General features: G+C 43.9%; 48 protein-coding genes (2 of these 48 cut by a window edge). 25 read left to right on the top strand and 23 right to left on the bottom strand.

Annotated features, from left to right (window positions below; translation table 11 throughout):
* A protein-coding gene (locus B0I21_RS15925) for a hypothetical protein (protein ID WP_133641475.1) crosses the window boundary here: on the top strand, positions 1-1,281 show its 3' portion. 1,017 nt of this gene lie to the left of the window's left edge; only the last 1,281 of its 2,298 coding nucleotides appear in the window; its start codon lies off the left edge, out of view; it ends in the stop codon at positions 1,279-1,281.
* On the opposite strand, the gene B0I21_RS15930 is transcribed toward B0I21_RS15925, so the two are convergent.
* Positions 1,278-2,462, bottom strand: coding sequence for a class I SAM-dependent rRNA methyltransferase (locus tag B0I21_RS15930; protein ID WP_133641476.1), 1,185 nt, complete (start codon positions 2,460-2,462; stop codon positions 1,278-1,280). The genes B0I21_RS15925 and B0I21_RS15930 overlap by 4 nt on opposite strands.
* Before the next feature lie 441 nt (positions 2,463-2,903).
* Between B0I21_RS15930 and eat the strand changes: the two genes are divergently transcribed.
* From eat to B0I21_RS15955, 5 genes are all read left to right on the top strand, one after another.
* Positions 2,904-4,220: an ethanolamine permease gene (gene eat, locus B0I21_RS15935; RefSeq protein WP_133641477.1), complete on the top strand. Its 1,317-nt coding sequence runs from the start codon at positions 2,904-2,906 to the stop codon at positions 4,218-4,220.
* Entirely contained in the window at positions 4,217-5,575 is a 1,359-nt protein-coding gene (locus B0I21_RS15940) for a glutamine synthetase family protein (RefSeq protein ID WP_133641478.1), read from the top strand. Before eat ends, B0I21_RS15940 begins: the two co-directional genes overlap by 4 nt.
* Before the next feature lie 12 nt (positions 5,576-5,587).
* Positions 5,588-6,736, top strand: a complete 1,149-nt coding sequence (locus B0I21_RS15945; RefSeq protein ID WP_133641479.1) for an iron-containing alcohol dehydrogenase — start codon at positions 5,588-5,590, stop codon at positions 6,734-6,736.
* Between the two features lie 86 nt (positions 6,737-6,822).
* On the top strand, positions 6,823-7,545 hold the full coding sequence (locus B0I21_RS15950) for a gamma-glutamyl-gamma-aminobutyrate hydrolase family protein (protein ID WP_133641480.1): 723 nt from the start codon (positions 6,823-6,825) through the stop codon (positions 7,543-7,545).
* Positions 7,532-8,896: an aldehyde dehydrogenase family protein gene (locus B0I21_RS15955; RefSeq protein ID WP_133641481.1), complete on the top strand. Its 1,365-nt coding sequence runs from the start codon at positions 7,532-7,534 to the stop codon at positions 8,894-8,896. The genes B0I21_RS15950 and B0I21_RS15955 overlap by 14 nt, the downstream gene beginning before the upstream one ends.
* Before the next feature lie 355 nt (positions 8,897-9,251).
* On the opposite strand, the gene thrC is transcribed toward B0I21_RS15955, so the two are convergent.
* The 3 genes from thrC to thrA all read right to left on the bottom strand — a co-directional run bounded on the left by thrC (position 9,252) and on the right by thrA (position 14,122).
* Positions 9,252-10,559 (bottom strand): threonine synthase, encoded by a 1,308-nt coding sequence (gene thrC / locus B0I21_RS15960; RefSeq protein WP_133641482.1) that lies wholly within the window; start codon positions 10,557-10,559, stop codon positions 9,252-9,254.
* A 119-nt stretch (positions 10,560-10,678) separates the two neighbouring features.
* Complete coding sequence (locus B0I21_RS15965; RefSeq protein WP_133641483.1) at positions 10,679-11,662, bottom strand: homoserine kinase; 984 nt, start codon at positions 11,660-11,662, stop codon at positions 10,679-10,681.
* A 12-nt stretch (positions 11,663-11,674) separates the two neighbouring features.
* On the bottom strand, positions 11,675-14,122 hold the full coding sequence (gene thrA, locus B0I21_RS15970) for a bifunctional aspartate kinase/homoserine dehydrogenase I (RefSeq protein ID WP_133641484.1): 2,448 nt from the start codon (positions 14,120-14,122) through the stop codon (positions 11,675-11,677).
* A 456-nt stretch (positions 14,123-14,578) separates the two neighbouring features.
* On the opposite strand from thrA, the gene B0I21_RS15975 reads away from it, so the two are divergent.
* Positions 14,579-15,160, top strand: coding sequence for a C40 family peptidase (locus B0I21_RS15975; RefSeq protein ID WP_133641485.1), 582 nt, complete (start codon positions 14,579-14,581; stop codon positions 15,158-15,160).
* A gap of 309 nt (positions 15,161-15,469) precedes the next feature.
* Positions 15,470-15,985, top strand: a complete 516-nt coding sequence (locus B0I21_RS15980) for a phosphoribosyltransferase family protein (protein ID WP_133641486.1) — start codon at positions 15,470-15,472, stop codon at positions 15,983-15,985.
* Between the two features lie 15 nt (positions 15,986-16,000).
* Here the strand turns inward: B0I21_RS15980 and B0I21_RS15985 are convergent, their stop codons facing one another.
* The 5 genes from B0I21_RS15985 to B0I21_RS16005 all read right to left on the bottom strand — a co-directional run bounded on the left by B0I21_RS15985 (position 16,001) and on the right by B0I21_RS16005 (position 21,760).
* Positions 16,001-17,437: a LysM peptidoglycan-binding domain-containing protein gene (locus B0I21_RS15985; RefSeq protein WP_133641487.1), complete on the bottom strand. Its 1,437-nt coding sequence runs from the start codon at positions 17,435-17,437 to the stop codon at positions 16,001-16,003.
* Between the two features lie 163 nt (positions 17,438-17,600).
* Positions 17,601-17,825: a twin-arginine translocase TatA/TatE family subunit gene (locus tag B0I21_RS15990; RefSeq protein WP_133641488.1), complete on the bottom strand. Its 225-nt coding sequence runs from the start codon at positions 17,823-17,825 to the stop codon at positions 17,601-17,603.
* Between the two features lie 75 nt (positions 17,826-17,900).
* Positions 17,901-19,172 carry a murein hydrolase activator EnvC family protein gene (locus B0I21_RS20495; protein WP_133641489.1) on the bottom strand — a complete coding sequence of 424 codons (1,272 nt, stop codon included), beginning with the start codon at positions 19,170-19,172 and terminating at the stop codon, positions 17,901-17,903.
* A 97-nt stretch (positions 19,173-19,269) separates the two neighbouring features.
* Positions 19,270-20,052 carry a DUF4292 domain-containing protein gene (locus B0I21_RS16000; protein ID WP_133641490.1) on the bottom strand — a complete coding sequence of 261 codons (783 nt, stop codon included), beginning with the start codon at positions 20,050-20,052 and terminating at the stop codon, positions 19,270-19,272.
* Positions 20,042-21,760: a tetratricopeptide repeat protein gene (locus B0I21_RS16005; RefSeq protein WP_133641491.1), complete on the bottom strand. Its 1,719-nt coding sequence runs from the start codon at positions 21,758-21,760 to the stop codon at positions 20,042-20,044. The genes B0I21_RS16000 and B0I21_RS16005 overlap by 11 nt, the downstream gene beginning before the upstream one ends.
* A gap of 256 nt (positions 21,761-22,016) precedes the next feature.
* Between B0I21_RS16005 and rplM the strand changes: the two genes are divergently transcribed.
* From rplM to tsf, 4 genes are all read left to right on the top strand, one after another.
* On the top strand, positions 22,017-22,460 hold the full coding sequence (gene rplM / locus B0I21_RS16010) for a 50S ribosomal protein L13 (protein WP_037499462.1): 444 nt from the start codon (positions 22,017-22,019) through the stop codon (positions 22,458-22,460).
* Positions 22,461-22,471: 11 nt separating this feature from the next.
* Entirely contained in the window at positions 22,472-22,858 is a 387-nt protein-coding gene (gene rpsI, locus B0I21_RS16015; protein WP_133641492.1) for a 30S ribosomal protein S9, read from the top strand.
* An 18-nt stretch (positions 22,859-22,876) separates the two neighbouring features.
* Positions 22,877-23,689 (top strand): 30S ribosomal protein S2, encoded by an 813-nt coding sequence (gene rpsB / locus B0I21_RS16020; RefSeq protein WP_133641493.1) that lies wholly within the window; start codon positions 22,877-22,879, stop codon positions 23,687-23,689.
* A gap of 174 nt (positions 23,690-23,863) precedes the next feature.
* Complete coding sequence (tsf, locus tag B0I21_RS16025) at positions 23,864-24,700, top strand: translation elongation factor Ts (protein ID WP_133641494.1); 837 nt, start codon at positions 23,864-23,866, stop codon at positions 24,698-24,700.
* Positions 24,701-24,836: 136 nt separating this feature from the next.
* On the opposite strand, the gene B0I21_RS16030 is transcribed toward tsf, so the two are convergent.
* Positions 24,837-26,672, bottom strand: coding sequence for a YfbK domain-containing protein (locus B0I21_RS16030; protein WP_133641495.1), 1,836 nt, complete (start codon positions 26,670-26,672; stop codon positions 24,837-24,839).
* Between the two features lie 154 nt (positions 26,673-26,826).
* Here B0I21_RS16030 and B0I21_RS16035 point away from each other — a divergent pair, with 154 nt between their 5' ends.
* The 6 genes from B0I21_RS16035 (at position 26,827) to B0I21_RS16060 (ending at position 32,183) form a co-directional block, all read left to right on the top strand.
* Positions 26,827-27,396, top strand: coding sequence for an RNA polymerase sigma factor (locus B0I21_RS16035; protein WP_133641496.1), 570 nt, complete (start codon positions 26,827-26,829; stop codon positions 27,394-27,396).
* Positions 27,386-28,624 (top strand): carboxypeptidase-like regulatory domain-containing protein, encoded by a 1,239-nt coding sequence (locus B0I21_RS16040; RefSeq protein WP_133641497.1) that lies wholly within the window; start codon positions 27,386-27,388, stop codon positions 28,622-28,624. The genes B0I21_RS16035 and B0I21_RS16040 overlap by 11 nt, the downstream gene beginning before the upstream one ends.
* A 25-nt stretch (positions 28,625-28,649) precedes the next feature.
* Positions 28,650-29,729 (top strand): AI-2E family transporter, encoded by a 1,080-nt coding sequence (locus tag B0I21_RS16045; protein ID WP_133641498.1) that lies wholly within the window; start codon positions 28,650-28,652, stop codon positions 29,727-29,729.
* Between the two features lie 68 nt (positions 29,730-29,797).
* Positions 29,798-30,661: a bifunctional transcriptional activator/DNA repair enzyme AdaA gene (locus tag B0I21_RS16050; RefSeq protein WP_133641499.1), complete on the top strand. Its 864-nt coding sequence runs from the start codon at positions 29,798-29,800 to the stop codon at positions 30,659-30,661.
* Complete coding sequence (locus tag B0I21_RS16055; protein WP_133641500.1) at positions 30,648-31,259, top strand: alpha-ketoglutarate-dependent dioxygenase AlkB family protein; 612 nt, start codon at positions 30,648-30,650, stop codon at positions 31,257-31,259. Before B0I21_RS16050 ends, B0I21_RS16055 begins: the two co-directional genes overlap by 14 nt.
* A 180-nt stretch (positions 31,260-31,439) precedes the next feature.
* Positions 31,440-32,183 (top strand): SDR family NAD(P)-dependent oxidoreductase, encoded by a 744-nt coding sequence (locus tag B0I21_RS16060; protein WP_133641501.1) that lies wholly within the window; start codon positions 31,440-31,442, stop codon positions 32,181-32,183.
* A 50-nt stretch (positions 32,184-32,233) separates the two neighbouring features.
* Here B0I21_RS16060 and B0I21_RS16065 read toward each other — a convergent pair whose 3' ends face one another.
* The 10 genes from B0I21_RS16065 to B0I21_RS16115 form a co-directional block, all read right to left on the bottom strand.
* Positions 32,234-33,538: a bifunctional folylpolyglutamate synthase/dihydrofolate synthase gene (locus B0I21_RS16065; protein ID WP_317130191.1), complete on the bottom strand. Its 1,305-nt coding sequence runs from the start codon at positions 33,536-33,538 to the stop codon at positions 32,234-32,236.
* 10 nt (positions 33,539-33,548) lie between these two features.
* Positions 33,549-34,370, bottom strand: a complete 822-nt coding sequence (locus B0I21_RS16070; protein ID WP_133641502.1) for an energy transducer TonB — start codon at positions 34,368-34,370, stop codon at positions 33,549-33,551.
* 139 nt (positions 34,371-34,509) lie between these two features.
* A complete protein-coding gene (locus tag B0I21_RS16075; protein ID WP_133641503.1) occupies positions 34,510-34,917 on the bottom strand; it encodes an ExbD/TolR family protein in 408 nt (135 codons plus the stop codon).
* A 137-nt stretch (positions 34,918-35,054) separates the two neighbouring features.
* On the bottom strand, positions 35,055-35,756 hold the full coding sequence (locus tag B0I21_RS16080) for a MotA/TolQ/ExbB proton channel family protein (RefSeq protein WP_037499428.1): 702 nt from the start codon (positions 35,754-35,756) through the stop codon (positions 35,055-35,057).
* 47 nt (positions 35,757-35,803) lie between these two features.
* On the bottom strand, positions 35,804-36,850 hold the full coding sequence (locus B0I21_RS16085; RefSeq protein ID WP_133641504.1) for an HU domain-containing protein: 1,047 nt from the start codon (positions 36,848-36,850) through the stop codon (positions 35,804-35,806).
* A 40-nt stretch (positions 36,851-36,890) separates the two neighbouring features.
* Positions 36,891-38,624 (bottom strand): porin family protein, encoded by a 1,734-nt coding sequence (locus B0I21_RS16090; RefSeq protein WP_133641505.1) that lies wholly within the window; start codon positions 38,622-38,624, stop codon positions 36,891-36,893.
* Positions 38,625-38,639: 15 nt separating this feature from the next.
* A complete protein-coding gene (locus tag B0I21_RS16095; protein ID WP_133641506.1) occupies positions 38,640-41,669 on the bottom strand; it encodes a tetratricopeptide repeat protein in 3,030 nt (1,009 codons plus the stop codon).
* 227 nt (positions 41,670-41,896) lie between these two features.
* Entirely contained in the window at positions 41,897-42,835 is a 939-nt protein-coding gene (locus tag B0I21_RS16100) for an aspartate carbamoyltransferase catalytic subunit (protein ID WP_133641507.1), read from the bottom strand.
* Positions 42,836-42,935: 100 nt separating this feature from the next.
* Complete coding sequence (gene pyrR / locus B0I21_RS16105) at positions 42,936-43,487, bottom strand: bifunctional pyr operon transcriptional regulator/uracil phosphoribosyltransferase PyrR (RefSeq protein ID WP_133641508.1); 552 nt, start codon at positions 43,485-43,487, stop codon at positions 42,936-42,938.
* 1,136 nt (positions 43,488-44,623) lie between these two features.
* Positions 44,624-47,653, bottom strand: coding sequence for a DUF2723 domain-containing protein (locus B0I21_RS16115; protein ID WP_133641510.1), 3,030 nt, complete (start codon positions 47,651-47,653; stop codon positions 44,624-44,626).
* A 626-nt stretch (positions 47,654-48,279) separates the two neighbouring features.
* Here B0I21_RS16115 and B0I21_RS16130 point away from each other — a divergent pair.
* The 3 genes from B0I21_RS16130 to pth all read left to right on the top strand — a co-directional run bounded on the left by B0I21_RS16130 (position 48,280) and on the right by pth (position 50,682).
* Positions 48,280-49,236: a ribose-phosphate pyrophosphokinase gene (locus B0I21_RS16130; protein ID WP_133641511.1), complete on the top strand. Its 957-nt coding sequence runs from the start codon at positions 48,280-48,282 to the stop codon at positions 49,234-49,236.
* Between the two features lie 127 nt (positions 49,237-49,363).
* On the top strand, positions 49,364-49,960 hold the full coding sequence (locus tag B0I21_RS16135) for a 50S ribosomal protein L25/general stress protein Ctc (protein WP_133641512.1): 597 nt from the start codon (positions 49,364-49,366) through the stop codon (positions 49,958-49,960).
* A gap of 158 nt (positions 49,961-50,118) precedes the next feature.
* On the top strand, positions 50,119-50,682 hold the full coding sequence (gene pth / locus B0I21_RS16140) for an aminoacyl-tRNA hydrolase (protein ID WP_133641513.1): 564 nt from the start codon (positions 50,119-50,121) through the stop codon (positions 50,680-50,682).
* Between the two features lie 178 nt (positions 50,683-50,860).
* Here the strand turns inward: pth and B0I21_RS16145 are convergent, their stop codons facing one another.
* Both B0I21_RS16145 and B0I21_RS16150 read right to left on the bottom strand, forming a co-directional pair.
* On the bottom strand, positions 50,861-52,717 hold the full coding sequence (locus tag B0I21_RS16145; RefSeq protein WP_133641514.1) for a M56 family metallopeptidase: 1,857 nt from the start codon (positions 52,715-52,717) through the stop codon (positions 50,861-50,863).
* A gap of 4 nt (positions 52,718-52,721) precedes the next feature.
* The gene (locus B0I21_RS16150) at positions 52,722-53,084 is read right to left on the bottom strand and encodes a BlaI/MecI/CopY family transcriptional regulator (protein WP_133641515.1); all 363 of its coding nucleotides are present in this window, start codon (positions 53,082-53,084) and stop codon (positions 52,722-52,724) included.
* A gap of 318 nt (positions 53,085-53,402) precedes the next feature.
* Between B0I21_RS16150 and B0I21_RS16155 the strand changes: the two genes are divergently transcribed.
* Positions 53,403-54,689 carry a citrate synthase gene (locus B0I21_RS16155; RefSeq protein WP_133641516.1) on the top strand — a complete coding sequence of 429 codons (1,287 nt, stop codon included), beginning with the start codon at positions 53,403-53,405 and terminating at the stop codon, positions 54,687-54,689.
* A gap of 192 nt (positions 54,690-54,881) precedes the next feature.
* Here the strand turns inward: B0I21_RS16155 and B0I21_RS16160 are convergent, their stop codons facing one another.
* A complete protein-coding gene (locus B0I21_RS16160) occupies positions 54,882-55,670 on the bottom strand; it encodes an META domain-containing protein (RefSeq protein ID WP_133641517.1) in 789 nt (262 codons plus the stop codon).
* Between the two features lie 239 nt (positions 55,671-55,909).
* On the opposite strand from B0I21_RS16160, the gene B0I21_RS16165 reads away from it, so the two are divergent.
* The 3 genes in view from B0I21_RS16165 to B0I21_RS16175 are tightly spaced (each overlapping or abutting the next) and all read left to right on the top strand, a layout consistent with a single transcriptional unit that may run on beyond the window.
* A complete protein-coding gene (locus B0I21_RS16165; protein WP_133641518.1) occupies positions 55,910-56,983 on the top strand; it encodes a complex I subunit 1/NuoH family protein in 1,074 nt (357 codons plus the stop codon).
* Complete coding sequence (locus B0I21_RS16170) at positions 56,984-57,553, top strand: NuoI/complex I 23 kDa subunit family protein (protein ID WP_133641519.1); 570 nt, start codon at positions 56,984-56,986, stop codon at positions 57,551-57,553.
* A protein-coding gene (locus tag B0I21_RS16175) for an NADH-quinone oxidoreductase subunit J family protein (protein ID WP_133641520.1) crosses the window boundary here: on the top strand, positions 57,550-57,671 show its beginning. It continues 427 nt past the right edge of the window; the window shows 122 of its 549 coding nt (coding positions 1-122); it begins with the start codon at positions 57,550-57,552; its stop codon lies beyond the right edge, outside the window. The genes B0I21_RS16170 and B0I21_RS16175 overlap by 4 nt, the downstream gene beginning before the upstream one ends.

A 57,671-nucleotide genomic window follows, 5' to 3' on the forward strand; every position in this document is an offset into this window, starting at 1 on the left:
TCGTCAACCTATCCTTGGGACGGAACCAAGATCGATCGTAAAACGCTAAGCTGGCTAGGCGATATACTGCAGCAGCCGAAAAAATTGCACAATCCGGCGCTGGTTTATCTGGCCTATGGCTATGTTAACATGTTTATCAAGGAGCATGATCGCGCTAGTGATGCGTATACCAAAGCGAGGAGGTATAGCAAGAAAAAACCACTCATAGCAGCGCAAATCAGGCTTTTCAACATCCTGAATGAAGTAGCCCAACTCAAGCGCATTGAAAAAAACGAAGAAAAGCGATTGCTGCCGGAACTGGTATGGTTGTACCAAGAGGTGCCAAAAGATTCAACACTTGTACCCACGTTCCGGCACGAATATGCCGCCGGCTGGATTAAGGGCGCACTCTCAACCATTTTCCAGAAAAATAACAATGCACTGATGGCGGAGCTGTGGGATAGTAAGCCTGGCTTTTACGATAACAACGAGCAGGGCGCATCCATGGAGAAGTTTCTGCTTCAAGAATCTAAATCTGGCTGGAATACATTGGCCGCGAACCTATATCCCTACACGCTCAGCGATATATATGAAAGCCGTTCCATCTATGCCTATTATCAACAACGCTTTGATGAGGCTGTCGACCTGATGGAACGTGCAACACCACAACAGGTACGCGCAGAACGCGGATACGACGATCTCCATTACAACCAGGCGGAACTGCGTGGCAATCCTTTTAATGGAAGAATCAAGGATTGCAATGATTGTGACCATGCGGCACCTCAAAAGGTGAAGTATACCAAACTCGACTTTCTGAGAAAGGTTGACGAGTTGAGAAAAAACGTTGACCAAGGTATTGACGTGTATACCAACGCCTTGCTTTTGGGAAATGCCTACTACAACACTTCTTACTACGGCAATGCAAGGGTGTTCTATTACAACACGATCATAGGAGAGTTTGGGAACTATATCCGCACAAAAAATCAGCCTTATCTTTTAGGAATGGATAACGCAAGAAAATATTACGAAACGGCATTGAAGGCAGCCCAAGACAAGGAGCAACGTGCGAAGGTTTGGTATCTCTTAGCGAAGGTAGATCGAAATGATTTCTACAGCAACCGCTATTTGACGCATGATGACTACTATTGGGCTGATCCTACGCAAACCATGTTTAAAGCTTGGGATGGATTTAAAAAATTGAAAGAAGACTATGCTGATAGTCAATATTACCGAGAAGTGATCCGCGAATGCGGATACTTCCGTTCATATCTTGCCCAAGAAACAAGTAAGGGTCGTTACTAAACGACCCTTACGAGTAAACCTTTTAAATATTCGCCTTCCGGGAAGGATGCACGCACGGGGTGATCTTCCGGTTGTGTAAATTGCCGGATAAATTGTATCTCTCGACCAGCGTCCAACGCAGCCCAGGCAATGACCTGCTTAAAGGTATCAATATCCATAGCTCCCGAGCAGGAAAATGTAGCCAATAGTCCTCCACTTTCCAACAACATCAAGCCGCGGCGATTTAAATCCTTATACGCTCGCGAAGCTTTATCTAATGCAGAGCGCGAGGGGGCGTACTTAGGCGGATCTAACACAATCAGATCAAACTTCTCACCATCCTCACCAAGCTTACGAAGATACTTATTGACATCAGACTGCACTGAAAAATGCTTAGCAGCATCAAAACCATTGTTTTGTACATTACGCTTTAAGGTTTCAATCGCCAAAGCCGAGCTATCTACCGACACCACTTCCGCCGCACCTTGTTGAAAAGCATTAAGCGTAAACCCTCCCGAATAACAGAAGCAGTCGAGTACACGCTTGCCTTTTGTGTATTGCGCCGTGATCCATCTGTTGTCACGTTGATCGCAATAGAACCCGGACTTTTGCCCTTCCACAATATTTATTTGATAGCGGATACCATTTTCCAGCACATCGACAAATTCTGGAGGAGTTTCTCCGTATAGCAATCCATTGGCATCGGGCAATCCTTCATGCTCACGAGATTTGAGATCGCTGCGTTCGTAAATGCCTTTAGGATGAAGCTGAGCGACCAATTCCTCGACGATCTCCGTTTTCACCAGTTCCGCACCCGAAGAGTGTACCTGGATCGATATGAAATCGCCATATTTATCCACGATCAGACCCGGCAAAAAATCAGCTTCTGCAAACACAAGACGTACCGTGGTATTATCAGCCGTTAACAAATGCTTGCGTAAGCCTATAGAACGCCGTAGGCGATCGCGCCACCAGTCGCCATCAACCGTCCGCTCCGGATGCCACTCCAATAAACGAACCGCAACCCGGGAAAATGCATTGTACACCCCAAACGCTATAAATTCATCAGCCGCATTAAAGACTTGCACAACACTTCCATTTGCGGGCTTGTTGTCCATTTTTGCTATTGCTCCGGAGAACACCCAAGGATGCAGCTGCCAAGCAGCCTTGTCTTTTCCCTGGTGAAGAGTAATTTTAGTCATGGCTACAAAAGTAAAGCTTAGCTTTTGTAGTTAACGCAAGAAAAGAAGTTAATTTACAAAAAGAAACAACAAGGTATGGGTATGCGCCGGATCAATTGTATATTGACATAGGGCATTAAGCCCTTTTCTATCGCTCAATGATCGCGATTAATACCTGAGCTTGTTTTATTTTGTAGCGATAGGTCTGAAGGCCGGCTGTTCGATATGAAAGTTATTTTCAATATTTTGTGTAATAAAATATTCAGTATTCTAAAAGAACATCCGTTACCTAATGCAGATGCAGAACTGCCCATATCGATTGGACTCTATCGCTGAACGCTATTTATCTGGAATTAATAATTTAATAGCAATGTAATATAATTTTTGTCATGTACTAAGTGTTTTTTGTTATATTTATAATCATGTAAAACAGCTTATTTTTTTTTGTAAACAGATCATCGAATGACACAAAACAAGGGTTTAAAGAAAACACTGACCCCCTTTATGTTGTGGGGGCTTGGAGTAGGGTACGTTATTTCAGGCATGTATTTCGGTTGGAATCTCGGTCTTGAAAAAGGAGGTACAGGGGGTATGGCGATTGCTACGTTAGCCATTATGGTGATGTATGTCACCTTTACCTTTAGTTACGCAGAACTGGCTTGCGCAATCCCTAAAGCAGGGGGTGTGTTCGACTATGCAAATAAAGCAATGGGGGAAAATATTGGTTTTATAGCCGGTATCGCCCAGATTGTTGAATTTATTCTGGCGCCTCCTGCAATAGCTTTTGCGATAGGTGCCTATTTTAATGCTTTCTTTCCACAGGTTCCTGTGCTGACCAGTGCCATTGCCATCTATTTTATTTTTACCGCACTGAATGTTTATGGCGTGAAAGCTGCAGCTTCATTTGAAGTGGTGGTGACCATCTTTGCAGTGGGGGAGCTGCTGTTGTTCTCAGGAATTGCGCTTCCCAAATTTGAAGTGACCAATCTAACCCAGAATGCTTTGCCAAATGGATGGACCGGATTATTCGCAGCCATCCCTTTTGCCATCTGGTTTTTCCTCGGCATCGAAGGGATTGCCAATGTCGCGGAAGAAACAAAGAACCCTCAAAGGGACATTAGTAAAGGATTTGGCTGGGCGATATTTACGCTGGCGATTCTTTGTATCCTGATCTTTATCTCGGCTACGGGGATTGCCGGATGGGAAGCCATCGTTTATAAGAATGGTTTGAACGGAGAGACCTCTGATTCTCCGCTTCCATTGGCACTCGCTAAAATCACTGGAAACAACCACCTGATGTACCATTTGTTAATTACAGTCGGCTTGTTTGGCCTGGTGGCTTCTTTCCATGGATTGATCCTGGCCGCAGGAAGGTCTACTTATGAAATGGGAAGGGTTCGGAATATCCCTTCTTTTCTGGGGAAGATCTCTCCGCGTTTTCATACACCCGCAAATGCGCTGATCGGAAATATGGTGATTGGTATCCTGGCCCTCCTGTCGGGAAAAACTTCAGAGATCATCATTTTTTCTGTGTTTGGGGCTTTGACCCTATACATCATTTCGATGATCTCCATCATGATCTTGAGGAAGAGAGAACCGGAACTGCCGCGTCCCTTCCGGATCCGTTTTTACCCTTTGTTTCCGGTAGTGGCCCTGATCATTGCTTCCATATCGATCATCGCCATGCTTATTTTTAACCTTAAACTCGGCCTGATCTATCTCTCCATTCTGGCCATTACATTTTTGTTATACAGAACCTTTAAAACAGCGGATAAATGACAACAGAAGAAATATTAGCGTACGTAAAACAACACCCTTCGGGAAAGGTAAAGGTAGCTGTGGCGGATATTGACGGCGTGTTGAGAGGTAAATACATTGCAGCAGATAAGTTTGCTTCCATGGTGGAGGGCCGTCTGGGATTTTGTGACGTCACCTTCGGATGGGATATGGGGGATGTCGCTTATGATAATGTGAAGTATACCGGATGGCATACCGGTTATCCTGATGCCCTGGTTAAACTGGACCTGAGCACTTTCCGTAAAATCCCCTGGGAAAATGATGTTCCTTTTTTTCTTGGTGATTTTATGAATGAAAATAATGAAGCCGCTTATACTTGTCCGCGGCAACTGCTTCGCAAAGTGCTTGCAGAGGCGGGAGAATTGGGCTTCCGTCCGTATTTTGCTCAGGAATTTGAATGGTTTAATTTCGCGGAAACACCGGAAAGTGTACATCAAAAGAATTTTCAGTCATTGAATCCACTAACCCCGGGCATGTTCGGTTATTCTATTTTGCGCAGCAGTCTGAAAAACCCTTATATGACAGACCTGTTTGATCTGCTGGGTAAATTTGGGATTCCAGTGGAAGGTTTACATACTGAAACCGGGCCGGGGGTGTATGAAGCGGCAATTAAGTATGCGGAAGTTTTGCAGGCTGCAGATCAGGCGATTTTGTTTAAAACTGCGGTAAAAGAGATTGCTTATCAACATGGAATTATGGCCACTTTTATGGCGAAGATTGCTGAAAATCTTCCGGGCTGCAGCGGGCATGTACACCAGAGTCTATGGGATAAAGAAGGGAAGCGAAATTTGTTTTATGAAGAACATGCGGAACATAAAATGAGTGACCTGATGAAGAGTTATATCGCCGGACAGCTGCATTGCCTTCCTTTCATCCTGCCGATGATCGCGCCTACCATCAACAGCTACAAGCGGCTAGTAGAAGGAGCATGGGCGCCAACCACCTTAACCTGGGGCATAGACAACAGGACGGTTGCTTTAAGAGCTTTGCCCGGCCATCGGAAAGCTACCCGTTTGGAAACAAGGGTAGTCGGTTCGGATACCAATCCGTATCTGGCATTATCAGCTTGTCTGGCTGCAGGCTTGTATGGTGTAAAAAACAAACTCCGTCTGGACAAGGAGGCAACCACGGGAAATGGTTATAAGGATCTTTCAAACGGAATCCTTCCGGGCAATCTGCATGAGGCTACTCTTAAAATGAAAGAATCTCCATTGGCAGGGGAATTGTTCGGAACTTCCTTTGTGGAGCATTTTACGTTAACAAGGGAATGGGAGTGGAAGCAGTATGCAAAAGTAGTGACCGACTGGGAAATGAAAAGATATTTTGAAATTATTTAAGCAATAACAGCGATGACTTTTGAGAAAGTATACCAATATAATTTCCCTACCACCATCCGTTTTGGTGCGGGAGCAATAAAAGAATTACCAGCTTATCTTAAGGCAAACGGATTAGCATGTCCATTGATTGTAACAGATCCTACTGTTGCTGCATTGCCTTTCTTTAAGGCTATTGTGGCAGATCTGGAAGCACATTCTTTTTCTGTGGAGGTTTTTAGTGATATTCACAAAAACCCGGTAAAGAGTGATGTTTATAAAGGTACAGAGGTCTGGGATCAAACGGCAAGAGACAGTGTGATCGGGATTGGTGGTGGTGCAGGTCTGGACGTGGCCAGGGCCATTGTGCTGCGGGTGAACCATCGTGAAGATTTGTTTAAATACGACGATCTGATCGGTGGCGATGTGTATGTGACGAATGACGTGCCTCATTTTATTACCATACCAACCACCTCCGGAACAGGGAGTGAAGTAGGTCGTAGTGCGATCATCTCTGATGATGAAACACATCAGAAAAAGATCTTGTTTTCTCCTAAACTGATGGCAAAAATTGTGTTTGCAGATCCGATGTTAACGATGGATTTACCGCCGCACATTACCGCAGCAACAGGAATGGATGCCCTGACTCATAATATGGAGGCTTTTCTGGCAAAAAATCCACATCCCCTATGCGACGGAATCGCCCTGGAAGGAATTTACCTGATCAAAGACGCGATTGAGAATGCAACACATCGCTCTGACCTGGAAAGCAGGAGTAAGATGCTGATGGCCTCTATGATGGGAGCAATTGCATTCCAGAAAGGATTAGGAGTGGTTCATTCTCTAGCCCACCCGCTGTCGTCTTTGCTGGATACCCATCACGGATTGGCGAATGCGGTGAATATTCCTTATGGAATGGAATTTAATATTGCCGGATTTGAAGATAAATTTCGCCGGATGGCAAAAACACTGGAGCTGAAAGAAGAAAGTGGGGAAGCAGTGGTGAAGTATCTTTTTGAGCTCAATACGAAACTGAATATTCCGCATCGCCTGAGCGAGATTGGTGTACAGCAGGCACATATAGAAACACTGGCAGATCTGGCATTTGCGGATTTTGCCCATCCGAATAATCCTAAACCGGTGAGCAGGGAAGATTTTAAACAATTATATTTAAACGCGCTTTAGTAAGCGTTGAAGGCTGAAGTCGTTTGTAAATCGTAATGAATAGGCACATGATCGCTTCATGCCCGCTAAAAAATAATTATGTACTGATGAAGAAGAAGATAGGCGTTAGTTATACAGAAGTGAATTCTCTGAGTTACTGGAACTGGTTTACTTCAGCAGACCTTGGTTCAGATCTGGAGCTCATTGAGCTCTCTTTCCAAAAGAATAACACGGAAGATATTGCAATTTGTGATGGTTTTGTATTGACGGGAGGTATTGATGTGGCGCCTTCCATATCTGGAGGAGCCGAGGAATATCCTCATCGTCCGGAATCGTTTTTACCAGAAAGAGATGCATTTGAAAAATTGATTTATACCTATGCAAAGAAGGAAAAGATCCCTGTATTGGGAATCTGCAGGGGTATGCAGTACATCAATATTCTGGAAGGAGGAAAGGTTTTTGACGATATCGGAGAAAGCGCCAATGCCCTCCATAAAAAAGCTGCCGAAGATAAAGTTCACGCTGTGATTTTAGAAGAACATAGTTTATTGCATGACATCACCGGGCAATTGGAAGGTTTGGTTAACAGCGCCCATCATCAGGCAGTTCACCCTGATCATCTTGGAGAAAACCTGATGGCGAATGCTTATTTTTCTGATGATGAAGGTGTCATTATTGAAGGGCTGGAGTATAAAGATAAAAGTAATACAGGATTCATGATTGCGGTACAGTGGCACCCGGAAAGAATGAAAGAAAAAGAGAATAATCCCTTTTCACAAAAGATCAAAGAACAATTTATCATTGAAGTAAGAAAATATGAACATCATTAATCCAGCTACAGAAGAGGTCATCAGGGTACTTCAGGAAGATGACAAGATCACCTTGAATAAAAAATACGAATTGCTAAAAGCAGGGCAATTGCAATGGTCAAAAAAGAACCTGACGGAACGCCTTGCTGTGATTCATCGGTTTTATGATCTTTTGGGGGCAGAGCAGGAGGCACTGGCTGCAATATTGACTTCGGAAGTGGGGAAACCCTTACAGCAATCGCGCAATGAAATCAATGGTGCTAAAACAAGGATTCAGTGGATGATGAACAATGCAGAGAAATACCTTTCTGATGAATGGGTAACGGATACCGAAGAGCTGAAAGAAAAGATTTCTTATGATGCGCTGGGAGTGGTATGTAATATCTCCGCCTGGAATTATCCTTATCTGGTAGGGGTGAATGTGTTTGTTCCTGCCTTAATTGCAGGAAATACTGTGATGTACAAGCCTTCGGAATATGCAACGTTAACCGGACTTGAAATAGAAAAGCTGTTGAAGAAAGCAGGATTGCCTGATGACGCTGTTCAGATTGCTGTTGGCGGCAAGTTGGTTGGTGAGGAATTGCTAGATATGGATTTTGACGGGTATTTCTTTACGGGCTCTTATAAAACCGGAAAGTATATTTACGAAAAAGTGGCTTTGAAAATGGTTCCTTGTCAGCTGGAACTGGGAGGAAAAGATCCTTTGTATGTAGCAGACGATGTGAATGATGTCGCTGCGGTAGCAAGAGGGACAGCAGATGGTGCCTTTTATAATAATGGACAGAGTTGCTGTGCGGTGGAACGGATTTATGTACACGAAAATGTTTATGAAGCATATGTTGCAGCGTTTTTGAAGGAGGTGCAATCCTGGAAAAAAGGATTGCCAACTGAGGAAGGTGTTTATATTGGTGCTTTGACGAGAAAAGAACAGTTGGAGGTGTTGGAAGACCAGGTGGCGGATGCGTTGGCAAAAGGAGCCTCGTTACTAACCGGAGGAAAAAGAGGAACCGGAAAAGGCTATAACTTTGAGCCAACCGTACTAAGCAACGTAACGAATGATATGAAAGTGATGCAGGAGGAAAGTTTTGGCCCCATCATTGGAATCATGAAAGTGAAAGATGATCCTGATGCGATTGCCATGATGCAGGATACGACTTATGGTTTAACTGCAGCTGTCTATTCGGGAGCTAGTGATCGTGTAGAACGAATTCTTTCGCAAATTGATTCGGGTTCGGGATATTGGAACTGCTGCGACCGGGTCAGCGCCGGACTTCCCTGGAGTGGAAGAAAACATTCGGGAATCGGATCGACATTGTCTCATCAGGGATTACGTGCTTTTACGAAGCCTAAAGGTTGGCATTTGAGGCCTTAATATTGTTTTAGTTGCTCATTTGGGAAGTTCCAAAGAGCTTTTCCAAGATTGGAGTATGAGATAGAAGGTCTGGTCATCAGCAGTGCCAACCTTGGTTATTGTTGTGAAAATGTGGAAAGCCCTAGGGGTTTACCACATTTTCACGCGTTTTCTTTCTTTTTTCATGGGGGATCATGCTACCGATATTACATCTGAAGGGTAATATCTAATTTTTTAGCCAATGCCCCTAGATCAGATTTGGTATTACTCCAATTAACGCCCATCAGCCTGAACTCCTTATCGTACGATGCTCTTTCTCGTACGATAATTTATATTGAGAGCTGTAATTCCCATAAAAGAAAGCAATGCCAAAAAATTACTTATTCGCTAACAAATACGATTTAAAGCCTTCATAATCCACACCGATCGGCGTGACCAAGCGTTCTTTTTGTGCTAAGGCAACTGCTTCTGCCGGAAGCTCGATAGCGCTAAACGCCTCGGCGGCTATGGCATCCGGAAACTTACAGGGATGCGCTGTCGACAAAAATACAGATGCGTACGTTCCGGGGTGTTCTTTTCGGTATTGCTTGGCGGCTAAATAAGCGATCGCCGTGTGTGGACAGGCCACATAGTTGTAGCGCGCATACATTTCCTCCATACCCTGCTTTGTCTCTTCATCAGTATACGTGTAAGACGAGACCACTTCCCGAATAGCATCGATATCCTGTTTAAACAGATCCTGAATACGTACCCAATTGCTTGGATTGCCTACATCCATGGCATTTGCCAAGGTTTGTGTGGACGGCTTCGGCGCGTATCGTCCGTCTTGCAAAAAACGTGGAACGGTATCGTTGATGTTTGTGCCGGCAACAAAGTGCGTGACAGGAAGCCCCATTTTAGATGCCAACAGCCCTGCCCCGATATTTCCGAAATTGCCACTTGGAACCGTAAAGATGACCTGCTGTGCACCTTGTGAACGCACCTGCGCATAGGCCCAGAAATAATAAAACGTCTGCGGTATCAGTCTGGCGATATTGATTGAGTTTGCCGACGTCAGGCGAAGTTGCGCGTTTAGCGTTTCATCGTTGAAAGCAGTTTTCACCAAGGTTTGGCAATCATCGAACGTACCATCAACCTCCAAGGCTCGGATATTTTGACCGTTGGTGGTCAGTTGGTCTTCCTGAACTTTGGAGACCTTGCCCTTCGGATAAAGGATGGTTACGCGGGTTCCCTCCACACCTAAAAAGCCAAGCGCAACGGCGCCTCCCGTATCACCGGAAGTGGCTACCAGCACATCCAAAAGCTGATCGCCTTGCGTCGAAAAATAACCCATGACACGGCTCATGAAACGCGCGCCAAAATCTTTGAAAGCGTAAGATGGCCCGTGGAACAGCTCGAGTACAGCCTGCTCCGCATCAAGGAATTTGACTGGAGCATCAAAATTGATAGCATCTGCAATAATGGCTTTCAGATCCGCCGCCGGAATATCGTCGCCAATCAAAGCGGAGGCCACATGAAAAGCGATATCTTGAAGGGAGTATTGCTGTATATTGCGAATAAAAGCCGGATCCAAAACGGGAATCACCTCGGGCATGTACAACCCGCCATCTTGCGGCAAGGAAGTAAACACCGCATCCCGGAAAGACACACGCAAATCTTTATTATTGGTACTATATAATTTCATATGCGATAAATATTTTTTAAAGGCCATATCCAATGTTCAGCTTGTTTTCAATTATTTTGGCAAACATGGACATGGCGTGATGATATATGTATTATACTACAGAAAAAGTCAAGACTAACTTACCCCAATATTTTTGGGCCGTCAACATTAACGGCGGAAACATATTTAAAACTGTCAATATCACAAGCCGTCAAATGCTGCTGAATTTCGGTTGCGGCTTGCTTAGCAACAGCCTCTCCTTTTGCAATGGCGACCACGGATGGTCCGGAACCAGATATTCCAAAGCTCAGTGCGCCAGCGGCTAGTGCAATGCGTTTCATTTCATAAAATTCGGGAATCAGGATCGCCCGTGTCGGTTCAATAAGCACGTCATGCATACTCCGACTGATCAGATCGTAATTGCTTTCGTACAAGCCAGCAACCAGTCCGGCAATATTTCCCCATTGCGTCACGGCATCTTTCAACAAGACCTTTTCTTTGATGAGTTGCCGGGCATCGCGTGTGGGCACATCAACCTGCGGAAAAACAATACCGGCATACAACGCATCCGGTACCGGCAGGCTGATTACATCCAGCGGGTTATGTCCGCGGATCAAAGTTATTCCTCCCATCAACGCCGGCGCAACGTTATCGGCATGACCATGTCCACAGGCCAAGCGCTCGCCCTCTACACAGAAAGGCATAAGCTCGGCCTTAGACAACGGATTACCCAGTAAGGTGTTGATCGCAAAAAGACCAGCCACAGTGCTTGCCGAGCTTGATCCAAGTCCGCTCCCTATAGGCATATGCTTCGTCAACTCGATTTCTATGCCGAGTTCATCCTGAAGCCCCAAATGCGTCAACAGCATTTTCACACAGGCGCTGACCGTATTCTTGTCCGCATCTAATGGCAGTCGTCCGTCGTCGCCCACAATAGAACGAATACGGACACCGGGCTGCGCCACGCGATACATGGCCACCTCGTCGCCGGGATGATCCACCGCAAAGCCCAGCACATCGAAACCACAGATCATATTCGCTACCGTAGCCGGTGCGAAAACACGAACCTGGTCCAATAGGCTATTGAAGTCTATCTGATATTCTCTTTTTTCCAATGATTCCATAATAAAAATGTATTAAGCTCCCACATTGACTAAATCTGCAAAGACACCGGCAGCAGTGACCTCCGCGCCAGCGCCCGGCCCTTTGACTACCAACGGACGTTCTTTGTACCGTTCCGTGGTAAAGGAAATGATGTTATCGCTTCCTGACAAAGCGTAAAAAGGATGATTCTCATCCACCATTTCCAGCGCGATAGAGACCTTTCCATCTTCCAGTTTGCCGATATAACGGATCACTTTATGTTCACGGCTGGCTTTCTCTTTCAGCGCATTAAAGTACTGATCGGCTTTCAGCAATTCGGCATAAAAATCGTCTACCGAAGCGGCATCCAAACAGGCTTGTGGTAAGATTGCGCCCAAATCCACATCAGTAGATTCTAGGGCATAGCCAGCATCGCGCGCCAAAATCAACATCTTGCGCATGAAATCCACACCGCCTAAGTCGTCCCGCGGATCAGGCTCTGTATAGCCAAGCTCCTGCGCCTGTTTGACGGTTTCGTAAAATGATGAATCGCCGATAAAGTTATTGAAGATATACGAGATCGTTCCGGAAAGGATAGCTTCAATCTTCACAATACGATCCCCGCTCAGCATCAAATCTTTCAACACCCGTACGATCGGCAAGCCAGCGCCAACATTGGTTTCGTAAAAGAAATCAACCCCATGTTTGCGAGCCGTCTCATGCAATTTTTGATAGTACGCATACTCGCCCGAATTGGCAATCTTATTACAGGTAACGATGGAGATATTCGCTTTAAATATTTCCTCATAGTATGTCGACGGCAGTTTACTTGCTGTATTGTCAATAAACACACAGTTTGGTAGGTTCATGGCCCGCATGCGATCGATAAATGAAGCTAGATCAGACACCTCCCCCTTTTCTTCCAGTGCATCAGCCCAATGTGTTAGATCAATACCATCGCTGTTAAAAAGCATCTTTCGCGAGTTGGACACACCGACCACATTAATCTCAATATCGTTGTTTTCGACCAAAAAGTTATGTTGCTCGTGAATCTGGCGGAAAAGCGTAGATCCAATATTGCCGGTGCCCACATTAAACACGTGCAATGTCTTCTTCAACTGTGCAAAGAATGCATCGTGCACCGCATTAAGTGCCTTGGCTAAATTTTCCTTCCCGATAATAACCGATATATTCAATTCGGAAGAGCCTTGGGCGATAGCCCGTACATTGATGCCGTTTCGCCCCAAAGCGTAGAACAATCGGCCAGACATGCCTGGTGTTCTTTTCATGTTTTCGCCTACAATAGCTAGCACAGAAAGGTTATCTTCAACCACCGGCGCTTGCAATTTGTTTGCCTCCAGCTCCAATTCAAATTCTGCTTCGATTAGTTTTACTGCTTTTGACGCATCATCCGGATTAACAGCAAAGGTAATGCTGTGCTCGGATGATGACTGTGTGATAAGCACCACATTAATCTGTTCGCGCGCCAACAGGGTGAACAAGCGGCCACTAAAACCCGATTTACCGATCATGCCGCTACCGGAAAGGTTGATGACAGCGATATCGGAAATGGAGGATATACCTTTTATGGGGAAAGCGGATTTTCCACTTTCATATTGTATGGTGGTTCCCGGAAAATCAGGTTCGAAGGTATTGCGGATGACGATAGGAATCTTCTTTAAAAACGCGGGAATCATCGTTGGCGGATAGATTACTTTGGCGCCGAAGTAAGAAAGCTCCATTGCTTCCGTATAAGAAAGGATAGGTTGTGAAAACGCTTTCTTGACAATACGTGGATCGGCCGTGAGCATCCCGTTCACGTCGGTCCAGATTTCAATCGCTGAAGCCTGTAGCACCGCGCCAAATATAGCGGCTGTGTAATCTGATCCACCTCGGCCAAGCGTCGTTACCCGACCTTTGTCGTTAGAGCCGATAAAGCCGGTTACAAACATCAGCTTTTCAGCATGTGTGAAGCCCAGCGACTGAATCAACTGATGGGTGAGCTCCTCATTCACCTGTGCATGACCAAAATTGGAATTGGTCTTTATGTAGTGGGAAGCGTCAATGAATTCGGTTTCGGGAATCTCCTGTTCGATGATTTTAGCTACCATGTAGTTGGACAAACGTTCGCCGAAGGAGACAATAAGGTCTTTGCTTTGCAAACTCAACTCTTTTAATGCACTGACGCCTTGAAGAATTTCTTCCAGGTCGTTCAACATGAGTTTAAGTTTCGTAAATACGGGATTTTGGAATTTCACGGCAATCAGCTTCTTGACCACATCGAAATGCTTCGCTTCCAAAAATTTCAAATCGTCTTCAAAAGGAATCCGTTCTGCTGCGTTCTCGGCCATCTTGGTGAGTAGGTTCGTCACACCAGACATGGCCGACAAAACTACCAGCGGTTTTTCGCCAGCAATGTAGGCCTGTTTAACAATAGTAAGTACTGCTTCAATGCTCGCTACTGAACCAACGGATGTCCCTCCGAACTTTAATACTTTCATCTTTGTCTTTTTATAAAATTAATTCCCTGTTTATCAATAAAAAAGCCTTCCCCGGTGGAGGAAGGCTCTATATGTTGTGTACACTTATTTATACAATAGAATTACTTCCTCCGAGGTTTGTTGCCGGTGGTAATAATAATGGATGTAATAATAGTGTGTCTGTACATGATCTTTTAAAAACTTGTTAAATATAGGAGTAAAAAATTGAACATATCAAATTTATTTTAATTTTTTTTAATAAAATGGCAACTCCGTATGCTCATAATCGATCGTACTGCCCCCATTACGTCTTGGGTATTTATACGGCAATCGAAAAAATAAAAAAGTTAAAATACGTTAAAACTACGTTAAAAAACCAAAAAAATGCTTGGATCAATACGTATTATGTATTAGATTTGCTTCAGTCCTGTAGAAAATACAAGACAGCGTATAGAAGTTGTATATTAAAGCGAACAAATGAATACAAAGAAACTAGTAGCAGGAATGCTCTTCATAGGCTTATGTCTAGTGTCGCAGGCACAAACAACCAAATCAAAAACCACCTCCGCCGATCCGGATAACCTTGCAAAAGAATACTTCTCACAAATTATGGGTGTTGCGTCCAACGCCATGGCTAACACGAAGCTTTATCAATTTGTCTATGAGTGGTTAGGTACTCCCTACCGGTTAGGAGGAGATTCTAAAAATGGCATTGACTGTTCTAAATTTTCGCTCGCTGTGTACGAAAATGTATTCAATACCACTATTGGTTACAATAGTCGTAACCAATACGCGAACGTAAAACAGATCCGTAAAAACGATCTACAACCAGGTGACTTGGTTTTCTTTAAAATTCGCAGCAGACAAATTACCCATGTTGGCGTTTACCTCGGCGATGATAAGTTTGCACATGCCTCCTCCAGCAGAGGCGTTATGGTAAGCAACCTAAATGAAGCTTATTGGAAGCGCTACTTTTATAATGGTGGAAGACCAATTGAAGAGCCAGGAATAATGACAGCGAATTCTCGCCTCGACGATGATAATAAAAATTTAAATTAATTCCCATAAATATCAGAAAAGGTCTAGATCAACAGTCTAGACCTTTTTTGTTGATGCAGGTAGCCAATGGTTCTCCTCTTTCCAAGTCTTGGTGGGCAATGATCGAATAGCTATAGCATGCACGAACAGAACATGCTCACCAGACGATGTTCGAAACGAAACAAAACGTAGACAACAGTTCCTGCCCCATAAAAATCAAGAGATTCTGCGCAGAAAGACGAGGTCTACAGCCCGCCGCTATTAACGCTTTCGTGCGATTTTATTTAAAAGATTTAGTACTTTTACGTTGTTGTAATCAAAGAACAAAACATGTCTACGAAAAGAACCCTTATTTTAGATAAAGAACAAATTCGTCAAAAATCCATCCGAATTGCCTATCAAATTTTAGAAGATAATTTTGAGGAGACATCCATTGTTTTGGCAGGTATTGCCGACCGCGGATACGTGTTTGCTAAACGCCTACAACAGATATTAGTTGATATTGCTCCGGAAAAAACATTTGAACTCCTGAAGATCAGTATTGCGAAAACCAAACGCAGTTTAGAAGCGACGTCTGACGAGTCGTTGGACATCGCCAAAGATAAAGTGATTATCCTGATTGATGATGTACTGAATAGCGGGCGGACATTGGCTTATGGACTGGGATTGTTTTTGGACACCCCTTTGAAAAAGATGCGCACCGCGGTATTGATTGATCGATCGCACCACCAGTTTCCACTTTTCAGTGATTACTACGGCCTTAAACTTTCGACAATTTTGAAAGAGCACGTCGAAGTGGTCTTGGAAGAATTTGATGGTGCGGAAGATGCGGCATGGTTATCCTAACCGCATCCCCCATCCTTACTTTTTAATTTTAATTTTCTGTCCTATGCTGAGTGTACTGCCGCGCAGGTTGTTATCAGCTTTAATCTGTGCTATCGTACTTCCCTTATGCTTGTTGGCTATATGCGATAGTGTATCTCCCTTACGCACGGTATAGGTGACATAGGCTGTCGCTGATGCAGATTTGCCAACCGTCGTGCTTCTAGCTTTTGCTAAGCGGATGTTTTCTTCCTTTTCCAGCAGGAGTGTGCGCCCAGCAATGCGACTATTTAGCGAAAGGCCATTCCACGCCCTTAAATCTTGAACAGCAACCCCAAATTTACGCGCTACCGAAGCTACTGATTCACCTTGCTTGGCCGTATACTTTGCCGGCCTGGATGGCGAAGAAGCAATGATCATCGCCTGCTCTCTTGGTGAGCCCGGAAATGGTGTATTGCTCAACGCCGCATAGAGCAAGCTATCATTGGATGAGCTCGTTTGCGGCAATATCAATCGTTTTGGTTTATCGCCACTGGCGACAATAATCGTACGTTTAAAGGAAGGATTGAATTTTTTCAATGTTTCCAACGGCAGGTTGATAGCTGTGGCCACACGTGCCAAGTCTACGTTATTTTCCACCATAATTGGCTTCGCCGCGAACACGAAATCCGTATCTGCATTTTCGATTCCATATTCTTGCGCATGTTTTAACGTATAGGTCATCGCAATAAATTTAGGAATGTAATTTTGTGTTTCTTCGGGTAAATAGGGAGACAGTTGCCAGAAGTCGGGGTGATCTAATCCGGAGCGTTCAATGGCTCTTCTTACGGCACCACGGCCGCAATTGTAAGAAGCAAGCGCAAGGAGCCAATCGTTAAATTCGTCGTAAGCCTCTTTGAAGTATCGACCCGCCGCATGGCAGGCCGCATAAGGATCCTTACGCTCGTCAATATAACTATCCATGGTCAAATCATAGCCTTTGGCCGTGGCATACATAAACTGCCATAGGCCAACTGCTCCCGACCTAGACACCAAGTGAGGATCCAACGACGATTCCACAACCGATATATACTTAATTTCATCAGGAATGCCGGTGCCTTGGAATATCTCCTCGTAAATCGGGAAATAATGTTGCGCCAATCCTTGCAATTTGCACATATATGGGTTGTAATTTCGGGAAACGTATTTATCGATGTAGGATTTGATCTTCTCGTTATACGCCAATGGGACGGTCTTCTGAATTTTCCGCATCCGTTGAAAGATGAGCGAATCTTCCGCATTGTGGATAGGATCGACGTAAGAAAGTTTTTTTAGAGAGTCGATGCCGGAAAAGATAGCATCGCGTTGGTTGCTGACTAGTTCTTGTAAATGCAAGGTATGCTCTTCAGTCTCCATATGTGCCATGTCTTGTGCGATGGCCGACTGCGTTATGCTTAGGGCACAAAACGGCAATACCCATAAATGGATTTTCTTCATAAGTTTTTATTTCATGAATAATTCACGGTTTAAGGCGTATGAACTTCAATAGTCTAAACTTTCATGTATAAACGCTGAAAATACGTGGTTAGTATAGTCCATATAAAATTAAAAGAGTTTCGTGGTTTACCCAAGAAACTCTTATTTTTTTTAAATCTACAGATTACGGATTCTGTGTGTTATTCGTATTCGTTGTGTTTGTGGTATTCGTTGTGCTGTTTTTGTTAGTAGCATCTTCTTCACGTTGCCCGTCTTTGAACTCCTTGACACCACGTCCAAGACCACGCATCAATTCAGGAATCTTTTTACCACCAAAAAGTAGCAATATTAACACCACTATGATGATGATCTCCTGCGTTCCGATAAATAATAATCCCGATGTATACATAGTTTTAATTTCTTAACGTTGCTTTCATTATCAACGTTTTACAAATATATAATTTTATTTTCTAAATCCTTGTAACTATTTCGCTAACCACGAGGATGGGTTCATTGCCGTCTGCCCTTGGAACACCCCGAAGTTGACAACGGAGTACCCAGCATCCGCATCTTCATCAGCCGAACCAATCTGCTGCCCGCGGCTTACCTTCTGCCCTTTTCGCACAGAAACACTTTTCAGGTTCGCATAAGAGGTAAAATACTCACCATGCTTGATCACGACGAAGCTTCCGATTACCTGAACGACCTCGCCTTCAAAAACAGCTTTCACTGCCGCGTTTGTCGCTGTACGGATAGCAACGTCAGAGTTATCTATTCGAACATTTCGCTCCACCGTCTCAAAACCAAAGTTCCGCACAATGTTACCCTGCGATACCGGCCATGGCAAACGCCCTCTGTTTGATTTAAAATCTGCGGAAAGCTTAGCAGCCTCTGGTGTAGACCTCAAAATTTCACTATCAGACTTCCGCGGCGTTTTCTTCTCTACCTCTTCCACCGTTTTGCCCGTACGCTTGGCTTCTGCTTCTGCCGCCTTCCGACGTGCTTCTTCCGCCCGCCGACGCTCTTCCTCAATCTCCCGACGGATGGCCTGTTGGATCATGGCATCAATACGCTTCTTCTCTTGTTGTTTTTTACTTAACTGACCCTTAAAACTCGATTCCTCGCGTCGGAGCTGGCTTAATTCATTCGCATGGGCAGACCGATCTTTTGCGATGATCGAGCGCTCAGCTTGCTGCTCTTTTAGCAATTGATTTTGCGTTTGCTTGTCTCGCTCCAACTGCGCAATCTTAAGCTCAATTTCTTTTTTAGTAGCCTCGATTTCCGAAGCCTTTATCTTACGTGCGTCATTAAATTGCTGCAGATATTTTACACGCTTAAAGGCTTGATTAAAGTCTTTGGAAGCAAAAATAAACATCAATTTATTGTAACCGTTTTTGTTCCGGAAGGCGAATAGGATCATCTTTTCATAATCCTTCCTCATTTTCTCCAACTCAGCCTTCAGCTCGTTGACTTTTCCGGTATTGACGCGTATGTTATTATTGATGATACGCAACTCCGCATTGATGGTACTTATCTTACTTTCCCGCAAATCAAGCTGCCTACTTAAGGCATTGACCTCGCGTTGCGAGAGTATCTTCTCTTGTGTTTTAGCACGCAATATCTTCGTTAGCTCCGCAATCTCCACATCTATTTTTTCGCGCTGCTTCTTGAGCTCGGCGCTGCTCTGGGCAGATACCAGCCCTACAGTTAGACAACAGGAAAATAGGAAACTAAATACAATCTTTTTCAAATCCATGAACCGTTTTACCTTATATCGGTTTAAATTAAGCTTACAAAAATAAGGATATACCCACTAAGCGCACAATAATTTTATGCTTTTATGCAATACATTGTTAATTTATCACTTTATATCTTCCTGAGACCGTGAACGGCATGTCCACTTGTTCATTGAAAGACACCCTATTGTAGGAAACACTGGCCTTAAGCGACACCTGATCTCCTACGATATTCAACGCCAGATTGTTTGGAAAATTATATCCGGCATTATTTGCGTAGCCACTGTAAAAAGCTTCCAGGTTCTGGTTGGCTCCCACTTCTTGTAAGATAAAATTGAACGGTCGGTTTTCTTTATTAATACGATACTGATATGAAAGTTGATCTTTCACCCCGACGACAATAAATTCATCCGTAGCACTGGCCACCTGTACGTTCGAGTTGCGCAACAAGCCGGAGGAAACATTCGCCAGCAATAAATCTTGCAGGGTTGCAAAGTTCACTCCGTTACTGGTGTAATTATAGATATAGCTAAAAGGTTTCGCGATATATTCGCCTTGCAGCTTGTTCAAAATTTTAACACTATCTGGCGTGATCAATACCCGCGCTACTTCGATGCCCAACGTGGCCGTCACCGACAGCCAAATGGCTTTGTCGCGCTCGATGCGTACATTTAACGTCACATCGTTCACCTGCTTGTTTAGTTCTATCTTCGTTTTGGCCCGCCCCGAGAATGTTCGAAAATCCAAATTACTCAATTCAAAACTCTTAATGCTGGCTGCATGTGCAGCGCTCACTTCTGTCGGCGCATCCTGATTGGGCAGATTTACCCGTTTACGCTTCTTACATCCCGTTAGCAGTAATGACACGACTATAACAGCAACAATCCCTCTATTCCACATAACTTTTCTTCTCCACTTTTGACTTTAATTTTTCGACATCTAAACTACTTCCTGCATCCTGCATAGAAAGCGCTTTCTGCCATTGCTTCACAGCCTCTTTTGTATTGCCGTTTTTATATAAAATATCACCATAATGATCGTACAATACGGCTGATGGTGATGAGCCCCGTATGGCTTTCTCAATCCACTTCAAGGATTCCTTATAATTCGCCTGTTTGAACAATACCCAAGCGTACGTATCTTGAAAAGTGGCCGAAGACGGCTCCAGCTCATTTGACTGCTTGGAAAATTTCTCGGCAACATCTAGCTTTTCGTTACGCTCGGATAGATAATAGGCATAGTTATTCATCGCTGTTGCATTGGTGCTATCCAACTTAATCGCCTCTTCATAGGCTACGTCAGAAACCTCAGCCATTTTTAGTTTGTGGTAAAGGTCTCCCAAGCCAGCATAGATAAGCGATTGGAGGTAGGTATTTTCCTGTCCGCTGTTATCCAATGCCGATTCCATCATTTTGCGAGCATTATCCGTATCATCTTTAACCATGTAGGCCAATCCGGTGAAATAAAGCAACATTGGATTATTTGGATTGGATTCCAAGGCCTCGAAACCGTGCAAAATAGCTTGGTCGGCTTCATTGAGGGCAAGTTCTACATTCATCAGCATACGCCATGCGTCGATATGCCCCCTATTGATACCTATCGCCGTAAGGAACAAAGATCTGGCTTCCTGCAGTTGCCCTCTTCGCCACAGGATGTCACCCTTCGCGACGTGGCTATCCGCTACGCGCGGATATTTAAGCACCAAGATATTGGCTAGTTCCTGCACTTGATCTAATTCCAAGTTACTCTTCCCGCTCAACATCGTAAACATGGCGCGATACTTATCGGCGTAATCTACGTTGCCGGACTCGAAAGCCTGCTTTAAAGCATCAAAAGCGGGTTTGGATTTCCCTTCTCCCGTATAGGCATCAGCTAGATCGAGGTACAAGAGATCGTCTTTGGAGTTTTTCAGCCCCTTATTTAAGATTTCCACCGCCTTTTTGGATTGCTTCTTATCGAGGTAAATAAAAGCAAGTGTGCTGTAAACCTGCCGTATGCCGGAGCTTTTATCGACCCAAGGGCTTAACAGCTTTATGGCCTCGTCCTGTTTTTCCGTGTCGACCAAAATTTCGGCCTTGATCACGTCTAAGGTGTCCGATTCCCCAAATTTCTTTACCGCTTCGTCATACGTTGCTAACGCGCTATCGGTCTGCTTTGTAGCGTGTAGCAACATAATTTTCTCTCTATACAGCGACGCATTCTCTGGATACACGGCGATAACACGATCAACCACCGGGATAGCAGCACTTAGGTTCGCACTGCTTTTGTGCAGTTCGACCAGATAGTTGGCAAAAAGAAGATTTTTGGGCTCAATTTCGAAAGCTTTTTCCGCAAGAGGAATAGCGACTTCGAGGTTTCTTGCTTGCCCAAACAGCAACGCTTTTGCATAATAAACCTCGGCGGCATCTGGATAATTAGCAATGATGGTATCCAGCGTTGCAATCGCACCCGGCAGATCGCCAACGCGAAGTTTGCTCTCCACCAATGTCAAATCATTCTTATAGGGTTTATCGCCAACAACAACTTGCTGGCCCTTCACGTCCACACCTAGGCATAAGCCCATAAAAATCGCAATCCCGAAACAGACAAACCTCTTGTTGATCTTCATTAATATCTTTTTTAAATACAAAATAGTGCTCTACTTTATAAAGATGACAAAAAAAAGCAAAAGTTTACTTATGTAATCTTAAAACATGTTAAATAATGTTATATCAATCTACGGCGGTCGTACGGGCCACTTTTGCTCGCTAGCAATGAAAAATGAATTTCATTTTATAATGATAAAATAATATCGTACCTTTGCAGACCTCATTGTAGGGATTACAGGAGGACGAAAGATTTTTTAATTAATTAAATAGAAGCAAGTGAATACGTTAAGTTACAAAACTGTCTCTACCAACAAGAACACCGTTAACAAAGAGTGGATTGTTGTTGACGCTGAAGGAGAGATTTTGGGGCGCTTGGCAAGCGAAATTGCGAAAGTGATTCGCGGGAAGCACAAGCCTACGTTCACCCCACACGTAGACTGTGGAGATAACGTGATTGTTATCAATGCAGACAAAGTTAGATTGACAGGAAACAAATTGGGCGACAAAGTTTATGTTCGCTACACGGGCTACCCAGGTGGTCAGCGTTTTGTTTCTCCAAAGGAGTTATTGGCTAAGCACCCTGAGCGCATTATCGAGAAAGCAGTACGTGGTATGCTTCCTAAAAACCGTTTAGGTCGTGAGCTATTCAGAAACCTTTTTGTTTATGCTGGATCAGAGCACAAACACGAGGCACAGAATCCAAAACCAGTTAAATTTTAAGGAGAGCAATTATGTCAATAACTAACACTTCAGGAAGAAGAAAAACTGCTGTTGCCCGCATCTACTTAGCTGCTGGTAGCGGAAACATTACCGTAAACGGTAAAGATTATAAAGAATATTTCCCAACATTGCCCTTGCAATATATCGTTACACAATCTACAGAGGTAGCGGGTGTTGCTGGAAATTTTGATGTAAATGTTAACGTTCAAGGTGGTGGTGTCAAAGGACAAGCAGAAGCAGTTCGCTTAGCGATTGCAAAAGCTTTGGTCGAGCTTGACCCAGAAGTAAAACCAGCTTTACGTGCCAAAGGCCTTGTTACTCGTGATGACCGTATGGTTGAGCGGAAGAAACCAGGACGCCGCAAAGCACGTAGAAGATTCCAATTCAGTAAACGTTAATCAAAGGAGGATCAAAAAATGGCAAGAACAACTTATCAAGAATTATTGGATGCAGGTGTGCACTTTGGTCACCTTACACGTAAATGGGATCCGAAAATGGCTAAGTACATTTTCATGGAACGTAACGGTATCCACATCATCGACTTGAACAAAACCCTTACGAAATTAGAAGAAGCTGCTTCAGCTATCAAACAAATCGTAAAATCAGGTCGTAAAGTTTTATTCGTCGCTACGAAAAAACAAGCGAAAGAAATCATCGCTCAACAAGCGAAAGACGTGAATATGCCTTTCGTAACAGAAAGATGGTTAGGTGGTATGCTTACAAACTTTCAAACAGTACGTAAGTCTATCAAAAAGATGTCTAACATCGACAAAATGCAAAAAGATGGTACGTATGACGTATTGTCTAAAAAAGAAAAATTGATGATTCAACGTGAACGCGTTAAGTTAGAAAACCTTTTAGGTGGTATCGCTGACTTAAACCGTTTACCGGCTGCTTTATTCATCATCGACGTGAAAAAAGAACACATCGCTGTTGCTGAAGCAATCAAGTTGAACATCCCTACTTTTGCTATGGTAGATACAAACTCTGACCCTTCCAATATCGATTTCCCTATTCCTGCTAACGATGACGCTACGAAATCTATTAGCCTAATCGCTGGAATTATTGGAAAAGCTATCCAAGAAGGTTTGGAAGAGCGTAAACGCGATAAAGAAGAGGATGCAGAAAAAGAAGCTGCTGCTGCAAAAGCTGCCGTAGATAATGGCGCTGAAGCGGATGCAGATGCTAACGCTGGAAAACGCCCTCGTAAAGCAAAAGACGGGGAATAATATCCTATAATAAGCCGGATAAACAGGTGTTAGCCTTTTGAAGTATAGCTTTGAAACGTCTACATATGTTTGTCCGGTTTTTTTGTTATTTAACAAAAGTTTAATGCCCAATTTGCATAGTATCACTATACTTGGAGGGCATTCAGATTGTAAATTTTTTAAAGAAATAAAAACATGTCAGTACAAATTTCTGCATCAGATGTAAACAAATTGCGTCAACAAACGGGCGCTGGTATGATGGATTGTAAAAAAGCGTTAGTCGAAGCAAATGGCGATTTCGAAGCTGCTGTTGACTACCTGCGTAAGAAAGGTGCTAAAGTTGCTGCTAGCCGTCAGGATCGTGATTCTAACGAAGGCGTAATTATTGCAAAAGCTACTGCAGATGCAAAATCAGGTATCGTCGTAGAAGTGAACTGTGAAACTGACTTCGTCGCTAAAAATGCTGACTTCGTTGCTTTCGCTGATAAAATTGCGGATATCGCTTTAAACAACAAACCAGCTTCTTTGGATGAGTTGAAAGCCTTGGAAATCGATGGTAAGAAAATTGCAGATGCATTGATCGAGCAAACTGGTGTTATCGGTGAAAAAATCGACGTTTCTAAATACGAAACAATCTCTGGCGACAAAGTTGTTGCTTATATTCACGGTAACTACCGCTTAGGTGTATTGGTAGGTCTTTCTGCTGATGCTGCTGGCGCTGAAGAAGCTGGTAAAGATGTGGCGATGCAAATTGCAGCGATGAACCCAGTGGCTATCGACAAAGACGGTGTAGATTCACACACCATCGAGCGTGAGCTTGAAATCGCAAAAGAACAAATCCGTGCGGAAGGCAAACCAGAAGAAATGGTTGAGAAAATCGCAGCCGGTAAGTTGAACAAATTCTACAAAGAAAACACGTTGTTAAACCAAGAATTCGTTAAAGATTCTTCGAAAAACATCGCGCAATTTTTAGACTCTGTAGAAAAAGGCTTAACTGTTACAGCTTTCAAACGTGTACAACTAGGTGCATAGTTAGCTAGCACAACTCGACTACAGAAATAATTTCTATAAGCAAAGCCCATGTTCGTCATGGGCTTTGCTGTTTTTACTGCGGTTACCGAACGCGCTGGATATATTTTTTAAATCCGCACGATTGGGCTAGCGTATGCTATTCCCCTCGCTGCGCTTTCCAAAGGGCTTCAGCATCTTCAGCCAAGCGGATAAACTCCATTCGATACCCTTCCCTATCATCCCCTTTGGCCACTCGTGCTCGTGCAATAAGTGCTGGAAAACTCGATTTTTGCCTGAACTCCGAATTGCGCAACAACATCCCAAATTCGGCTACAGCCGTCGCAAACCTAAGATCTGTAGAAGTCTTTTCCAATGCCTGTACATCATCATTTACCAACGCCTGTTTTAGTTTCGAGGTGTCCGTATTGGGATCCTTATACCGAAACTTAACGGTCGCCACCTCTCCTATCCGGCGTCCTGCCTCTGGCGTAGGTACCTTTTGATACTTGAGTGGATCGACGGATCCGATAATTGCAGAACGGGTTCCAGTCGGCACAATCTCATAGAGTGCGGTCACCGAATGTCCTACGCCCATATCACCGCCAATTTTTGTATCGTTATTAAAATCTTCAGCCTCAAGCAGTCGGTTTTCATAGCCAACCAACCGATAAGCCTGCACATAAGCCGGATTGAATTCGACCTGTATCTTCACATCCTTTGCGACAGTGAATAAGGTTCCGCCAAACTCGTTAATAATCGCTTTACGCGCCTCCGATATGTTGTCGATGTACGCGTAGTTTCCATGCCCCTTGTCGGCGAGGATTTCCATCTTACTGTCTTTATAGTTGCCCATACCATAACCTAGTAAGGAGATATGGATACCGCTCTCGCGTTGCTTTTCAATAAGCGTTTCCATATCCTCATCACTGGAAGCGCCTACATTAAAGTCGCCGTCCGTAGCCATAACGATACGGTTATTGCCGTTTTTTATAAAGTGCTCGCGCGCGATTTGATAGGCTTTTAGAATGCCTGCTGCGCCCGCCGTAGAGCCGCCTGCATCAAGCGCATCGATAGCATCCTTAATTTTCATCTTTTCATTACCCGCTGTGCTTTGCAATTTTACGTCAGCGGATCCAGCATAGGTTACAATCGCTACCCGATCTTGGTCCCGCAATTGATCGACCAACATTTTGAGCGAGGATTTTACCAGAGGCAGCTTATTGGCTTCAAACATCGATCCTGATACATCGATCAGAAAGACAAAATTAGATGCCGGTAGTTTGTCTTTTGGGATATCTTTCGCTTTCAGCGCGATGCGCAAGAGGCGGTGTTCTGTGTTCCAGGGCGCTTGTGTATATTCTGTGTGAATAGCCACGGGATCTCCATTTGTGGGCGACTTCAATTCATATTGAAAATAGTTGATCATTTCCTCTACACGCACAGCGTCTGGGTTTGGCAGGGTGCCGGCCTTCAGCATCCGGCGCACATTGCTATACGATGCCGCATCCACATCGGCGGCAAAGGTTGATAGCGGCTCTTTCAACGGATTTTGGAATTTATTTTCCGATATTTTCGCATAGCTTTCTTGACTAGTAGGCGCCATGCTTCTGACCATCCCCCGTATCTTCAAATTGCTGGTAGACATCTTTAGCTGTATTGGCTGCGTTGAATAGCAAGCTATCACTTCGTCCATAAGCAAGTCGTCAAGCACTAACGATATTTCCAACCGCCCATCCTTCTTTACTTTAACCTCCTTTGCCTTATAGCCAACCATCGAAATCCATAACAGGTCGCCGGTCTCGCCCTGTATAGTAAACTGACCGTTTTGATCAGTATGCTTCGTTACGTTGGTCCGCTTGTTGAGCACGGAAGCGCCAGCAATGACTTGTTTGGATCCAGATTGAAAGATTTGGCCTTGAATGTCTCTCCCAAAGCTCGTGCCGACTCCCAGTAGGATCGCACAAAGCGTGATTACTAGTTGTATCTTTTTCATATGCGTATAATTTTGTTAAAAGCCACATGGAACATCCAGACTATGCTGATTTTGGCAATCGTGGATATTTCATCGTTTATTCTATTTTGGAGACGGATGCAGAAAAATTATAATTTCCATAAGCGGGAAAAAAAAATTATTTTACCTCGGAAATATGAAGCGCTACACCTCGTCAGAACGAACAATGTCCGATGGAGACTTATTATCCAGCTACAAGGCTACGGGCGAGTTGGCGACCTGGGGTGAATTGTATAGCAGGCACAGCGAGATGGTGTATTACGTCTGCCTGCGTTACTTTAAAGATGCCGAGCGAAGTAAAGATGCGGTGATGCAGCTCTTTGAAGAGCTTATTCATAAAGTAAATAAACAGGACATCAAGGATTTCCCAAAATGGCTTTACGTGGTCAGCAAAAACCATTGCTTGATGGCGTTACGCAGCAGTAAACAGCAATTTACGATTCCTGTAGATGATTTTGTGGAATTCTCGGTCAATCTGCATCAAGAGGAGAACTATGCCGAAAAAGAGGAACGGTTATCGCTACTGGAAAGCTGTATAGAAAAGCTTCCCGTGAAGCAAAAGATCACGGTAGATCTGTTTTTCCTGCAAGAGAAATGCTATAAGGAAGTCGCGGAACTGAGTGGATACAATGTAAAGGAAGTAAAGAGCTTTATCCAAAACGGAAAGAGGAACTTGAAAATTTGTATGGAGAGCAATGCAGAATAGGAAATTCGATATCGCATATATACGTCGCTACGTGCGGGGGGAACTTACTCCGGTGGAGATGCATGAGGTGGAACGTGCGGCCGAGGCAGACGAAATGCTTATGGATCTTATTCTGGGCGTCGAGACGGAACACTTACAGCAGCTGCCGTCTCAAAAAGAAATGATCGAACGGGAGATTGCAGTACGGGTGTCACCAAGTGGAGAAAAAACACGAGTGTTGCCTTGGCGATCGTTAAGCGTTGCCGCTTCGATGCTTGCGGTATTGGGTATCTCTGCCTACATCTTTTTACGGTCGCCGCAGCCGCAAGAACACAACATAGCGGTCGAGAAAGCGGATCGGCCGGTCAGTCAGGAGCACACTCCTTCTCCGCTATATAAAGCGGACAGCATCGAACCGTCCAACGAACAGGTTGGGGAAGCTTCACCCCAGCAACTTGCAGCGAGGAGGCCTAGGATTACACGAAATACCGAACCAACATCGACCGACATCCTGCGTGATAGCAATAGCACAGGCGACGACCTTGCCAAAGACAGCGATGCGTTGATTGTCGCGCTGGCGCCGAGCAATGCACTCGACGCCGTAGAGGTGACAGCAACGCGACCCGCCCGAAAGCAATCGGGAGCGGGCAATGCGGAGCGTACCCCAATCCGTGGCAGCAGCATCAGCCTCACGACTAGCAATACAGCTCAAGCTGTCGTATCTGGAAAGGTATTGGATGCCGAGACAAGCAGCCCACTCCAACATGCAGTTATCAAAGACCTTATATCGAACAAAACCACATCAGCAGATAGCCTCGGCAGGTTTACCCTGGTATCTGACTCCAACCGAGTCAATCTCACGCTAAACTATGTTGGGTACGAATCGAAGCAACTGCTCGCCGAAACATCAGCATTGGAAATCAGACTAAACCGCGAGCACAATAGCTTGGACGAAGTCGTTGTATCAAGCCTCAAAAAAAGTAAAGCTAAGGCTGGCAAGCCCAAGCCGATGGGTGGATGGCGCAATTTTAATGCATATATTAAAAATGCCCTGACGACAGCAGGCTTATCCTCTGGAACCGTTGTTCTAACCTTTGACCTGGATAGCCACGGTAGGCCTGTTAACATACAGATAGAGAAATCTGTAAGTACTGCACACGATGCCAAGGCAATCCGATTGTTACAAGATGGCCCGACTTGGGAACGAAATGTAGAAAACCAACCGGTGCGCGTGAAAATTGAATTCTGACAGGAAATTCCTTTAGACGAGAGCAATGAAATATAAACAAATTAACAATAACTCGATCAATCAGATCATGCTGATCATTATCATTATTTTGATCTCCATTCTGGTATTTAAAAATCTGTCGTATTATCTGCCCGGATTTCTGGGCGCGATCACCTTGTATATACTCTTCCGCAGGCCCTATTTCAGGCTTACCGAATTTTTCCGTTGGAAAAAATCGCTGACAAGCCTACTGTTTATCTTGCTATCTATCGTCTTTATTATTCTTCCTATGTGGGCGCTTATCGACTATCTGGTGCCCCAAATAAACCATTTTTTCAGTAATCAACAGCAGATTATCGACAAGTTTAATACGCTGAAAGTATTTATGAGCGACAAACCTCTTTTAAAGGATATAGACATGTCGGATACGGCGCTACTTACCTTCCTCCAACGTTTAACGCGGTATGTGCCTAATATCTTAAATTCTGTGGCTGAGGTTGGCGTAAATATTATTGTGACCTTCTTCGTACTTTACTTTATGCAAGTTCATGCCAAGTACATGGAGTCAACGTTGTACAAGGCAATTCCGTTCAGCCCGGAAAGCAAACGCGACATATGGAACGAAGTCAATGTTATGGTACGTTCAAATGCCATAGGCATTCCGATTTTGGGATTCTTTCAAGGTGTTGTAGCCATGATCGGCTATTGGGTGTTTGGTATTGATAATTTTGTGCTGCTGGGTCTACTCACTGGCATTTCGTCTATTGTGCCGATTTTAGGAACAATGACCATTTATATACCGATATGCGCTATTACCCTAGCATCGGGCGAGACGGCGAACGGTATCGGGCTTTTCATTTACTGTTTTATTTTAGTAGGTGGAATTGATAATGTATTGCGATTTACGATCCTGAAAACCATTGGTGATGTGCCACCGATGATCACCGTATTCGGTGTGCTATTAGGGCTTAACTTGTTTGGTATGCTGGGGTTGATTTTTGGCCCGTTGATTCTCTCCTCCATTGGTCTATTAATAAAAGTATATAGCCATGAGTACGGAAAAGGCGATCGAGGCGAAGCAGACAATCCGATGGAGAGCGGACGGCATCTTGACCGTGAACCCTAAAACAACATGACATGGCAACATCACAAGAAATGGATTTTTTTTGCCTGTTAAAAAGCTGAAATTAGGATATGGAAACGCAACAAGACATCTTAAATTTTAATCGTATCGCGGAAGCAATCGCTTTTGTACAGACAAACTACAAAAGCCAGCCATCGCTATCGTCCATCGCAGATCATGTGCACGTTAGCCCCGAGCACTTCCAACGTATCTTTCAGGAATGGGCGGGCGTGAGTCCGAAAAAGTTTCTGCAATACACGAGTATTCAGCATGCTAAACAGCTCCTCCTCCAAGAGCAGAGCAATCTTTTTGACGCGGCCTATCACACAGGCCTATCGAGCACAAGTAGACTGCACGATCTCTTCATCAAGATCGAAGGTATGACGCCCGCAGAATACCAACAAGGGGGCAAACAGTTGTTGATTCATTATGCATCCTATCCCTCGCCGTTTGGGGATGTTTTTGTCGCATCGACGGCCAAGGGTATTTGCTATGTGGCTTTTGAAAGCATGGATCATGATGTAAGCGAAACACTGTTTGCTATGTATCCTAACGCGAGGTTTATCGCGGCACCATCAGCCATCCACCAAGCGGTGTTAGCGTTCTTCAATCGAGATTGGTCGGATTTAAAGGAAGTCAAACTCCATTTGCGAGGTACACCTTTTCAATTGCATGTTTGGGAAGCGTTACTCAAGATTCCTGCCGGGCAGCTTCTGAGCTATCAACACATTGCGAAACGCATAGGGAGAAGTGCTGCGTCACGTGCGGTAGGTACCGCCATCGGGAGTAACCCGATCGCTTATCTCATTCCCTGCCATCGGGTAATACAAACTTCTGGCCTACTGGGCGGCTACCGTTGGGGGCTCGTTCGAAAAACCGCGCTCATCGCATGGGAAAGTGCACTAACATGGAACAACACGGATGAAACTATTTGAAGATCCTATCGAACCCGACAAAAACCTGCTCCCCTATGATGGTGAGGTAAATTACTTTGGTCAAATTTTTACAGCGCAGGATGCCGACAGCTATCTCCAGCAATTATTAGAAACCCTGGACTGGCAGCATGATCAAGCGGTGATTTTTGGTAAACATGTGACGACGAAGCGCAAGGTTGCCTGGTATGGAGATCATGCTTTTGAATATACGTATTCCGGTATTTTGAAGCGTGCTTTACCCTGGCCAGCGCTACTTCTCGATATCAAAAAGAAAGTGGAAGCGCATAGCAAGACTCGTTTTAACTCGTGCCTTTGTAACCTGTATAATGATGGCTCGGAAGGCATGGCTTGGCATAGCGATGGCGAAAAGGATTTAGAGAAACATGGCACAATAGCATCGGTAACCTTCGGCGCAGAACGGAAGTTTGGATTTAAACACAAACGGGATAAAACTTCCATCTACATGCAGTTGGAGCACGGCAGCCTATTAACGATGAAAGGCGAAACGCAGGATCACTGGTTGCATCGCCTACCACCAACCGTGAAAGTGCGGACTCCGCGGGTTAACCTTACATTCCGAACTATAAAAAACCAATAATCATCAACACATTGTCACAACGCTTTGGTTTTGTTGTTTTATAATCATCTTCGTTCAGCGTAGTTGACCTCGCGCTATTTACTGCATCGATTTTGTGTACATTGTATATAAAGATTTTATTATGCGATGTCTTTGATTTCTAGACATTTCAGATGGTCTTAAAAAATATATTATTTACATATGAAACAGTTAGAAAATAAAGTGGCTATCGTAACTGGTGGCGCTTCTGGTATCGGCAAAGCGATTGTTGAAGCCTTTTTAAAAGCTGGCGCCAAAGTCGTCGTATCTGACTTAAATGAGTCATTGGGCCACGAATTGGTCAATGCAGATAAAGATGGACGAATTGTTTTTATTAAAGCGGACTCTTCATCGCCTGAAGACAACGAAAAAATTGTGAATGCAGCCGTTGAAAATTTTGGGGCGCTTCACATTGCGGTCAATAATGCCGGTATTGGCGGTGCCGCTGCGATTGTCGGCGAATATCCACTAGATTCCTGGAATAAAGTGATTGACATAAATCTGAATGGTGTCTTTTATGGTATGCACTATCAACTCCCCGAGATCGAGAAGGTCGGCGGCTCGATTATCAATGTCGCGTCTATATTAGGAGCCGTGGGCTTCGCGCAATCATCCGCATATGTAGCGGCTAAGCATGGCGTAGTTGGTCTGACAAAATCTGCAGCCTGGGAATATGGTACGCGCAACGTACGTATCAACGCGATTGGTCCGGGCTTTATTTCTACGCCACTAATAAATGATCATCTTGACCAAGGAACACAAGATTACCTAGCGTCGCAACACGCGATGCAGCGTTTGGGAAGACCAGAAGAAGTCGCGGAACTGACGCTTTGGTTGGCCTCCGACAAATCGAGCTTTGTTACCGGTAGCTATTACCCGGTGGACGGGGGCTATCTGGCGAAATAATCTGGAAACTTTTATGACTTGCGGTATAGCGCTGCCCTAGCAGGGCTATACTATGTTTTATTCGCCAAGATTTCTGCCACGACAAAATTGCTTCCCCCGATAAATATAAGGTCACCTTTTTCGTAGTGGTCTAAAGCCGTCTGCAGCGCTTGATTAACGGAGTCAAATGCATGCCCTATACAACCATATTGTTCAGCAGCAGCCCTTAACTCCACGGCCGGCAACGCACGCGGCATATCGGGGCTGGCAAAATAATAGACAGCCTCTTTAGGCAATAAGGGCAACATATGGCTTAGATCTTTATCGCGCATGGCTCCGATGACCAAGTGTAATCTTTTGTAGTCTACCTGCGCTAAATTTGAAACAACGGCTCGAATGCCATCTTCATTGTGCCCCGTATCACAGATAATATATGGCTCGGTGGATAATGTTTGCCAGCGGCCCTGCAGCCCGGTGTTTTCCTGTACATGCAAGAGCCCATCTTGTACATGCGAATTTTCAATCACCCAGCCTTGACGCCTCAATTTATCCACTGCTGTGAGTACGCCAAGCAAATTCTTCTGTTGGTATAACCCGGATAGTTGCATGGTCCAAGATTGGTGAGTATCTGTTTTACGATCTTGTATGTCAACCAGCACACCTTCGCGCTTAGGGTCTACGCTTACCACCTCAAGCTCGGCCGATGCAAATGTTAGTGGTGCGCCCAACGATCTTGCTCGTTGTTCAAACACATGGGCTATATCTTCGTTTCGTTCGGAAACAACCACCGGAATGCCCGGCTTTATGATGCCCGCTTTTTCAGCCGCTATCTCCTCCAATGTGTCACCCAGCAGATTCATATGGTCTAAACCAATATTCGTTATAACACATAGCTCTGGTGTAATAATATTCGTACTATCTAACCGGCCGCCTAGCCCGACTTCAATAATAGCGATATCGACGTGCTCCTTTGCAAAATAATCAAAAGCTAGTGCAACGGTGACCTCAAAGAATGAAGGTTTGATATCCTCAATCAGCGGTAAGTTCTTATTGATAAACTCGACGACATACGCTTTAGGAATCATTTGCCCATCAATGCGTATGCGTTCACGAAAATCTACTAAATGGGGCGATGTGTACAATCCGGTTTTATACCCAGCGCAGGCATAAATAGAGGCCAACATATGAGAGGTCGATCCTTTACCGTTTGTCCCTGCCACATGGACAGATTTGAATTGTTGATGGGGGTTACCAAGTTCGGCACAGAAACGAAGTGTGTTGTCTACATCCTTTTTGATAGCGCTAGCACCATCTCGTGTAAACATGGGTAATCGAGCATATAAATACTCGATTACCTCATCGTATGTCTTCATCATCGAAAGTAAACTATCTCAACTTGAAATTGAACAAAATAACGCCTGTCTGCGAATCAGGGGCATTGGGAAGTTGATTTAATCTGGCTCCCATAACGGCTCTTTCGCACTTTTCAAGAAGGCTGCGACTGGATATCGTCGTGCCACGTACGCCGGCGCGGGCATAGGTTATTACCCCGTTTTGGTTTACTTTAAACTCTACAGCAACACGTCCTGCTTGTTGACCATCATCTTGGATGCGTGGTGGCACTTCGAAACGACGGTTAGCGATGGTAAGCATCATGTTACCATCCCCAGAGCCTCCTTCACCATAATTGCTAGCCAAAGGGTCGCCGAGGTTACTACCTTGGTTTCCGGCTGTCGAGCCTGTACCATCACCCGTACCTGTGGCATTATTCTTCTTCCCTTTATACAAGGCATTTGGATTAACCGCGGGCTTTGCGTCTTTCTTTTCCACCGTCGCCACATCGGCATTTGCTTTAACGGGCTTTTCGTTTTTTGGAACAGCCGGCGCATCTTCAACATCCTGTGTGGCCACTACTTTATCCGCTACTTGTTGGGATGGTGTAGGAACTGGCGTAGCAACCGGATCTATTTTATCGGGCTTGACATTATTCGCATTTTCGTCCATTGAAGGCTCATCAACACTCATATAATCATCCCCCATGCCTTCTTCCGCAGTTCCATAATTGACAACAATACCGCCCATACCATAGCGCGGCACATCGCCTCCAAAAACCACAAAAAACGCAATCAACACCAAAATACCCATTACAGCCGTAGACAGTCCTAGGGCTTTTGGTAGATTATTTTCCTCTTGCGAATGGTAATACATGCTTTTTTAAATTAAAAAGTCAAAATTAAAAACTCAAAAGTGAGAAGGTAAAAGTAAAAATGAGAAGGCAAAAGTGATAAGTCAGAATTCTTAATGCTCCCCCTGTCCGCACTACTTAGTACCCACTACTCACTACCCTCTAGTCCTTCTTCGGCTCGGTCGCCAAAACCAGCTTCACCTTATTTCTATTCGCGACGTCCATAACAGAAATCACGTTCTGAATCGGCACCGAACTATCCGCATAAAGCATAATGGTTAATTCCTCGCCGTTCACAATCTGGCTTTGAATTAACGGCTCTAACTGATCTAAACCGACCGTTTGTTTATCTACATGGTAATTCAAATCTGCAGTGATAGAAACCGTCAATGTTTTCTTCGCAACAGATTGTTCGCCCGCACTGGACTTCGGTAAAAGAAGTTTTACAACTTGCGGGTTTGCTACCGCAGAAGCCAGTAGAAAGAACAGCATCAAGAAGAACATGATATCGTTCAGGGCCGCTGTATGCACTTCAGCCGTAGGCTTATGTCTTCTATTTCTTAAATTCATTGGTCAAAGTGAAAAGTCAAAATTATCTTTGATGAGCTCGCTACGCTCGGTTTAAAAGTCAAGATCTGCAAGTCAAACGTGAAAATAAAAAGCGAAGGCTTCAATACTTGAGATCACGTTGACTGCCTTATTTCAAGCTATACGCCTGGTTCGTCCAATAGATCTATAAACTCTACAGAATCTGTCTCCATGCGTAAGATCACGCGCTCTACCATCATGTTAAGCACATGGTACCCGATATACGCTAAGATACCTACGGTAAGCCCGCTAGCAGAAGCAATCATCTTTACATAAAGACCTCCAGATACCGATCCAATATCGATACCACCTGCCACTTCCACGTCACGGAAGATCTGAATAACACCAAATATTGTTCCCACAAATCCAAGCATGGGCGCAATACCGGCTACAATTCCAAGTATATTGATGTTTTTCTCCAATTTTGACACTTCCAGCTTTCCAGCATTCTCGATTGCACCTTCAATATCTTTTATTGGTCGCCCTACCCGAGCAAGACCTTTCTGTAGCATGCGCGCAAGCGCCGAATTGCTGGAGCGACAAACTGCTATTGCTGCGTCTAGGCGTCCAGACATGACGTTGCTTTTAATTTGTGACATCAAACCTGAGTCCGTTTTCGACGCTTTACGAATCGTGATGTAGCGTTCGAAAAAGATAACTAAGGCTAAAAACAAAAGGAAAATAATTGGAATCATAATCCAACCTCCCTTCATCAACAACTCTATAAGGTTTAGATTTTCATCCGTTGTTGCTAATGCTACCGCCTGCTGTTGAACCGAGTTCACAGAATCCACCGTTAAATTCTCTTGTATTAATGACATAGTCTTGTTTCGTATATTTTGTTATCAGGTTTATGTTTATTCTATTACTAATTTATTTTGTCTGGCCATGCGTCTTTTTCCACGTTTTTACGAACATATTGAAGTGCCGCCTCCATCTCCTGCTTTGTTTCGTAGGAATCCCAGATCACTTTTTTCTTATTCTTCAGCATATTACTAGGGATCACCCGCACCTTGTCATACCCCTTACTATGCATGGCTGCAGCATGCTCTTCAGCTTGATCGATTGTCCGGTGCGTACCGATTACAATTTGCCACGCATGTTTCTTGTTCACCGTCTTTACCGGGACATCCGTTGCAGGAATCGTATTCATCAGCGTATCTTCCAAACTTGCTGCCAAAGAATCTTGACGTGCTTTGCTGCTATCTACAGGAACAAGGGCGGGTGTAGAAGCTACGGTATCTTGCGGGGATTCTACAACAATGACGCTCTTATCCATCTCTGTTGATACTGGACGACTGAAATAATAAACCGCCCCAATGATGCCCAGCGCAAACACAGCAATCAGCACATACCAAACGGTATTATTATTGGCTTGCTTGGGATCGAAACCTTGGTTCTCAAAAAATGGTTGTAAGATTTCTTCGGGCACTTGCTGCTGCGGATCTGTGGCTTCGTCCGTAGGAACCACTGCCGCCGGCAATTGTTCCTTCTTGACTTCCTGCAAGAGTGGGTTGGCAACGGGCTTCATCCCCTCAATCGGCTCGTAATTAAACCCTGAAAGATCCAGCGCTTTAAATACGTACCCACCGCCATAACTAACCAGATACCCCAAATCATCTAATTTCGCTTGTCCCTCTTCCTCGATTTTATGCAACAGCGATGTCACGGCCAAGGAGACCTGATGTTCTGCTGTCTTCACATCGATCGATTCCAGCTGTGCGAGATAAGCGATAAAATCATGTCCCTGCGCACTGGTCTGATCAAAGTCTATGTACGTAATGGGAGGAAGATAAACATGACGTATCTCATCATACGTCGCCGGCGTATGGTTCCGCTTAAAAGCGCCTAAGCCTTTTACAAAGACTTCCGGCTGTCGTTTTAACAGACTATGTACGTTCTTTCCTAAATTCATCCTATCGTATAGTTGACTGCAAAGTTATGATCTTCTGGCTTTAAAATGAAAAATTTAAGCCACCAAGGATGTTAAAACCCAATCTTGGGTAATACAAATACGTTTGATACTCGGTATTCAAGATATTGTTGGCTTTTACAAAGAGTCCAAGTTGCTTTGTCGCTTTGTATTCGGCACCTGCACTAAGATCGAAGAACGAAGGGACTTCTGCCCTAACGTAGGGTATAGATGTGATCACCGCACCTGTTGCTGCATCATAATCATATGCTCGTGAGTACGACACACCATGGAACAAAGCTTCAGCATCGATATACAATTTTTCAGAAATGTTAAAGCGCGCATTTGCCGTTAAACGCATTTTAGGCGTGTGCCACACTTCGTCTTGCTGTGCTGCCGTGTACTGATCGATATTAAGACGTCCGCCCAAATTGACAAGTTTGGATAGACGCACGTTAATTTCTCCTTCTATACCAACGTGTTTAACAGATTCGTCCCCGTTTCCGTCATACACTACATCAAACTGAAACGGCGTTTCCATGTTGTTGACAAACAAAGGCAATCCTTCCAGTTGACGATAAATGGCCTTTACTTTATAGCCGAATGTTGCGCCGGCGTTGCCTTTGATACCACCAAAGAAATTTAACCGTTCGACCATATTTTGGATTCCTAAATTAGGCCCAATGAACGGATTTTGGCGAGCAAAGTCACGGTATGATGCTTTTTTCACGCCACCATTCACCCCCCCGAAAATATGGAAATACTCTGGGGCCAAAGCAAAATCAATTTCTGCCGAAGGGAAGATATTGAAGCTTGTACTATCGCCAAATTCCGGAACAAAGTTAGCCCCCAACGTAATGGCGTAGTTATCGCCTTTAAACCGGATGTATGGATTTAGGGTAGCCAGCGAGTTTTTCGTCTGTCCGTTAACACCGCTGTTGGGTGTGCCATCAACATTGTTTACATCCACGCTTAAGTTGGCTCCGATGTTAAATGCCCGCACGCGTTTGTTGAAATAAGCGGATACGGCAAAAGATGTCTCTTTGGCATCAAACCTATCGCTGAACGAGTACGCATCTAATTTGGCAGAATAGCTGAATGCATCTTCATTCTCTGGATCGTAATTACTTGTTAGCTCTCCGGTAAAATAGATATCGTTAAAAACTTGCTTTTCCGGCGTCGGGTTTAGCGAAGTAACGCGATCATTCGCCAAGGGGATACCGTAAAAATTTGTTCCGTAGCGGTTATACCCAATGGTTCCATCGACGGTTAACATAGGCAGAATACGGCGACCGAACACGCCCACCTCTTGTCGGGAAAAGCGCTGTCCTTCCAAACTCCCTTTCTGGCTGAGATGCTTCACGAAACCACCTACGCGTAAATCCTCATACTCATCATACGAAAAGTAGCCTTCCCCTAAAATGGTATTGAAATTCCCAAGACCGAACTTGACGTAATTGCTGCGCACATCCTGTGCCTGGGAGAACGGTGTTTCCTGTACATCAAGCTCTTTCAACCCGGTATTGATATCCAATTTTTTATCTGGAACGTTGCCGTATGTCAGCTTCGGCATATAACTGCGCTTATTCGTCATATCGGGGCTTCGACGTATTTTCACGGCATCAGCAAGAATAGGTTTATAATCACGTACGACATCAAAAGAATCGATAGTAACCGGCTTTTGAGGATCGGTTTGCGCATATCCCTCAACACCTAAACCAAGCAAAAACGCTACAACTGCGTAATTCTTAAATACTGTTTTATGCAATTTCATCATGCTATCCTATTCTTGTTATTTCAATTTTCCTAAACGAGACTTCGCCTCTTTCAATATATCATCTTTATCGTTATCGTAATTTTCGATCACGCTTTCCAATGTCGATTTTGCCTGGAATTTATCCCCTTTGCCCAGGTAGGCATCAGACATTAAAATAAAACCTTTAGCTACCCAATAATCATACGAAGAAAATGTATTTGAAATATCAAATCCAGACTCGATCGCTTTATCATATTGTTTCGCTTTCAGTTGTTGCTCTCCTACCCTGTAGCGTGCTTCTGCACCGGTTACGGTCTTACTTTTAAGTGCAGCAAGGTTAAATTCTTTTAATGCATCAGCGGCTTTATTCGTAGCCACGTAGGCCTTTCCTGAATACAGATGCGCCAATGCGATGTCTTCCTCAGAAGATTTCTCGTAGTTTTTAACCAACTTCGCGTAGTTCTGCGTTTCAACATAATCACCGACGTTGAAGAAGCTGATCAACAGGTTGTTTATAGCAAAACCGTAATTTGATTTGTATTCGGAGGTCAACTCGAGCTTACGCAATACTTGAACTGCCTCATTGTAAGCCTTGTTGCGTAAATGTAGCCTGGCAACACTCATCAGCGTCTGCTCGGTATAAGCGCTCGTCCAGTCATTCATAATGATATTGAAATCGTGAATAGCCTCTTTATCTTTTTTAAGTTGTGCGTAGCTTTCGCCCCGGATAAAACGAGCATGTTTCTCTTGAATCGGTTTAGGAAATTTGTCAAAGTAAGCATTGATAGCTTCTACTGCACCTTGGTAATTGCCTCGGTCAAATAACGTTTTTGCAACGCTGAAGGTATGCGCGTCTTGCTGTGCAGTACTTAAATCCCCAATATTCGTACTCGTTGCATAGCGGATATAACCCGTCGCGTCTCCCTTATCCAAGTAAATATTCTCAATCGATATAAGGGCCTGCTTCGCTTCATCTGTGGTGGCATATTGATCAACCACGCGCTGGAACGTTGCCAAAGCGGCGTCGTTATCGTCTTTATTGTATTGAACAAGACCGATGGTCACCAGCGCACGGGGCACATAGCTGCTCCGCGGATATTCCTGTACCATGGCTTGCAAGCCAGATATTGCGGTATTGTAGTCGCCCATCAAAAAGTACGTATAAGGCACTTCGAATGCCACGTCATCCGCATAGTTCGATTTTGGAAATTGCTTCACAACGGAATTAAGTGTAGCGATTTTAGCGTTATTATCTCCTTGTAACCCTTGAATGATACCCCGTTGAAACAAGGCATAGTCCTGACTCGGTGCTTTGGAACTAATGAGCCTATTATAGTATTCCAATGCGCGTCCATAATTTTTCATTCCGAAATACGAATCGGCCAACCGAGCTAAGGCGTCATTGCGGGTATTGATCTCAATACCGTCTTTGCCACCGGTGGCCAAAAAGCGTTCGAAATAATTTGCTGCCGTATTGTATCGGTCATTACGGAATGCAGCATAGGCCAAAGCGTAATTCGCGTAGCTGTATACATCGGTGTTTCGTGCAGCGGGCAGCTGCAAAAATTTATTGAAGTTAGATACAGCTTCGCCGTACTTACGGACCTCATACATGGCTTCCGCCTTCCAATAGGTAGATAGCGCATAGATCTCCTCGTCGTATCGATTGCCTTCCGAGCGTATAAACATCGAAATCGCATTCTCAAAAGCGCGCTCATTGTAAAACTCTAGACCACGGTAGTACGTTACTTTTTGGTAGGCAGCGTTGGCATCGCGCCCACGTTTGCTGATACCTTCCAAAATATCTACGGCTGCACGGTAATTTTTAGTGCTTAGCAACACCTCCGCCAATAGCGTTTTTGCATCTTCAAGACGCGCAGAGCGCGGGTACGTTTCCAAGTACTCTTGTGTTGCATCAAGTGCCACTTGGTGAAACTCCAATTCGTAGGATAGTTTCGCGTAATTGAACAAACCTTCTTCTTTCAACTGCGGATCGAAATCGAGTTTCGATGCCCGGAAGAACGCATTTCTTGCACTTTGCTTGTTACCCGTTTTCAAAAATGAATCACCCAAAGTGATCATAGCACTTTGGTAATAAGCATCCGGCTCAGTCAGCTTTTCGAGCTCCTGAATGGCCTTTTGATAATCGCCCAGCTTATACGCGATGTAACCGATCTGGTAGCTATCTTGGTTATTCTGCGTCTTCCCTTGGTCTTGCGCCTGAAATTTATCGTAATAGCTTTTAGATTTCTGAAGATCACCTTTGATAAAGTACGTTGCGGCAACGATTCGGAAGAGTTCAGTTTCATGCTCTTGCTTGGTGCGGTCCAAAATCGGCAAGGCATAGTTCAGAACATCGTCATAGCGCTTATCGAGAAAGTATAGCGCCGTGATATAATAGGGATAGCTATTCTCGTAAGTCTTGGAGCCTTCTAAACGTTCAAACTCGTTCAATGCGGTTTTATATTCTGCATCTAAGTAAGATAGGTAGGCGTAGTAGTAGATAGATGCTTCTTGATATTGACCTTTTTCATCTTTTAGCTTTTCAAAAACAGGCTTTGCGGATGCATAGTCGTTCGTCATAAACTGTGCATAGGCTAATTTAAAACGGTACTCTATGTTTTCTGCGCCGGCTAGGTTTTTGCTATCGATTTTTTGAAACCATTCGATCGCTTTCACATAATCCTTTTTTGCGTAGTACGATTTACCGATCTGAAAATAAGCCGCTTTTGAATTTGCGCTTGCTGGATAATCTTTGATGTATTTTAAAAAGCGAGACTCTGCATCCGAATCACCTAATTCCAATGCACAGATTGCTTGATAGAAACGAACGTTTTCTTTAAGCAGCGTTAGCTCCTCTGTTTCATCCAACTGCAGTGTCGATTTCGTGCGAATATCCTCTACCCGATCAAACTGCTTAGCGGCTGAGCTGTACTTCCCTCGTTCAAACAACTCCATTCCAGACTTGTAGGCATTATTAATTTGTTGCCAGGCTGTTTGTTGCGCAAACGAAACCGAGCTCAATAAACTCAATGCTACACCTACACCATAAATTTTCTTATTCATACTGATGAATTATTCAACAACTATTCTTCCCGTTAAAAAAAATGAAATAGCACGCCAAAAAAGGCGGACAGATTCAGGATACTAAATTAAAATTAAAGTTGCACGTATTCCCCAAAAGTTCTTAACATCTGTTGGTAACTGTCCTATATAACGTAAATATTGGCTAAAAAATATGCCCCACTTGAAAAAGTCGGGCATAAAAAATTCTTACGCTGACAATGAGTTTATTACCCGCGCTGTCCTGCGAGGAGGTACAGCACTGCCATGCGGACGGCAACCCCATTTTCTACCTGATCGAGTATAATGGAATGCTTACTATCTGCCACGTCTGATGTTATCTCTACGCCACGGTTGATCGGCCCAGGATGCATAATAGTAATTTCTTTATCAAGCGAATCCAAGATCTCTTTATTTAAACCATACAACATAGAATACTCGCGAAGTGAAGGGAAATAAGCGATATCTTGTCGCTCCAACTGTATGCGCAACATGTTCGCCACATCGCACCAGTTTAAAGCCTTGCGTAAATCGTGTTCTACCTTCACACCCAACGAACCGATGTATTTAGGAATGAGCGTCGTTGGCCCGCAGACCATTACCTCCGCACCCTGCTTCTGCAGACACAAGATATTGGATAGCGCCACACGGGAGTGCAAAATATCACCGATAATAGCAACTTTTCGCCCGGCCATATCGCCATGACGCTCCCGTATAGAAAAGGAATCGAGCAGAGCCTGTGTAGGATGTTCGTGCGCACCATCGCCAGCGTTGACAATCTGCGCATTGACATGCTTACTGAGAAACACGCCAGCGCCGGCATAGGGATGGCGCATAACGATCATATCCACTTTCATAGCGAGAATGTTATTTACCGTATCAATCAGTGTTTCTCCTTTGCTCACCGAAGAAGATGAGGCCGCAAAGTTAACAATATCCGCAGAAAGACGCTTCTCAGCGAGTTCAAACGAAAGGCGAGTACGGGTAGAATTCTCAAAAAACACATTTGCAATCGTGATATCGCGAAGGGAAGGAACCTTTTTTATGGGGCGATTTAACACCTCCTTGAAATTTGCCGCGGTATCTAAAATAAGCTGAATATCGTTTTCCTTCAGGTCCTTTATTCCTAAAAGATGTCTTGTGCTAAGCTGCTCAATGGTTGTTGACATGTTATGTAGGTTTTCTAGCGCTTTGTTTTTTCTCTAAAAAGATCTGTTTATATTTCTAACACAAAATCGATGGTGTGGAGACTGTGTTCGGCATCGCCTGCTATGATGTTATCTTATCAGTTACCAAGACAATGCTGTCGCTGCTGTCCACTTCTTCCCAACTTACGATGACTTTTTGTGAATCGATGGAATCGACCTGAATACCGATATAATCGGGTTGGATCGGAATCTGGCGGGAGAAACGGCGATCGACCAAAACCAGCAATTCCATCTTTCCCGAACGGCCGAAGGCCTGCATGGCATCCATCGCGGAGCGAATGGTACGCCCCGTCCATAGTACATCATCGATAAGTACAACCTCTTTGCCATCGACAATAAAATCAATCACGGTACTATTTGCAGCAAGCGGACTTGCCCCTTTCATCCTGAAATCGTCCCGGTAAAATGTGATATCCAAAACGCCAAGCTGCACATTGCGTCCTGTCATATTGAACAACTCCTTCTGAATGCGCTTTGCTAAATAAGTACCTCTTGGCTGAATTCCGATTAATACGGCATTGGAGAAATCGCCATGATTCTCAATCAACTGCTGACAAAGTCGTTTGATTGTGATCTGAAATTTGGCTCCTTCCAATAAAATCGATTGTTTCATTATGGGAATGTTTAGGCAAACTTACGTTATTTTTTCCAATAACGCCACTTTTGGGTTAAAATGGGTAGTGCGTAGTGAGTATGTAGATTTTAGTACTTAGTATGTAGATTGCTGTAAGGCGTAGCGAGTATTGCATATTAAGCAGTGCGTAATGCGTCGTAGTGAGCATAGGTCGCCATGAAAGCGATTGTCATTGCGAGCCGAAGGTACGATGGCGCGGCAATCTAATGCGAATGGAGATTGTAGTAGATAGTAATTAGATATGTAGATTGGGGTATTGCGTAATGCGTATTGCGTAAAGTTCAGGTATTTTATATTTTATCGCTTCCAGCCAACATTAAACGAGATGTCGCATTGTTATAGATGATAGTATGTAGTACTTAGTATATAGAAAAGCTTTGGTAGATTAAGTAATTGCAGGGATCATTGTTAAACGAGATGTCGCATTGTTATAGATGATAGTATGTAGTACTTAGTATATAGAAAAGCTTTGGTAGATTAAGTAATTGCAGGGATCATTGTTAAACGAGATGTCGCATTGTTATAGATGATAGTATGTAGTACTTAGTATATAGAAAAGCTTTGGTAGATTAAGTAATTGCAGGGATCATTGTTAAACGAAATGTCGCATCGAAAGCTTTGCAATATGTAATCATTTGCCACAGCACAAACCCTCCCTGCAAAGGTTTCAAGCGACGGGGTTTTGATTACTTTTGCCCTACAAAAGTATTTGCCTTGCCGCGGCATGCGGCGGAAGGGATGTGGGGAGGACATTCGTTTTAGAAAACACACTACCTTACAAAAGTATTTGCCTTGCCGCGGCATGCGGCGGAAGGGTGGTGGGGAGGAAGATCGTTTCAGAAAATACACTACCTTACAAAAGTATTTACCCTGCCGCGGCATGCGGCGGAAGGGATGTGGGGAGGACGATCGTTTCGGAAAACACACTACCTTACAAAAGTATTTGCCTTGCCGCGGCATGCGGCGGAAAGGTGGTGGGGAGGAAAACTGCGTAGTGAGATTCTAGTAGATAGTTCTTAGCAGGTAGATGGCGATAATCCAAAAGAAGTTATGTAAATGCAATGAGCCCGACTATACATCGGGCTCATCACAAGCATTTCTATAACTTTACTTCGCTATTGAGCTCCTTGCTCAAAATAGTGTTTGTAAACATTAAATAGCTCATCCGACTGCTTTTTCAAATCAGGTTGATTCACTTGATCCATTAATTGCTTATAGCGTTGGATAGCCGCTAATCCGAAACGCATATTTCTATATTCGAGGTTTGATTTCGCTTCAGAAACGGCTTCATAGTACGCCATGTTCTCCCGAATGAATTGAAGATTGCGTTTTACAATCTCATCCGCCTTCGCGGTCTCGCCAACTTTATACATCACTTCCAATAGAGGCACATAACTCATCGCCTCTCCCATCATATAGGTTCGCTTAGGCATGTTATCATATGCATTAACGACAAGCTTTTTGGCCTTATCATTCTCCCCAGAAGCAAGCAGTTGCTGTGCGGTCTCCCCATAGATGGTTCCCACATACATACTGATATACCGGTAGGAATCCGGATCGATATAAGACGCTTTTCCTAAGTTGCCCCATGTAAATTTGTTCATGATGTTATCGTAGGTTTGATCTACGTTTTCAACCGTAGCCGGATCGCCTTCCTTCAAGCCAAAGTCCACAGGCATTAAACGGTATGCGAAACCTTCGCTAACCAAATACCGATCAAGCCCCATATAGTTATCTTCCGGTGTTGTAATCGTAAAATAAACTGGGCGCTTCCAATTGTTGTTAGCCAAAATCGATAACATAGACAACTCGGCGCGACTCACATAATTTAAGCTGTAATTCCAACGCATGGTATCCACAATAGCAGATTCCCAATCTTTCGGAACTACTTTGTTCGCAATCACAGCCTGTTTGTTTACGGCCAATTCCATTTTTTTCGTCGGAAGTAGGTTGACATATTCCCCGCTTTGCAGCTGTGCTTTGTTATCTGGATTATCAGAAAGCATCACCTGAACCAGCTTCTCGACCGGCACATAGCCAGGGATGTTGTAATCTTGGTAATAAATAACATCACGCACGCCATCTTTCACTAACTCGGGATCGATATTGATGGGGAGCGCATCTGCATCATTCACCTTTTCCATCATTTGTCTCATGTACCAATCTGCACTGAGCAAACTAAGGTTCACCACGCGTACATCCGTACGGAAGCCCTCGACCTCTTGCACATACCATAACGGATACGTGTCATTATCACCATAGCTAAACAGTATGGCATTCGGTGCGCAAGATTCAAGATAATTTCGCGCCATATCACGCGCCAATGTTTTCTCTGAACGGTTGTGGTCGTCGTAATTTTGGGCAATCAAAATAACTGGCCCCGCAACGACACCAATAGCCGCTGCCGCGTAGCCAGCAACCTTTGCATTTACCTTTCGGGAAAGAAATTCCGCGATGGCTAATACGCCTAAACCTATCCAAATACTAAACGCATAAAAAGAACCTGCATAAGCATAATCGCGCTCGCGCGGCTGTAACGGCGTTTGATTGAGGTAGAGAACAATGGCAATCCCGGTGAAGAAGAATAGCAAACCAACAACGCCAGCATCACGCTGCCGCTTGCCGAAGTGCCAGAATGCACCAAGCAGGCCAATAATAAGCGGTAAAAAGAAATAGGTGTTTCTAGAAGGATCTGTTTTCGCAGAGGTAGGTAATTTATCTTGCCCTCCCAATAACGCGTTATCAATAGGCTTGATACCACTTATCCAGTTTCCTTCCGTAAAGGATCCATGCCCCTGTTGATCATTTTGCCTACCGGCGAAGTTCCAAAGGAAATAACGGCCATACATATGGCCGATTTGGTAGCCAAAGAAAAATTTAAGATTGTCGCCAAAAGTTGGCGCTTCATTTGGCCCTAACCCGAGGTATTCCCGATAATACTCAGGATGCCCGCCCTTTTCACTATAAATCCGTGGAAACAAGGTTTCCTTATCATAGGTGTAAACGGGGTTACGCTTGGCAACAACGTATTTATTACCATCTTTACGGTAGACCTTTTTGCCCTCTTCCATGCCGGTGGGCCGAGCGTCGAAAAACCGCCCCTTAAACAATGGCTCATCACCATATTGTTCGCGGTTTAGGTAACTTAGAAAGCTAAAGGCATTGTCTGGATCACTGTTATTCAACGTGGGGTTAGCTTTTGCGCGAATCATAATCATCGCGAAAGAACTATATCCTAGCAGGATAAATACCGTACTAATCAACGCAATGTTCAACAATCGCTTTCCTTGTTTTATGGAATAAAGAATTCCATACACCAACCCTGCGATAACCAATACGGCGAATACCGCAGCACCTATACCAAAACCGGCACCCAACGAATTCACGAAGAACAGGTCGAAGTACGCCGCGAACTTAATGGAGAATTGAATGACACCCCATAAAATCACACCCAACACCACGACTCCTATTCCCAAAGACTTCAAGATGCCCGCACTTGTGCTCTCTTTTGTTTTTCGGAAATAAATGACTAACGCTATAGCTGGAATAACAAGTAAATTTAGCAAGTGGACACCAATGGACAGGCCCATAACGTAAGCAATAAATATCAACCATTTATCTGCATGAGCATCTTCTGCTCGGGCTTCCCATTTTAAAATACCCCAAAATACAACGGCTGTACACAGGGATGACATGGCATACACCTCCGATTCAACGGCAGAAAACCAGAATGTATCGGTGAACGCGTAAGCAAGGGCGCCAATAACGCCAGATGCCATCACCAAAAATAGCTGCAGGGAAGTCAAAGGAGCGTTACTTGCATATCCAGTGAATACTTTTCTCCCTAATGCTGTGATGGTCCAAAATAGAAATAAGATCGTTAATCCGCTACATATCGTTGAGCCGATATTCATCCAGAAAGCTATCCGGGATCCATCCCCCATGGCTAAATTCGAAAACACATTTTGCAACATGAGAAACAGCGGAGCGCCGGGCTGGTGTACGATCTGCATCTTTAAAGCAGATGCGATAAACTCACCACAGTCCCACCAACTAACAGTGCGCTCCACGGTCATGACATAGACTATCGTTGCTATCGCAGCGCAAATCCATCCCAAAAGGTTGTTAATCTTATTGTAATTCATTCTATCTAGATAAGGTAATGCTATTTTATGGCTCGAAATTAAGGAATACTAACCGAGTATTAAATATTATTTACACATTTTAACGAAAGTTTTTAAAACGATACGCGCTATTCGCTTCGCATGATACGATGACCCGTGAAGAATCACAAAAAATATCCGCCTGAAAATCAGCCCTGATCGCGCCTTTAGCAAAAAAAGTTTTGCAAAAAATAAAAACAGGCGTATATTTGCATCGTCAAAACAGAACAACGGAATGTCTTGACAAGATGATTGTCCGATAGTATAAGGGTAGTACAAGTGATTTTGGTTCATTTAGTCTTGGTTCGAATCCAGGTCGGACAACAGAAAGGAGAGCATGAAAATGTTCTCCTTTTTTGTTGTAAACCATTCTCCATCAACGTTTTCATTGCTGCAAAAAGTATTTTGTTTTCACAAACATTTGGCTAACTTTGTCCCCCAATACCGAAAGAGGTCTTTTGGAAAAGTTTTGTCCGATAGTATAAGGGTAGTACAAGTGATTTTGGTTCATTTAGTCTTGGTTCGAATCCAGGTCGGACAACTTTCTCGATCATTATTTGGTAGGTACGGTGAAAATATTGAGTTAATCCAACATAAAATCACGCATAATGCCTTTGCAATTTAACACGGTGAAGCTGTTCGCAGGGTCGGGAACAGTGGAGTTAGCAGAAAAAATCTCCAAATCTTATGGCAAACCTCTTGGTGACAAGACCTTGTCTAAGTTCAGCGACGGAGAGATTCAGCCTTTTTACAACGAGTCCGTTCGCGGCAGCGACGTCTTCCTCATCCAATCCACCAATCAACCTACCGACAATCTTTTCGAACTTTTATTAATGATTGATGCTGCGAAGAGGGCCTCTGCACACTATATTACCGCAGTTGTACCCTACTTTGGCTTCGCCCGTCAGGACCGAAAAGATAAACCTCGCGTTGCGATTGGGGCCAAATTGATGGCAAACCTTATCACGGCGGCAGGTGCACACCGTATCATGACTATGGACTTGCATGCGGCGCAGATTCAAGGTTTCTTTGATATACCGATGGACCATTTGGATGGATCGATCATATTCGTTCCTTACATCAAATCGCTAAACTTACCTAATTTAACGATTGCTTCGCCAGATATGGGTGGCTCTTACCGCGCACGTACCTTTGCGAAATTTTTCAACGCTGAGGTTATTATCTGTGATAAACGTCGTAAGCGCGCCAACGAAATCGAATCGATGTCGATTATCGGTGATGTAAAAGGACAGGATGTTGTTTTGATTGATGACATTTGTGATACGGCAGGAACACTTTCTAAGGCTGCTGCATTGATTATGGAAAATGGTGCCAATTCAGTTCGTGCCGTGTGTACACACGCTGTTCTTTCTGGTAAAGCCTATGAAACGATCGAAAACTCGGTATTAACAGAAATGATTGTTACCGATACTATCCGTTTGAATGAGGAAAAGATTGGACAATGTACCAAAATCAATGTGTTGTCAACAGCGGATTTATTCGCCAACGCCATAAAAAATGTAAATGAGCACGGATCAATATCCGATCTATTTGATATCAAATAAAAAATAGAAAGAGGCTTTTTGATTTTTAAACAGAGGCGGATCTAATCAATCCGCCTTTTATTTTCGCTAACTCTTTTATTAATAAAAAGTTTAGCGTATTTTTGCACCTCAAAATAATATTAAGACAATGAAATCAATTGCTATTAGCGGTTCTGTAAGACAGAGCGTAGGGAAAAGAGGTTCGAAAGAGTTACGTTACGAAGGAAATATTCCAGCAGTACTTTACGGTGGTAAAGAGCAAACGCACTTTTCGGTACCCGCAGCTGATTTGAAACCGGTTCTTTATACTCCTGATGTAGTATTCGTAGAATTGGATTTGAATGGCAAAAAAACAAAAGCTATCGTTCAAGATGCACAATTCCACCCATTGACTGACGTGGTTACGCATGTTGACTTTTTAGAACTTTTTGATGATAAAGAAGTTTCTGTAAATATCCCTATCCAATTAACAGGTACTTCACCAGGTGTTAAAATGGGTGGTAAATTAGTGCAAAAATTGCGTGCACTTCGCGTAAAAGCGTTACCTAACAACCTTCCTCAAGAAATTGAAGTTCCTATGGAATCTTTGGAAGTTGGTAAATCTGTACGTGTAAGACAAATTGCTTTAGAAAATGCAAAAGTTCTTAACAACAGTGATGATACTATCGTATCTGTAATCATGTCTCGTGCACTACGTCAAGCAGAGCAAGAAGCAGCGAAAGCAGCAAAAGGCGGTAAAAAATAAGTTAACCTTTTTTGGTTTACGCAAAGGCATCGAACAATCGATGCCTTTTTTTGTCGCCCCCCCTGAGTCATTTGTATAGCGAAAAGTCAAAACTTTTTTCTGGCAACGGCCATCACCTAACATCTATTATCTAACATCTATTTTTTATTTTTGCAAGCATGAACTATTTAATTGTTGGTCTGGGTAACATCGGTAAGGAGTATGAAGATACGCGCCATAATATTGGCTTTATGGTTGTAGACGAGGCGGCCAAACAGGCTGGCTCGACCTGGTCATTACTAAAACTAGCCTATTACACCGAGTTTAAACAGCGCGGACGGAATGTCTTTATGATTAAGCCTACGACATTTATGAACTTAAGTGGAAAAGCAGTTAATTACTGGATGCAAGAACTGAAAGTACCCATAGAGAATGTGTTAGTGGTGGTTGACGATCTGGCCATCCCTTTTGGCTCGCTTCGCGTGAAGCCCAAAGGCTCTGCCGCTGGACACAACGGACTACGCTCTATCGAAGCAACATGCGGCGGTCAAAATTACCCGCGCCTACGTTTTGGCATTGGTGACAACTACCCGAAAGGACGCCAGGTAGACTATGTTCTGGGACCTTTTGATAAGGACGAACAAAAAGACCTGCCCGCACTTATCGAACACGCGGTGAAGATGATTCAAAGCTTTGTAAATATCGGGATTGGTTTGACGATGACCAATCTAAATACCAAGTAAACACGAATACCGTGCGATGTGGGACATCGACGGTATTCTTTTCACTATATTAACTAAACAACGTTCTTTAACACCGAGTAGGTTATTTTACAGCCAATCATCGCCCATCCTGCCAAAAACATATCCATCAGGATGGAGCCACAGCTAATACGATCTGCACGCAGCAGGCGATTTCTTATTATTTTGTTGTAATTTCTACCCGTCTTCCAGCAGCACCGTTTTGGCCTTTTGTGACCAATTTTTTGACATCGGCCTTTGGAACGGCATGAAATTCATTTTTGGAGACCGCTTTTCCGTCAATAAAAAACACATCATCATCCGTATAGCCGCCAGCCTGTGTTTTGCCTTTTGCTTTCGTCGTGACAAGGATAACGCCGTCGCTCCCCTTTCCGCCATACAAAGCCGTTGCAGACGCATCTTTTAATACACTTATGCTTTCTATATCCTGAGGACGAATGTCATCCAACGTTTGATTTGACTTCTCCACACCATCCACGATATACAGTGGCGTCTTTCCTGACGCTGTCTTCCCTTGGACAGTAATCGCTTCGACAAGCCCACCGCCGGATTTAACTCCTCGGATAACGATGGTTTGGGCAGTGCTGGCAGTATCTTTCGCCCGCCCTTGATCTTTCGGCAAGACGTTGGCACCCACGGCCGTATTCTTTCCATGCCCGCGAATAACAATGGTCTGTATCTTTCCGGTTTTAGCTGTATCGACAAGCCCGGTCTTCCCGTGAACAGCAGATTTCTTTGTATAAACTTTGATGACGCCGTTTTTGCCTTCTACACCGTAATCGGCAAATGCCGCCGCGTCTTTCGAAACTTCGATAGCCGCAATATCATTTTTATCTACGGTATTGATATCGTAACCGACCATCTGTTTTACGCCATCAACAATAATAAGCGGATTTTTAGTGAGACTAGCAGAGCCAGTGTTACTTTTCGTGGAGCTAGACGATTCGACAAAAACGCTTAAACCACTTCCTTTTTTAGCTTCTTCAGGGTTGCCCTCGATCGCTACCTCCGACGTTACCGCGTTGAGCGTATCCGGCTGTTTTTTAGTTCGCACTTTCGCGGTATCCGCGGCTAGCACGTTTCGATCTTGTTGCAATACCTGCCGCAACTCAGTCATATCGGTCTCCTTCGCTATATTAACCACTTCCTGAATCCGGTCGTCTGCTTTCGTCAGCGTAAATGCACCAGCAACAAAAATTAAAACAGGTAGTAGGAAGGCATACTTGCTCAGCTCCAGAGTCGATGACCGCTTTTTATTCATCATCATAATGCGCTTTTTTAACAATTTAAAATTAAATTGATTGCTGATACTGACCGAGGCCCCTTGTTTGGACACATGCAACAACGAATATTGATAGGTTTGTCGATCTACGCCTTTGTTGAGCACGTGTTGATCTGTCAGGAATTCCAAATTTTGCCGCACCGCTTTACGCATAAGCCATACCAGCGGATTATACCAACAAGCCATAAGCACCATTTCAAATACGATGATATCCAACGAGTGTAAGCCCCGCACGTGGATCGTTTCATGCTCAAAAATATCATGAAGCTCCAAATCTGCATGCTGCTGCTTGTTAACATAGATCTTATTAAGGAACGAAAACGGAGCGACGGGAAATAAAACATTCCGATAAAGGTATTGCTTCCACGTAGCATCCACCGAATGAATGTGTATGCGTAACAAACTCCCTAACTGCAGTAAAAACCTAAACACAAGAGTCACAATACCCAAACCAATAATGACGTAAAATAAGTTCTCCACCGTATAGACGGCTTCCTTTTTCTCGATGTAGAAATCAGGCAAGAATGCAATCAGTTCGCCAACCGGTTCAATATGCTGCTGAAACAGTGATCTGATATCAAAAAACGGATACGCAAAAGCAAAAAAAGCGCCGCAGAAAAAATACACCCTGTTTAATTGATAAAATGTTAGGTTTTTTAGTAACAGGATATAGCCCAAATACAAGATGACAAGCAAGATATTGACTTGAACAATATACGCAAGCATAGATTCCATAACCTTAAGATTTATTATTCTTAATCATATTCATAATCTCTTCCAGTTCCGAGGACGACAGCTTTTCTTCTTTCACAAAAAAGGAAACCATCTCTTTGTAGGAGTTTTTAAAATAATCACCCACGAAGCTGTTCATAAACTTGCCCTTATACTCCGCTTCCGAAATTAACGGTTCGTAGCGTTTAGCATTGGCATATTTAACAGCTTTGACATAGGCCTTTTTTTCTAGATTTTTGATCGTGGAAGCCAAAGTGGTGTAGGGCGGCTTCTCCCCTTTTAAATTATCCAACACCTCTTTAACAAAGCCTCCGTTCAGTTGCCAAATAGAAAGCATTGCTTCTTCTTCTTGTATCGTTAATTTTTCCATAATCAATATACTAACCTTTCACAATATTACGAAAAAATCGTAACAAACAATTTTTTTTTATTTTTTTTAGGAAAAGGTGTACGACATGCCCCAAGGTAGCACAAAGCAAAGGGTCGCCATATGCCATTATTTCAATAAGAGTTGTATACATAAAAGCACCTCGTGCAACGCCCACTGAACTCCTCGATTACCCCTTGGAAAAGCTATCTATTTTAGAATAAAACCACCTAAAATGACGCATTTGTGTCATTTAAATTGGAACCTATATTCGGATATCTCATCTATGTTTTTATATTTGTAAAAACTAGATTATTACATATGTCGGATAAAGCAACAATAAATTTAGACGGTTCATCCTATGAGCTGCCAGTTATTATTGGTACTGAAAACGAAAAAGCTGTTGATATCTCGAAACTTAGAGACCAGTCGGGATACATCACCCTAGATCCAGGGTTCAAGAATACAGGCGCTACAAAGAGCGCTATTACTTTTTTGGATGGAGAGGAAGGGGTTTTACGCTACCGTGGGTATCCTATCGAACAATTAGCTGAAAAATCAACATTCATCGAGGTTGCCTATTTATTGATTTACGGAGAACTACCGAGCAAAGATGTATTAGAGAAATTCCGAACCGACATAAGGAAGCAGATGCTCATCCATGAGGACATGAAAAATTTCTTCACAGGATTTCCTTCAAAATCGCACCCTATGGGGCAGCTATCTTGTTTGGTTGGCGCGTTATCTGCATTTTATCCGGAGTCGTTAAACCCTAATCCTACAGACGAGGAAGAAAACAAGACCATTATTAACTTACTGGCAAAAATGCCAACCATTGTTTCTTGGATTCAGAAAAAATCTTTGGGGCAACCGGTGGTGTACCCTAAAAACAATTTGGGATATATCGAGAATTTCCTGAATATGATTTTTGGTGAGGTCACTGGTGAAACGAACTTTGATCCTGTCGTTATCAGTGCCATGCATAAGTTGCTTATCTTACACGCTGATCATGAGCAGAACTGCTCCACGTCGACGGTGCGTATTGTAGGTTCTTCAAACGCAAATCTGTATGCATCCATTTCTGCAGGAATTAATGCATTATGGGGCCCATTACACGGAGGCGCTAACCAAGCGGTTATTGAAATGCTGGAAGCTATCAAAAATGATGGTGGCGATGCAGAGAAATATTTGGCAAAAGCAAAAGATAAGAATGATCCGTTCCGTTTGATGGGATTCGGTCACCGCGTCTACAAAAACTTCGATCCGCGGGCTAAAATTATTAAGAAGGCTTGCGACGATATCTTGGAAAAACTAGGCGTAAACGACCCTGTCTTGGATATCGCAAAACGCTTGGAAGAAGCAGCGTTAAATGATCAATACTTCATTGACCGTAAACTATATCCTAACGTCGATTTTTATTCCGGTATTATATACCGCGCGTTAGGTTTTGAATCCGATATGTTTACCGTGCTATTTGCCTTGGGTCGTCTGCCGGGATGGATCGCGCAATGGAAAGAGATGCGCGATAACAAAGAGCCTATCGGCCGTCCACGCCAGGTGTATACTGGAGAAACCACGCGCGAATTCGTCGATATCGAAAACCGTTAGTTCGTTTCAGACACCCCAAATACCGTTATAAAAAGCAAGACCTAAACGTCTTTGCGAGAAGGAGGAACGACGACGAAGCAATCTTAAGTTTATTAACATGCAGATTGCTTCGTCATACTTCCTCGCAATGACGCGCTTATCGAGAATTTAATACTGTTTCGGCTTACTTTTGCCAAAATAGCACTGAACTTACTATTTCCTCTTCCAACGCATCACAACGATATCGCCCATAATCATCACTAACTTATCGTCGTGTACAGCGTAGGTAGCCACCTTTTCTAAACTATTGAAAAACACCTTTTCGCCATCCCCTGGACAGGCCATTTTTGTAGATCCAAGTGGGCCAAAATTCAGTTTGTTGCCTTGTATTTCAAACGTGCCGAAGAAATTATTGCAACTGCTATTGCCATTCACCTTTTTTTCCGCCACATCAAAGCTGATGGTTGGTCTTCTATTTGCGTACAGCGAATCAAAAGAGCTTCCGGAATCCAACAGATAGTCAAGTTCCCAGTTGCCATTTAAATCATCGGCCCCTGCTGTGGTGTTTTTGATCCGGGCAAACTTTGCCAGCACTGCATTACCCTTCTTTACGACCAACATATCGTCCTCTTGTTGGTAGCGATTTGCTTGCTCAAAAACATGGCCTAAGCCTTTTTCGATATCCATGTTTTCACAGGCCATCATGGTAGACATCCCGCGAGTAAACTGAATACCGTTATTTTTACTCAACTTATACTCCCCGCCGATACCATTACAACCGCCAGTTGCCGAATACCGGCCTTCTTTGGTAGATAATTCCAGGTACGGCATTTTACCATTTACGGTTTCTGGCACAGCCTTTCCATCAAGCTCCACCAACCTCCAGCGCACGTCCAGTAAAGACATTTGGACATGCTGACTCGATTCAGACGATTTACGTGCCGCGCACGATCCAAGTAAAGCAGCAATAGCTACCAGTAAAAATACATGTAGAAATTTCATAAATTATTATTCTTTATCCTTTATTAATACAACATACAGAACGAAAGGTTTGGTTCATATGCGACAGCCTCGGGATCCGGTCTGAAAACAGGGGCGACTAGCTAAAATCACTGATCATTTTTATGTCATACCGCCCCGTTATTATCTACTAGTTTACTATATTTTACCTATTTTTACGAGCTTTTGCAAGCATTTATGTATGTTTGCATCCAATTAAGAATTATTCTAAAAAAGTCAAATTGGCCGATCTGATTGTCCATATTCTAGTTCCGATAGCAATATTCACCTTTATTGCTGCCTTCACGTTGTTTGCTGTTTACGCGGAACGTAAGATAGCGGGCTTTGTGCAGGACAGATTGGGCCCTATGGAGACTGGAAAATTCGGACTTGTACAAACGATCGCCGATATCTTGAAACTGTTGCAGAAGGAGTTTATCACACCATCTGCGGCGGATAAAATATTGTTTAGCATAGCGCCCGTCGTTATCTTCGGCGCTGTATTCGTAGGGTTCAGCGTGATCCCTTGGGCGGCAGATTTCATACCTGCCAATACGCATACAGGGCTATTTTTCATTATGGCGGTGGTTTCTATCGATGCCATCGGCATTCTGATGGCGGGCTGGGGGTCCAACAACAAATACGCGCTTCTGGGCGCTGTACGTGCCATTGCACAAATGGTATCCTACGAGATACCGGTAGGGCTATCGCTCATCGCAGTAGTCATGATCACGCAAACGTTGAACCTCAATGACATTGCCTATCTTCAGGGTATTCATGCTCCCGAGAGCATCTACTTTATGGGATTTTGGGATGTCACGCAGATCGGCGGCATATTTGCATGGCATATTTTCCAGGCGCCACACCTCTTGGTCGTTTATGTCATTTTTTTTATTGCTTCATTGGCCGAGTGCAACAGAGCGCCATTCGACATACCAGAGGCTGAATCGGAACTTATTGGAGGATTTCACACCGAATACGGGGGAATAAAATTTGCTTTTTTATTCTTGGCCGAATATGCGATGATGTTTCTGGTGGCTATACTTGGTGTGGTCTTATTTTTGGGAGCGTGGAATACGCCCCTGCCAAACATAGGCAGCTTGCGTCTTGCCGACTGGACCACCGGTATGGGCTGGGGAATCGCGTGGACGGTTATCAAATCGTTTACTATCGTCGGCATCCAAATGTGGATTCGGTGGACCCTGCCGCGCTTCCGGGCGGACCAGCTTATGACGCTATGTTGGAAAGTACTCATCCCGCTGGCGTTTTTGTGTTTGGCGATTTCGGGGTTGTGGCGAATTATGGTAATGCTGTAAATTTTGGTGATTAAAACGACGATACAGGGCTTTTTAACAGCTGTTAAAGGATTATTTTTAACGGTTCGCCACCTTTTTGGCGCGAGGAAGTCACGCACATCCTTGGACATTCGTGAGGAAAACTATTTTGCGGAGCAAAACGGCGTAACCACCGTGCAGTACCCTAAACAGAAAATGCCTATCCCCGAGGTAGCTCGCTATCAGCTGGATGTAGAAATCGATGACTGTATCGTGTGCGATCTTTGCGCCAAGGCTTGTCCCGTGGACTGTATTGATATCACGGCCATCAAATCTCCGGAAGCAATAGGAAAAACTTCAGACGGCAGCGTAAAACGGCTATACCCCGCACAGTTTGATATCGATATGGCAAAATGCATGTATTGTGGACTCTGCACCGTAGTGTGTCCTACTGAATGCATCACCATGACCAATCAATACGACCGCAGCACGCAGCAATTGGCCGATTTAATCTATGGGTTTTCAGACATGTCCGATAGCGAAGTGCAGCAACGTAAGGAAGAATGGACGAAATTTCAGGCTGAAAAGGAGGCGGCGAAGAAAAAACAATGACGATAGATGTGTTACTTTTCTATGCTTTCGCTACCATGGCTATCGGATCGGCCTTGTTACTGGTGAGTATACGCAATACCGCACGCGCGCTGTTTTTGCTATTCATCGTGCTTTTTGC

The sequence above is a fragment of the Sphingobacterium paludis genome (genome assembly GCF_004364125.1).
In the GTDB taxonomy this organism is placed as follows: Bacteria; Bacteroidota; Bacteroidia; order Sphingobacteriales; family Sphingobacteriaceae; genus Sphingobacterium; species Sphingobacterium paludis.

Excerpts from the sequence above, each read along its gene's own strand:
- B0I21_RS15930 (WP_133641476.1), bottom strand. The coding sequence starts at position 2,462 with ATGACTAAAATTACTCTTCACCAGGGAAAAGACAAGGCTGCTTGGCAG.
- eat (WP_133641477.1), top strand. The coding sequence starts at position 2,904 with ATGACACAAAACAAGGGTTTAAAGAAAACACTGACCCCCTTTATGTTG.
- B0I21_RS15940 (WP_133641478.1), top strand. The coding sequence starts at position 4,217 with ATGACAACAGAAGAAATATTAGCGTACGTAAAACAACACCCTTCGGGA.
- B0I21_RS15945 (WP_133641479.1), top strand. The coding sequence starts at position 5,588 with ATGACTTTTGAGAAAGTATACCAATATAATTTCCCTACCACCATCCGT.
- B0I21_RS15950 (WP_133641480.1), top strand. The coding sequence starts at position 6,823 with ATGAAGAAGAAGATAGGCGTTAGTTATACAGAAGTGAATTCTCTGAGT.
- B0I21_RS15955 (WP_133641481.1), top strand. The coding sequence starts at position 7,532 with ATGAACATCATTAATCCAGCTACAGAAGAGGTCATCAGGGTACTTCAG.
- thrC (WP_133641482.1), bottom strand. The coding sequence starts at position 10,559 with ATGAAATTATATAGTACCAATAATAAAGATTTGCGTGTGTCTTTCCGG.
- B0I21_RS15965 (WP_133641483.1), bottom strand. The coding sequence starts at position 11,662 with ATGGAATCATTGGAAAAAAGAGAATATCAGATAGACTTCAATAGCCTA.
- thrA (WP_133641484.1), bottom strand. The coding sequence starts at position 14,122 with ATGAAAGTATTAAAGTTCGGAGGGACATCCGTTGGTTCAGTAGCGAGC.
- B0I21_RS15975 (WP_133641485.1), top strand. The coding sequence starts at position 14,579 with ATGAATACAAAGAAACTAGTAGCAGGAATGCTCTTCATAGGCTTATGT.
- B0I21_RS15980 (WP_133641486.1), top strand. The coding sequence starts at position 15,470 with ATGTCTACGAAAAGAACCCTTATTTTAGATAAAGAACAAATTCGTCAA.
- B0I21_RS15985 (WP_133641487.1), bottom strand. The coding sequence starts at position 17,437 with ATGAAGAAAATCCATTTATGGGTATTGCCGTTTTGTGCCCTAAGCATA.
- B0I21_RS15990 (WP_133641488.1), bottom strand. The coding sequence starts at position 17,825 with ATGTATACATCGGGATTATTATTTATCGGAACGCAGGAGATCATCATC.
- B0I21_RS20495 (WP_133641489.1), bottom strand. The coding sequence starts at position 19,172 with ATGGATTTGAAAAAGATTGTATTTAGTTTCCTATTTTCCTGTTGTCTA.
- B0I21_RS16000 (WP_133641490.1), bottom strand. The coding sequence starts at position 20,052 with ATGTGGAATAGAGGGATTGTTGCTGTTATAGTCGTGTCATTACTGCTA.
- B0I21_RS16005 (WP_133641491.1), bottom strand. The coding sequence starts at position 21,760 with ATGAAGATCAACAAGAGGTTTGTCTGTTTCGGGATTGCGATTTTTATG.
- rpsI (WP_133641492.1), top strand. The coding sequence starts at position 22,472 with ATGTCAATAACTAACACTTCAGGAAGAAGAAAAACTGCTGTTGCCCGC.
- rpsB (WP_133641493.1), top strand. The coding sequence starts at position 22,877 with ATGGCAAGAACAACTTATCAAGAATTATTGGATGCAGGTGTGCACTTT.
- tsf (WP_133641494.1), top strand. The coding sequence starts at position 23,864 with ATGTCAGTACAAATTTCTGCATCAGATGTAAACAAATTGCGTCAACAA.
- B0I21_RS16030 (WP_133641495.1), bottom strand. The coding sequence starts at position 26,672 with ATGAAAAAGATACAACTAGTAATCACGCTTTGTGCGATCCTACTGGGA.
- B0I21_RS16035 (WP_133641496.1), top strand. The coding sequence starts at position 26,827 with ATGAAGCGCTACACCTCGTCAGAACGAACAATGTCCGATGGAGACTTA.
- B0I21_RS16040 (WP_133641497.1), top strand. The coding sequence starts at position 27,386 with ATGCAGAATAGGAAATTCGATATCGCATATATACGTCGCTACGTGCGG.
- B0I21_RS16045 (WP_133641498.1), top strand. The coding sequence starts at position 28,650 with ATGAAATATAAACAAATTAACAATAACTCGATCAATCAGATCATGCTG.
- B0I21_RS16050 (WP_133641499.1), top strand. The coding sequence starts at position 29,798 with ATGGAAACGCAACAAGACATCTTAAATTTTAATCGTATCGCGGAAGCA.
- B0I21_RS16055 (WP_133641500.1), top strand. The coding sequence starts at position 30,648 with ATGAAACTATTTGAAGATCCTATCGAACCCGACAAAAACCTGCTCCCC.
- B0I21_RS16060 (WP_133641501.1), top strand. The coding sequence starts at position 31,440 with ATGAAACAGTTAGAAAATAAAGTGGCTATCGTAACTGGTGGCGCTTCT.
- B0I21_RS16065 (WP_317130191.1), bottom strand. The coding sequence starts at position 33,538 with ATGATGAAGACATACGATGAGGTAATCGAGTATTTATATGCTCGATTA.
- B0I21_RS16070 (WP_133641502.1), bottom strand. The coding sequence starts at position 34,370 with ATGTATTACCATTCGCAAGAGGAAAATAATCTACCAAAAGCCCTAGGA.
- B0I21_RS16075 (WP_133641503.1), bottom strand. The coding sequence starts at position 34,917 with ATGAATTTAAGAAATAGAAGACATAAGCCTACGGCTGAAGTGCATACA.
- B0I21_RS16080 (WP_037499428.1), bottom strand. The coding sequence starts at position 35,756 with ATGTCATTAATACAAGAGAATTTAACGGTGGATTCTGTGAACTCGGTT.
- B0I21_RS16085 (WP_133641504.1), bottom strand. The coding sequence starts at position 36,850 with ATGAATTTAGGAAAGAACGTACATAGTCTGTTAAAACGACAGCCGGAA.
- B0I21_RS16090 (WP_133641505.1), bottom strand. The coding sequence starts at position 38,624 with ATGATGAAATTGCATAAAACAGTATTTAAGAATTACGCAGTTGTAGCG.
- B0I21_RS16095 (WP_133641506.1), bottom strand. The coding sequence starts at position 41,669 with ATGAATAAGAAAATTTATGGTGTAGGTGTAGCATTGAGTTTATTGAGC.
- B0I21_RS16100 (WP_133641507.1), bottom strand. The coding sequence starts at position 42,835 with ATGTCAACAACCATTGAGCAGCTTAGCACAAGACATCTTTTAGGAATA.
- pyrR (WP_133641508.1), bottom strand. The coding sequence starts at position 43,487 with ATGAAACAATCGATTTTATTGGAAGGAGCCAAATTTCAGATCACAATC.
- B0I21_RS16115 (WP_133641510.1), bottom strand. The coding sequence starts at position 47,653 with ATGAATTACAATAAGATTAACAACCTTTTGGGATGGATTTGCGCTGCG.
- B0I21_RS16130 (WP_133641511.1), top strand. The coding sequence starts at position 48,280 with ATGCCTTTGCAATTTAACACGGTGAAGCTGTTCGCAGGGTCGGGAACA.
- B0I21_RS16135 (WP_133641512.1), top strand. The coding sequence starts at position 49,364 with ATGAAATCAATTGCTATTAGCGGTTCTGTAAGACAGAGCGTAGGGAAA.
- pth (WP_133641513.1), top strand. The coding sequence starts at position 50,119 with ATGAACTATTTAATTGTTGGTCTGGGTAACATCGGTAAGGAGTATGAA.
- B0I21_RS16145 (WP_133641514.1), bottom strand. The coding sequence starts at position 52,717 with ATGGAATCTATGCTTGCGTATATTGTTCAAGTCAATATCTTGCTTGTC.
- B0I21_RS16150 (WP_133641515.1), bottom strand. The coding sequence starts at position 53,084 with ATGGAAAAATTAACGATACAAGAAGAAGAAGCAATGCTTTCTATTTGG.
- B0I21_RS16155 (WP_133641516.1), top strand. The coding sequence starts at position 53,403 with ATGTCGGATAAAGCAACAATAAATTTAGACGGTTCATCCTATGAGCTG.
- B0I21_RS16160 (WP_133641517.1), bottom strand. The coding sequence starts at position 55,670 with ATGAAATTTCTACATGTATTTTTACTGGTAGCTATTGCTGCTTTACTT.